Origin of the sequence: Streptomyces tyrfis, assembly GCF_037034285.1 — a bacterium.
Taxonomy (GTDB): Bacteria; Actinomycetota; Actinomycetes; order Streptomycetales; family Streptomycetaceae; genus Streptomyces.
On sequence record NZ_JBAGJZ010000004.1, the window covers coordinates 170,961 to 228,494 of the forward strand.

Annotated in this window: 48 protein-coding genes (2 of these 48 running past the window's edge); 32 read left to right on the plus strand and 16 right to left on the minus strand. The window is 73.9% G+C overall.

From position 1 onward, the window contains the following. The 5 genes from WA762_RS05050 to WA762_RS05070 all read left to right on the plus strand — a co-directional run. Window positions 1-665 carry the 3' portion of an FAD binding domain-containing protein gene (locus WA762_RS05050; RefSeq protein ID WP_335933228.1) on the plus strand. The gene continues 319 nt to the left of window position 1, outside the view, so only the last 665 of its 984 coding nucleotides appear in the window; its start codon lies off the left edge, out of view; it ends in the stop codon at window positions 663-665. Window positions 666-738: 73 nt separating this feature from the next. Next, on the plus strand, window positions 739-2,838 hold the full coding sequence (locus WA762_RS05055; RefSeq protein WP_335933229.1) for a xanthine dehydrogenase family protein molybdopterin-binding subunit: 2,100 nt from the start codon (window positions 739-741) through the stop codon (window positions 2,836-2,838). A 173-nt stretch (window positions 2,839-3,011) separates the two neighbouring features. Next, on the plus strand, window positions 3,012-3,518 hold the full coding sequence (locus tag WA762_RS05060) for an ATP-binding protein (RefSeq protein WP_335933230.1): 507 nt from the start codon (window positions 3,012-3,014) through the stop codon (window positions 3,516-3,518). A 196-nt stretch (window positions 3,519-3,714) separates the two neighbouring features. Next, a complete protein-coding gene (locus WA762_RS05065) occupies window positions 3,715-5,118 on the plus strand; it encodes an NADP-dependent succinic semialdehyde dehydrogenase (RefSeq protein WP_335933231.1) in 1,404 nt (467 codons plus the stop codon). 210 nt (window positions 5,119-5,328) lie between these two features. Further along, window positions 5,329-7,716, plus strand: coding sequence for a phosphoketolase family protein (locus tag WA762_RS05070; protein WP_335933232.1), 2,388 nt, complete (start codon window positions 5,329-5,331; stop codon window positions 7,714-7,716). A gap of 114 nt (window positions 7,717-7,830) precedes the next feature. Here WA762_RS05070 and WA762_RS05075 read toward each other — a convergent pair whose 3' ends face one another. Both WA762_RS05075 and WA762_RS05080 read right to left on the minus strand, forming a co-directional pair. Beyond that, window positions 7,831-8,154: a plasmid stabilization protein gene (locus tag WA762_RS05075; RefSeq protein WP_335933234.1), complete on the minus strand. Its 324-nt coding sequence runs from the start codon at window positions 8,152-8,154 to the stop codon at window positions 7,831-7,833. 190 nt (window positions 8,155-8,344) lie between these two features. After that, window positions 8,345-9,166, minus strand: coding sequence for an endonuclease I family protein (locus tag WA762_RS05080; RefSeq protein ID WP_335933235.1), 822 nt, complete (start codon window positions 9,164-9,166; stop codon window positions 8,345-8,347). A 264-nt stretch (window positions 9,167-9,430) separates the two neighbouring features. Here WA762_RS05080 and WA762_RS05085 point away from each other — a divergent pair, with 264 nt between their 5' ends. From WA762_RS05085 to WA762_RS05095, 3 genes are all read left to right on the plus strand, one after another. Then, window positions 9,431-9,631, plus strand: coding sequence for a hypothetical protein (locus WA762_RS05085; protein ID WP_335933236.1), 201 nt, complete (start codon window positions 9,431-9,433; stop codon window positions 9,629-9,631). 128 nt (window positions 9,632-9,759) lie between these two features. Continuing rightward, complete coding sequence (locus tag WA762_RS05090) at window positions 9,760-10,926, plus strand: methyltransferase (RefSeq protein WP_335933237.1); 1,167 nt, start codon at window positions 9,760-9,762, stop codon at window positions 10,924-10,926. Between the two features lie 103 nt (window positions 10,927-11,029). Beyond that, window positions 11,030-12,208, plus strand: a complete 1,179-nt coding sequence (locus tag WA762_RS05095) for an acyl-CoA dehydrogenase family protein (RefSeq protein ID WP_335933238.1) — start codon at window positions 11,030-11,032, stop codon at window positions 12,206-12,208. A 33-nt stretch (window positions 12,209-12,241) separates the two neighbouring features. On the opposite strand, the gene WA762_RS05100 is transcribed toward WA762_RS05095, so the two are convergent. From WA762_RS05100 to WA762_RS05110, 3 genes are all read right to left on the minus strand, one after another. Then, a complete protein-coding gene (locus tag WA762_RS05100) occupies window positions 12,242-14,182 on the minus strand; it encodes a multicopper oxidase family protein (RefSeq protein WP_335933240.1) in 1,941 nt (646 codons plus the stop codon). A 194-nt stretch (window positions 14,183-14,376) separates the two neighbouring features. Beyond that, a complete protein-coding gene (locus tag WA762_RS05105; protein ID WP_443080517.1) occupies window positions 14,377-15,105 on the minus strand; it encodes a helix-turn-helix domain-containing protein in 729 nt (242 codons plus the stop codon). A 286-nt stretch (window positions 15,106-15,391) separates the two neighbouring features. Next, window positions 15,392-16,045: a CBS domain-containing protein gene (locus WA762_RS05110; protein ID WP_335933243.1), complete on the minus strand. Its 654-nt coding sequence runs from the start codon at window positions 16,043-16,045 to the stop codon at window positions 15,392-15,394. A 484-nt stretch (window positions 16,046-16,529) separates the two neighbouring features. Between WA762_RS05110 and WA762_RS05115 the strand changes: the two genes are divergently transcribed. Beyond that, complete coding sequence (locus tag WA762_RS05115; RefSeq protein ID WP_335933245.1) at window positions 16,530-17,432, plus strand: universal stress protein; 903 nt, start codon at window positions 16,530-16,532, stop codon at window positions 17,430-17,432. A 186-nt stretch (window positions 17,433-17,618) separates the two neighbouring features. On the opposite strand, the gene WA762_RS05120 is transcribed toward WA762_RS05115, so the two are convergent. Together WA762_RS05120 and WA762_RS05125 are read right to left on the minus strand one after the other, a co-directional pair. Continuing rightward, the gene (locus WA762_RS05120) at window positions 17,619-18,074 is read right to left on the minus strand and encodes a Crp/Fnr family transcriptional regulator (RefSeq protein WP_335933247.1); all 456 of its coding nucleotides are present in this window, start codon (window positions 18,072-18,074) and stop codon (window positions 17,619-17,621) included. Between the two features lie 51 nt (window positions 18,075-18,125). After that, window positions 18,126-19,640: a nicotinate phosphoribosyltransferase gene (locus WA762_RS05125; protein ID WP_335933249.1), complete on the minus strand. Its 1,515-nt coding sequence runs from the start codon at window positions 19,638-19,640 to the stop codon at window positions 18,126-18,128. 375 nt (window positions 19,641-20,015) lie between these two features. Here WA762_RS05125 and WA762_RS05130 point away from each other — a divergent pair, with 375 nt between their 5' ends. The 5 genes from WA762_RS05130 to WA762_RS05150 all read left to right on the plus strand — a co-directional run bounded on the left by WA762_RS05130 (window position 20,016) and on the right by WA762_RS05150 (window position 27,146). After that, a complete protein-coding gene (locus WA762_RS05130) occupies window positions 20,016-20,693 on the plus strand; it encodes a CBS domain-containing protein (protein ID WP_335933250.1) in 678 nt (225 codons plus the stop codon). A 292-nt stretch (window positions 20,694-20,985) separates the two neighbouring features. Further along, window positions 20,986-21,867: a universal stress protein gene (locus WA762_RS05135; protein WP_335933251.1), complete on the plus strand. Its 882-nt coding sequence runs from the start codon at window positions 20,986-20,988 to the stop codon at window positions 21,865-21,867. Window positions 21,868-22,245: 378 nt separating this feature from the next. Continuing rightward, entirely contained in the window at window positions 22,246-23,034 is a 789-nt protein-coding gene (locus WA762_RS05140) for an SAM-dependent methyltransferase (RefSeq protein WP_335933253.1), read from the plus strand. A gap of 238 nt (window positions 23,035-23,272) precedes the next feature. Then, a complete protein-coding gene (locus WA762_RS05145) occupies window positions 23,273-25,579 on the plus strand; it encodes a serine/threonine-protein kinase (RefSeq protein WP_335933254.1) in 2,307 nt (768 codons plus the stop codon). Between the two features lie 22 nt (window positions 25,580-25,601). After that, entirely contained in the window at window positions 25,602-27,146 is a 1,545-nt protein-coding gene (locus WA762_RS05150; RefSeq protein WP_335933255.1) for a phytoene desaturase family protein, read from the plus strand. A gap of 19 nt (window positions 27,147-27,165) precedes the next feature. On the opposite strand, the gene WA762_RS05155 is transcribed toward WA762_RS05150, so the two are convergent. After that, on the minus strand, window positions 27,166-27,579 hold the full coding sequence (locus tag WA762_RS05155) for an EamA family transporter (RefSeq protein ID WP_335933256.1): 414 nt from the start codon (window positions 27,577-27,579) through the stop codon (window positions 27,166-27,168). A gap of 14 nt (window positions 27,580-27,593) precedes the next feature. Here WA762_RS05155 and WA762_RS05160 point away from each other — a divergent pair, with 14 nt between their 5' ends. After that, window positions 27,594-28,397, plus strand: coding sequence for a MurR/RpiR family transcriptional regulator (locus WA762_RS05160; RefSeq protein WP_335933257.1), 804 nt, complete (start codon window positions 27,594-27,596; stop codon window positions 28,395-28,397). Between the two features lie 125 nt (window positions 28,398-28,522). Here WA762_RS05160 and WA762_RS05165 read toward each other — a convergent pair whose 3' ends face one another. Next, window positions 28,523-29,398, minus strand: a complete 876-nt coding sequence (locus tag WA762_RS05165) for a phosphotransferase (RefSeq protein WP_335933259.1) — start codon at window positions 29,396-29,398, stop codon at window positions 28,523-28,525. Between the two features lie 85 nt (window positions 29,399-29,483). Further along, entirely contained in the window at window positions 29,484-31,334 is a 1,851-nt protein-coding gene (locus WA762_RS05170; RefSeq protein ID WP_335933260.1) for a serine hydrolase, read from the minus strand. Between the two features lie 182 nt (window positions 31,335-31,516). Between WA762_RS05170 and WA762_RS05175 the strand changes: the two genes are divergently transcribed. The 5 genes from WA762_RS05175 (at window position 31,517) to WA762_RS05195 (ending at window position 37,972) form a co-directional block, all read left to right on the plus strand. After that, a complete protein-coding gene (locus WA762_RS05175; protein ID WP_335933262.1) occupies window positions 31,517-32,626 on the plus strand; it encodes an NAD(P)H-dependent flavin oxidoreductase in 1,110 nt (369 codons plus the stop codon). Continuing rightward, the gene (locus tag WA762_RS05180; protein WP_335933264.1) at window positions 32,623-34,170 is read left to right on the plus strand and encodes an acyl-CoA synthetase; all 1,548 of its coding nucleotides are present in this window, start codon (window positions 32,623-32,625) and stop codon (window positions 34,168-34,170) included. Before WA762_RS05175 ends, WA762_RS05180 begins: the two co-directional genes overlap by 4 nt. Before the next feature lie 83 nt (window positions 34,171-34,253). After that, window positions 34,254-34,742, plus strand: coding sequence for a DUF3592 domain-containing protein (locus WA762_RS05185; RefSeq protein ID WP_335933266.1), 489 nt, complete (start codon window positions 34,254-34,256; stop codon window positions 34,740-34,742). 322 nt (window positions 34,743-35,064) lie between these two features. Continuing rightward, entirely contained in the window at window positions 35,065-36,363 is a 1,299-nt protein-coding gene (locus WA762_RS05190; protein WP_443080518.1) for an MFS transporter, read from the plus strand. Window positions 36,364-36,460: 97 nt separating this feature from the next. Next, entirely contained in the window at window positions 36,461-37,972 is a 1,512-nt protein-coding gene (locus WA762_RS05195; RefSeq protein ID WP_335933267.1) for an acyl-CoA synthetase, read from the plus strand. A 6-nt stretch (window positions 37,973-37,978) separates the two neighbouring features. Here the strand turns inward: WA762_RS05195 and paaK are convergent, their stop codons facing one another. Continuing rightward, on the minus strand, window positions 37,979-39,268 hold the full coding sequence (gene paaK / locus WA762_RS05200; RefSeq protein WP_335933269.1) for a phenylacetate--CoA ligase PaaK: 1,290 nt from the start codon (window positions 39,266-39,268) through the stop codon (window positions 37,979-37,981). A gap of 163 nt (window positions 39,269-39,431) precedes the next feature. Beyond that, on the minus strand, window positions 39,432-41,102 hold the full coding sequence (locus tag WA762_RS05205) for an FAD-dependent oxidoreductase (protein WP_443080519.1): 1,671 nt from the start codon (window positions 41,100-41,102) through the stop codon (window positions 39,432-39,434). Window positions 41,103-41,347: 245 nt separating this feature from the next. Between WA762_RS05205 and WA762_RS05210 the strand changes: the two genes are divergently transcribed. From WA762_RS05210 to WA762_RS05240, 7 genes are all read left to right on the plus strand, one after another. Continuing rightward, entirely contained in the window at window positions 41,348-42,469 is a 1,122-nt protein-coding gene (locus tag WA762_RS05210; protein WP_335933320.1) for a SchA/CurD-like domain-containing protein, read from the plus strand. A gap of 76 nt (window positions 42,470-42,545) precedes the next feature. Then, window positions 42,546-42,980: a cupin domain-containing protein gene (locus tag WA762_RS05215; protein WP_335933271.1), complete on the plus strand. Its 435-nt coding sequence runs from the start codon at window positions 42,546-42,548 to the stop codon at window positions 42,978-42,980. Next, a complete protein-coding gene (locus WA762_RS05220) occupies window positions 42,977-44,245 on the plus strand; it encodes a beta-ketoacyl-[acyl-carrier-protein] synthase family protein (RefSeq protein WP_335933273.1) in 1,269 nt (422 codons plus the stop codon). Before WA762_RS05215 ends, WA762_RS05220 begins: the two co-directional genes overlap by 4 nt. After that, window positions 44,242-45,492 carry a ketosynthase chain-length factor gene (locus WA762_RS05225; protein WP_335933275.1) on the plus strand — a complete coding sequence of 417 codons (1,251 nt, stop codon included), beginning with the start codon at window positions 44,242-44,244 and terminating at the stop codon, window positions 45,490-45,492. Before WA762_RS05220 ends, WA762_RS05225 begins: the two co-directional genes overlap by 4 nt. A 15-nt stretch (window positions 45,493-45,507) precedes the next feature. Continuing rightward, complete coding sequence (locus WA762_RS05230; protein WP_335933277.1) at window positions 45,508-45,765, plus strand: acyl carrier protein; 258 nt, start codon at window positions 45,508-45,510, stop codon at window positions 45,763-45,765. Window position 45,766: 1 nt separating this feature from the next. Next, entirely contained in the window at window positions 45,767-46,246 is a 480-nt protein-coding gene (locus WA762_RS05235; protein WP_335933278.1) for an SRPBCC family protein, read from the plus strand. 75 nt (window positions 46,247-46,321) lie between these two features. After that, window positions 46,322-46,654 carry a TcmI family type II polyketide cyclase gene (locus WA762_RS05240; RefSeq protein WP_335933280.1) on the plus strand — a complete coding sequence of 111 codons (333 nt, stop codon included), beginning with the start codon at window positions 46,322-46,324 and terminating at the stop codon, window positions 46,652-46,654. 102 nt (window positions 46,655-46,756) lie between these two features. Here the strand turns inward: WA762_RS05240 and WA762_RS05245 are convergent, their stop codons facing one another. From WA762_RS05245 to WA762_RS05255, 3 genes are all read right to left on the minus strand, one after another. Then, window positions 46,757-47,854, minus strand: a complete 1,098-nt coding sequence (locus WA762_RS05245) for a methyltransferase (protein ID WP_335933282.1) — start codon at window positions 47,852-47,854, stop codon at window positions 46,757-46,759. 34 nt (window positions 47,855-47,888) lie between these two features. Continuing rightward, entirely contained in the window at window positions 47,889-48,971 is a 1,083-nt protein-coding gene (locus WA762_RS05250) for a right-handed parallel beta-helix repeat-containing protein (RefSeq protein WP_335933284.1), read from the minus strand. A 212-nt stretch (window positions 48,972-49,183) separates the two neighbouring features. After that, a complete protein-coding gene (locus tag WA762_RS05255; protein ID WP_335933322.1) occupies window positions 49,184-50,812 on the minus strand; it encodes an acyl-CoA synthetase in 1,629 nt (542 codons plus the stop codon). Between the two features lie 236 nt (window positions 50,813-51,048). On the opposite strand from WA762_RS05255, the gene WA762_RS05260 reads away from it, so the two are divergent. The 5 genes from WA762_RS05260 (at window position 51,049) to WA762_RS05280 (ending at window position 55,688) form a co-directional block, all read left to right on the plus strand. Beyond that, complete coding sequence (locus WA762_RS05260; protein WP_335933285.1) at window positions 51,049-51,849, plus strand: crotonase/enoyl-CoA hydratase family protein; 801 nt, start codon at window positions 51,049-51,051, stop codon at window positions 51,847-51,849. 15 nt (window positions 51,850-51,864) lie between these two features. Beyond that, on the plus strand, window positions 51,865-52,815 hold the full coding sequence (locus WA762_RS05265) for a Zn-ribbon domain-containing OB-fold protein (RefSeq protein WP_335933287.1): 951 nt from the start codon (window positions 51,865-51,867) through the stop codon (window positions 52,813-52,815). Further along, the gene (locus WA762_RS05270) at window positions 52,816-53,868 is read left to right on the plus strand and encodes a thiolase domain-containing protein (RefSeq protein WP_335933289.1); all 1,053 of its coding nucleotides are present in this window, start codon (window positions 52,816-52,818) and stop codon (window positions 53,866-53,868) included. It begins immediately after the preceding gene. Further along, window positions 53,861-55,027: a thiolase domain-containing protein gene (locus WA762_RS05275; RefSeq protein WP_335933291.1), complete on the plus strand. Its 1,167-nt coding sequence runs from the start codon at window positions 53,861-53,863 to the stop codon at window positions 55,025-55,027. The genes WA762_RS05270 and WA762_RS05275 overlap by 8 nt, the downstream gene beginning before the upstream one ends. Window positions 55,028-55,187: 160 nt before the next feature. Further along, entirely contained in the window at window positions 55,188-55,688 is a 501-nt protein-coding gene (locus tag WA762_RS05280) for a hypothetical protein (protein ID WP_335933293.1), read from the plus strand. An 88-nt stretch (window positions 55,689-55,776) separates the two neighbouring features. Here the strand turns inward: WA762_RS05280 and WA762_RS05285 are convergent, their stop codons facing one another. Beyond that, window positions 55,777-57,534, minus strand: partial view of a terpene synthase family protein gene (locus WA762_RS05285; protein WP_335933294.1) — the 3' portion only. The gene runs 456 nt beyond the window's last position; the window shows 1,758 of its 2,214 coding nt (coding positions 457-2,214); its start codon lies beyond the right edge, outside the window — the gene reads right to left on this strand; it ends in the stop codon at window positions 55,777-55,779.

Below are 57,534 nucleotides of genomic sequence, written 5' to 3' on the forward strand. Positions count from 1 at the left end.
CCACGACCGGCGGCAACCTGCTCCAGCGCACCCGCTGCCCCTACTTCCAGGACGTCTCCAAGCCGTGCAACAAGCGGGAGCCCGGCACCGGCTGCCCCGCCCGCGAGGGCGCCCACCGCGATCTCGCCGTGCTCGGCCACTCCGAGCACTGCGTCGCCACCCACCCGTCCGACATGGCCGTCGCCCTGGCCGCCCTCGACGCCACCGTGGAACTCCTCGGACCGGACGGCGAACGCCGCGTGCCGGCCGCCGACCTCCACCGCCTGCCGGGCGACGCCCCGCACCGCGACACCCGGCTCGGGCCGGGCGAACTCGTCACCCATGTGACCCTGCCGCCCCGCCCGGACGGCGTGAACTCCCTCTACCGCAAGGCCGGCGACCGCGCCTCGTTCGCCTTCGCCCTCGCCTCCGTCGCCGCCGTGCTCGGCGTCCGCGACGGCCGGATCGAGCACGCCGCGCTGGCCTTCGGCGGACTCGCCCACCGGCCCTGGCGCGCGCACGCCGCGGAACAGGTGCTCCTGGGCGCGCCCGCCACCGAGGAGACCTTCGCCCGCGCCGCCGACGCCGAACTCGCCGCGGCCCGGCCCCTGCGCGACAACGCGTTCAAGGTGGGCCTCGCCCGCAGCCTGGCCGTCGACGTGCTGACCGAACTCGCCGCCGGCTGAACCGCCGCCGCCGCGGCGGCCACGCCCGCCCACCGAACCGCAGACGACCGACCCGCACCTGTGAGGACCCGTCATGAGCCAGCCCCCGTCGACCCTGGGCAGCCCCGTCGTCCGCCGCGAGGGCCGGGAGAAGGTCACCGGCGGCGCCCGCTACGCCGCCGAGCACACCCCGCCCGGCTGCCTGTACGGCTGGCCCGTCCCGGCCACGATCGCCCGCGGCCGCGTCGAGTCCGTGGACACCGGCGAGGCGCTGGCCCTGCCGGGCGTGCGCGCCGTCCTCACCCACCACGACGCGCCCCGGCTGAAGGATCCGGACGACCCGGTCCTCGCCGTCCTCCAGAACGACCGGGTCCCGCACCGCGGCTGGTACGTCGCGCTCGTGGTCGCCGACACGCTCGAACAGGCCCGCGCCGGGGCCGCGGCGCTCCGGATCGGCTACGAGACGGCCGCGCACGACGTCCTGCTCACCGAGGACCACCCCGGCCTGTACACCCCCGAGACCGTCAACGGCGGCTACCCCGCCGTACGGGAACGCGGCGACGCCGAACGCGCCTTCGCCACGGCGCCCGTCCAGATCGACGCCGTCTACACCGTGGGCCCCCTGCACAACCACCCCATGGAGCCGCACGCCACCACCGCGTGGTGGACCGACGACGGGCGTCTGGTCCTCCACGACTCCAGCCAGGGCTCCACCACGGTCCGCGACAGCCTCGCCGCCGCCCTCGGACTCCGCCCCGAGCAGATCACCGCGGTCTCCGAACACGTCGGCGGCGGCTTCGGCTCCAAGGGCACCCCGCGCCCGCAGACCGTGCTGGCGGCCATGGCCGCCAGCCGCACCGGACGCCCCGTCAAAGTGGTCGTGCCGCGCCGTCAGATGGCCGCCGTCGTCGGCCACCGCGCGCCCACCGTGCAGCGGATCCGGCTCGGCGCCGAGGACGACGGCACCCTCGCCTCGGTCATCCACGAGGTCGTCACCCACACCTCCACGCTCAAGGAGTTCGTGGAGCAGGCGGCCGTGCCGGCCCGGGTGCTGTACGGCTCCGCGCACAGCCGCACCGCCCACCGGGTGACCGCCCTCGACGTGCCGAGCCCGTCCTGGATGCGCGCGCCGGGCGAGGCCCCGGGCATGTACGCGCTGGAGTCCGCCATGGACGAACTCGCCTCCGCCCTCGGCATGGACCCGGTCGAACTGCGGCTGCGCAACGACCCCGCGCACGAGCCGGACTCCGGCCGCCCCTTCAGCAGCCGCGGCCTCGCCGCCTGCCTGGAACGGGGCGCCGCGCGCTTCGGCTGGCACGAGCGCGACCCGAGCCCCGCCGCCCGGGAGGAGGGGCCGCTGCTGATCGGCAGCGGCGTCGCCTCCGCCACCTATCCCGTGTACATCACATCCTCCAGCGCCTCGGCGCACGCGGCGCCCGACGGCTCGTACCACGTCCGGGTGAACGCCACCGACATCGGCACCGGCGCCCGCACCGTGCTCGCGCAGATCGCGGCCGACGCGCTGGGCGTCCCGGAAGCGGAGGTGCGGATCGACATCGGCAGCAGCGCACTGCCCGACGCCCCGCTGGCCGGGGGCTCCATGGGCACGGCGTCCTGGGGCTGGGCCGTGCACAAGGCGTGCACCGCCCTCCGCCGGCAGCTGCGGGAACACACCGGCCCGCCGCCCCCGGAAGGGCTCACGGTCCACGCCGACACCGGGCCGGAGACCGCCGCGGAATCCCCCTACGCGCGGCACGCGTTCGGCGCCCACTTCGCGGAGGTCGCCGTCGACACCCGCACCGGGGAGACCCGGGTGCGCCGGATGCTCGGCGTCTTCGCCGCCGGACGCGTCCTCAACCCCCGTACCGCGCGCTCCCAGTTCATCGGCGGGATGACGATGGGCATCGGCATGGCGCTGACCGAGTCGAGCTCCCTGGACCCCGCCTTCGGAGACTTCACCGGGAACGACCTCGCCTCCTACCACGTGCCGGTCAGCGCCGACGTGCCGCGGATCGAGGCGCACTGGATCGACGAGGACGACCCGCACCTCAACCCGATGGGCAGCAAGGGCATCGGCGAGATCGGCATCGTCGGGGCCGCGGCGGCCGTCGGCAACGCCGTCCGGCACGCCACCGGCGTCCGGTTGCGCAGCCTGCCGATCACCCCGGACACGCTGTTGCCGTACCTGCTCTGACCGGGACGGGTCCCGGCGCCCGGCCGGCCACCGCCCTCCGTGTTGCGGAGGCCGCTCGAACGGGTCACGCTGTGGAGTGACCCAGAAGTGACATCCGCTCACTCTTCGTGTTCGGGGGGTCATTGGTTCGATGAGGCGAAGTCAGTGGGCCCCCGATGCGAGGAGCCTCGACGATGACCGTTCAGCTCGACCGGCACTACCAGGTCGCATTCCAGGTTTCGGCGGAGCGCGTCTCCCAGGTGCGGCGCATCGTCGCCGCCCATCTCCGCCACTGGAGTCTCGAACTCCATGTCAGGCCGGTGTGCCGGGGGGTGGAGGAACTGCTGACCAACGTCCACCGGCACGTCGGCGACCACCACCCCTGCGTCGTCGAACTCCGCTGGTCCGGGCGGCATCTCACGGTCTCCGTCGCCGACGGGAGCGCCGAGATGCCGCGGCTGCTCGACAGCGGCGGCGGACTCAGCCGGGTCATGGCGCTGAGCGACAGCTGGGGCACCTGCCGCACCGCCGAGGGCAAGGTCGTCTGGTTCACCCGGTACGCCAAGGAGCCGCGCGCCGTCGAGACGGCGCCGCCGTCGCCGCTGCCCGGCGGGCGCGAGTTCCGCCACCCGCCCGTCACGGTCCCGGACGCGCTCCCCGGCGCCGCGACGGCGGCCGACACCGCCCCCGTCCTGGTCTGAGCCGACGGTCCCGCTCCGGGCGGGCCGCGTGGGCGCCGGTCCGGCGCCCCGGGCGCGTCCTCGCGGCGCGGACGGCACGCCCGCCGCCGCGGACCCGGCCCGCGAAGGTCCGGCGCCCCGGCCCGGCGGGGCTCCGCGTTGCGGGACGGCGCGGGGCACGGCACGGTCGTAGTACCGAGGCAAGGAGAACACACCCATGCCCATCGCGACGGTCAACCCCGCGAACGGCGAGACGCTCAGGACGTTCGAACCCCTGGGGCCGGAGGAGATCGAGCGGAAGCTCGCCACCGCCCACGCCGCGTTCGGCCACTGGCGCACCAGCGACTTCGAACAGCGTTCCCAGCTGCTGGACATGGCCGCCGACCTCCTGGACCGGGACCGGGAGGACATCGCGCGCACCATGACCACCGAGATGGGCAAGCCCGTCGCGGCGGCCCGCGCGGAGGCCGCGAAGTGCGCCAAGGCGATGCGCTGGTACGCGCTGCGCGCCGAGGAACTCCTCGCCGACGAGCATCCCGCGCCGTCCGACGTGGCGGACTCCGGCGCCGCCCGGGCCTTCGTCCGCTACCGGCCGCTGGGCCCGGTCCTCGCCGTGATGCCGTGGAACTTCCCCCTCTGGCAGGTCGTGCGGTTCGCCGCCCCCGCGCTGATGGCCGGGAACGTCGGCCTGCTCAAGCACGCGTCCAACGTGCCGCAGACCGCCCTGTACCTGGAGGACCTGTTCTGCCGGGCCGGGTTCCCGGTGGGATGCTTCCAGACGCTGCTCGTGGGCTCCGGCGCGGTCGAGTCGATCCTGCGCGACCCCCGGGTGGCCGCCGCGACGCTCACCGGCAGCGAGCCGGCCGGGCGCTCGGTCGCGTCCATCGCCGGGGACGAGGTGAAGCGCACCGTCCTGGAACTGGGCGGCAGCGACCCGTTCCTCGTCCTGCCGTCGGCGGACGTGGCCGCGGCGGCGCGCACCGCCGTGACCGCCCGGGTGCAGAACAACGGCCAGTCCTGCATCGCGGCCAAGCGGTTCATCGTGCACGGCGAGGTCCACGATGAGTTCGCCGAACGGTTCACCGAAGGCATGCGCGGGCTGACCGTCGGCGATCCGATGCGGGACTCCACCGACGTCGGCCCCCTCTCCAGCGAGCGGGGCCGCGCCGACCTGGAGGAGCTGGTGGACGACGCGGTGCGCCGCGGCGCCCGCGTGCTGTGCGGCGGCGGCCGGCCCGAGGGCCTGGGACCCGAGCTGGAGAACGGCTGGTTCTACGCCCCCACCGTCCTCGCCGGCATCACCCCCGAGATGCGCGTCCACCGGGAGGAGACCTTCGGCCCCGTCGCCACCCTCTACCGCGTGGACTCGCTGGACGAGGCCGTGGCGCTCGCCAACGACAGCCCGTTCGGCCTCAGCTCCAACGTGTGGACCCGCGACGTCCACGAGGCCCACCGCTGCGTGCGGGACCTGGAGGCGGGCGGCGTCTTCTTCAACGGCATGACGGCCTCCCATCCCGCGCTGCCGTTCGGCGGCATGAAGCGCTCCGGCTACGGACGTGAGCTCGCCGGCCACGGCATCCGCGAATTCTGCAACGCGACCACGGTCTGGTACGGCCCCTAGTACTGCAACGGTGCTTGCCCGCCGGCGCGTGCGCCGGGACGCCCGTTCCGCCGCGGACCGCCGTCCGCGCCCCTGAGCGCCGGGCCCGCCCCGGGCGCCGTCCGCCCCCACCCGACTGCCGTACCGCCCGCCGTCCAGTTCGCCGCCGTCCCGCCCAGCGCCGTCCCGCCCACCGCCGTCCCGCCCAGTGCCGTCCCGCAGGAGAGAGCCATGAACAACGCCGCCCACCCGGCAGCGCCGCCCGGACCCTCCGACGAGGAGATCGCCGCACTCGACGCGCACTGGCGGGCCGCCAACTACCTCACGGTCGGCCAGATCTACCTCATGGCCAACCCGCTCCTGACCGAGCCGCTCGCCCCCGAGCACATCAAACCGCGCCTGCTCGGCCACTGGGGCACCTCGCCCGGCCTCAACCTGGTCCACACCCACCTCAACCGGGTCATCAAGTCCCGCGACGTCCAGGCGCTGTGCGTCTGGGGCCCCGGCCACGGCGGTCCCGCCGTGCTCGCCAACTCCTGGCTGGAGGGCAGCTACTCGGAGACGTACCCGGACGTCGGCCGGGACGCCGACGGAATGCGGCTGCTGTTCCGGCAGTTCTCCTTCCCCGGCGGGGTGCCCAGCCACGTGGCCCCCGAGACCCCCGGCTCCATCCACGAGGGCGGCGAGCTCGGCTACGCCCTCACCCACGCCTACGGCGCCGCCCTCGACCATCCGGACCTGCTCGTCGCCTGCGTCATCGGGGACGGCGAGGCCGAGACCGGCCCGCTCGCCGCGTCCTGGCACTCCAACAAGTTCCTCGACCCCGTGCACGACGGGGCCGTCCTCCCGGTCCTCCACCTCAACGGCTACAAGATCGCCAACCCGACGGTCCTCGCCCGTCTCCCCGAGACCGAGCTCGACGCCCTGCTGCGCGGATACGGGCACGACCCGCTCTACGTCGGCGGCGACGACCCGCTCACCGTGCACCGGGCGATGGCCGCCGCGATGGACCGGGCCGTCGACCGGGTCCGGGAGATCCAGACCGCGGCCCGCACCGCGGGCGTCGCCGAACGCCCGCACTGGCCGATGATCGTGCTGCGCACCCCCAAGGGCTGGACCGGCCCGGCCGAGGTCGACGGCGTGCCCGTCGAAGGGACCTGGCGCGCCCACCAGGTGCCGCTGCCCGGGGTCCGGGACGACCCCGGCCACCTGCGGCAGCTGGAGGCATGGATGCGCTCGTACCGGCCCGAGGAGCTCTTCGACGCGTCGGGCCGCCCCACCGCCCGGGTGCTGGACTGCGTGCCCCGCGGCGCCGCCCGGCTCGGGGCGACCCCGTACGCCAACGGCGGTCTGCTGCTGCGGGACCTGCCCATTCCGCCGCTGGAGGAGCACGCCGTCGCCGTCGACAAGCCCGGGACCGTGCTGCACGAACCGACCCGGGTGCTGGGCGGCCTCCTGGCGTCCGTCATGGCCGCGACCGCCGAACGCCGCGACTTCCGGCTGATGGGGCCCGACGAGACGGCCTCGAACCGGCTCGAAGCCGTCTACGGGGCCACCGCCAAGGCCTGGCAGGAGCGGATCCTGCCGACCGACGAACACCTCGCGCACGACGGCCGCGTCATGGAGGTGCTCTCGGAACACCTCTGCCAGGGCTGGCTGGAGGGATACCTCCTCACCGGACGGCACGGACTGTTCTCCTGCTACGAGGCGTTCGCCCACATCGTCGACTCGATGGTCAGCCAGCACGTCAAATGGCTCAGGACCGCCCGCAGGCTGCCCTGGCGCCGCCCCGTCGCCTCCCTCAACTACCTGCTGACCTCGCACGTCTGGCGCCAGGACCACAACGGCTTCTCCCACCAGGACCCCGGCTTCGTCGACCACGTCCTCAACAAGAGCCCCGAAGTCGTCCGCGTCTACCTGCCGCCGGACGCCAACACCCTGCTCTCCGTCGCCGACCACGCCCTGCGCAGCCGCGACTACGTCAATGTGATCGTCGCGGGCAAGCAGCCGAGCTTCGACTGGCTCACCCTGGACGAGGCCCGGGTGCACTGCGCCCGGGGAGCCGGGATCTGGGACTGGGCGGGCACCGAGGACGGCACCCGCCCGCCGGACGTCGTGCTGGCCTGCGCAGGCGACGTGCCCACGCTGGAGACGCTGGCCGCCGCCGACCTCCTCCGCCGGCGTCTGCCGGACCTGGCCGTGCGGGTGGTCAACGTGGTCGACATGACCCGGCTGCTGCCCCGCGAGGCGCATCCGCACGGAATGCCGGACCCGGAGTACGACGCGGTGTTCACCACGGACACCCCGGTCATCTTCGCCTACCACGGCTATCCGTGGCTCGTCCACCGGCTGGCCTACCGGCGGACCGGGCACCCCCATCTGCACGTGCGGGGCTACAAGGAGGAGGGCACCACCACCACGCCGTTCGACATGGCGGTCCGCAACGACCTGGACCGCTTCCGGCTGGTGATGGACGTGATCGACCGGGTGCCCGGACTCGGCGTCCGGGCCGTCGCGGTGCGCCAGGCGATGGCGGACGCGCGTACCCGCCACCACGCCTGGGTGCGCGAGCACGGAACGGACCTGCCCGAGGTGGCCGACTGGACCTGGGGCGGCTGACCCCGGCGCGCCGTACGGCCCCCGGTGACGACGCACCGGGGGCCGTACGACGGTGACGGAGGCGAGGGGCGGGCGAGCCGGGCGGGTGACGCGGACCCGGCGGCCGGGCGCGACTCAGCGGCCGAGTGCCCGGGCCAGCTCGTCCTTGGTCATCTGCGAACGCCCGTGGACGTTCTTCTTCTTCGCCTCTTCGTAGAGCTGGTCGCGCGTGGGCCCCGCCGCCCCGCTGCGGGAGCGCAGTCCGCCCCGCCGCGACGAGGAGATGTCCTCCAGGGAGGTGCGGCTCGCGGTCTTCGACTCGCCCGCGCGGGCACGCGCCTTGTTGACCGTACGGGCCGCGATCTCCTCCGCCCGGTCCTCGCCGACGCCGCGCTCCTGGGCGCTCTCCTTGATGTGCTCGTACTGCCGTTCCCGTCTGGCGTTCGATCCGCGTGGCATGGTGCGTCTCTCCTCTCCGCGGGGGACCAGCTCCCCGGGGCTTCTCGCGCCCTGCGGGGTCCTCTCCAGTGTCCCAGCGGTCCCGTGGGCCCGCACGCCTGACGGGGGCCGTGCGGCTGACGGGGCGCGGCCGCCGACGGGGCGCCCGGTGCGGGCGGACGCCGGCGGCCGCGGATCCGGCGGCCGCGTCCTACCAGATGGAGTCGACCCACTCGGGGTGGTCGATGAACGGGTTCCGGTTGTGCTGGTACTGGTCGTATATGACGTCGTTGCGCCGCTTCTCGAAGGCGTCCGGCGGGTCCTGCTCGGCCCACGCCTTCAGGACGGACAGACGGCCGATGTTCGGCGCCGAGCCGTTGGAAACCCGCTCGTTGGGTTCGAGGTCGGGGAAGCCGTCGCCGCCCTCGTAGCGCACCGCCATGTAGAGGATCATGCGGGCCACGTCGCCCTTGGCGGCGTCGCGCGGCTCGAAGGAGTCGCTGTCCGTGTAGCTGCCCGGAGCCCCGCTGACCGGGCTGCCGCCGTTGTCGAAGTCCTTGTTGCCACGGATGGAGTTGACCTGGACGTCCTCGGCCCGCAGGTGGTGGACGTCGGTGCCGGGGCCGGTGGCGGTGCCGAAGTCGCCGTGCGACTTGGCCCAGACGTGCTCGCGGTTCCACTGGCCCACCGAGCCGCCGTTGTTGTTCTTGGGCACCGAGCGGCCCGAGTAGACGAGAAGCACGTTGGAGGAGTTGGCGGGATCCTGGTCCGTGTTCTTGAGCGCGTCCCAGACCTGGCTGTAGGAGATCTTGGACTGCTTGCTGATGATCGTGTGCAGGGCGCTCTTGAGAGTGGGGCCTGACTTGCCGATCGCGTCCCGGTAGTACGTGTCGTCGAGGGTCTGGAGGGTGGTCGCGGCGGGGGCGGTCCGGGCGGTGGCGGCCGGCGCGGCGGCCGCGGTGCCGGCGAGCACCGCGAACGCGGCGAACGCCGCCAGCAGCGGACGCCGGCGGCGAAGCGGAAGACGGGGCATGTGGGGGCTGGTCCTCTCCGGGCATACGAGCGCCGCGGCACCGGCCATGGGGTGGGGATCGGCGCCGCGACGGTCGTGCGGTGGGTGGTCAGCGGGAGCCTTCCACACGCACCGTGACCCGGGTGTGAACGCTGTGTACCTATCATGTGCAGGTCAAGTGAGTGATCGTCCGCGGGCCGTTCCCGCCGCCCGGGCGGGCGTCGCGGCATCGGATGCGGGGGGCCGGGCGCGGCGTGAGAATGACGGAAAGGACGAGGAGGCGGCATGAGCGACGAGCCCGAATCCACATCCGCGACGCGGGGCCCGACCCCCGACACCCTCTTGCACACGGGAGGCAGCGACGATCCGTCCGCAGAGGACCTGGTGCTCGCCTCAGGGCGGGACCTGACCCCGGAGAACCTCCGGTGGGCCGAGCGAAGGCTCGCCGAGGAGGGCCGCTCGGCGATCGACAAGGCCCTGCCGTAGCGAAGGCGGCCGTACCGGGGGTGGCGGGTCCCGGAGAAGCCGCGGGCGCCCTCGGAGAACAGGACCCGGCGGCCGGTCGCGGGGAGCGTGCGGACGCCCCCCCGCGGCTCGGCTAGCCTGGGTGCACGATGAACCGTTTGACGACGTCAGGGGCCGCGTACGAGCTGGCCCGCTTCCCCGAGCACCCGCGCGACCCGTTCCGCGCCTGGGACGCCGCCGACGAATACCTGCTGCGGCGGCTGGCGGGGGAGGACGGGGCGGAACCGGCCGATCTTTCGGGCGACGTGGTCGTGGTGGGCGACCGCTGGGGCGCCCTGTCCACCGCCCTCGCCGGACGCGGGGCCGGCCGTGTCACCCAGATCACCGACTCCTGCCTGGCGCAGCGGGCCACCCGGGCCAACCTGGAGCGCAACGGCCTCGGCGCGGACGCCGTGCGCCTGCTGTCGACCAGGGACGCGCCGCCCGACCGCGTCGACGTCCTGCTGGTGCGTGTCCCGAAGAGCCTCGCGCTCCTGGAGGACCAGCTGCACCGGCTCGCCCCGGCCGTGCACGCCGGCACCGTCGTCATCGGCGCCGGCATGGTCAAGGAGATCCACACCTCCACCCTCGGGCTCTTCGAGCGGATCCTCGGCCCGACCCGCACCTCCCTGGCGGTCCGCAAGGCCCGGCTCGTCCTGTGCGCCCCCGACCCGGCGAGAGCCCGTACGCCCAGCCCCTGGCCGTACCGGTACGAGCTGCCCCAGGGCATCGGCCCGGTCTCCGGGCGGACGGTCACCAACCACGCCGGGGTCTTCTGCGCCGACCGCCTCGACATCGGCACCCGCTTCTTCCTCGGCCACCTCCCGGCGCGCAGCGGACCCGACCGGGTCGTCGACCTCGGCTGCGGCAACGGCGTCGTCGGGCTGTCCGCCGCGCTCGCCAACCCCGAGGCGACGGTCACGTTCATCGACGAGTCCTACCAGGCGGTCGCCTCCGCCGAGGAGACCTTCCGGGCCAACGCCGGGCCGGGAGCCGAAGCCGCCTTCGTGGTCGGCGACGGGCTGTCGGACATGCCGCCCGGCAGTGTGGACCTGGTGCTCAACAACCCGCCGTTCCACTCCCACCAGGCCACCACCGACGCCACGGCCCGCGCCATGTTCCGGGGCGCCCGCGCCGCGCTGCGGCCCGGCGGGGAGCTGTGGGTGGTCGGCAACCGGCACCTCGGCCACCACATCCGGCTGCGCCGCCTCTTCGGCGACTGCGACACCGTCGCGGGCAACCCGAAGTTCGTCGTCCTGCGCGCCGTCAAGCGCTGACCGCCGACGGAGACCGTCGCGGCCCTTCCGGATTCCTGCAACGCGTTCTACTCTGTGCGCCGCCGCACACGAGCGACGCGACCGCGAGACTCCCGGAGGGGCCGTGCACCTCGAATACACGCCTGAACAGCAGCAGTTACGCGCGGAACTGCGCGCCTACTTCGCCACGCTGGTCCCGGGCGACGCCTCCGTCCGGTACGCCGACACCGCCGCGCAGAAGATGTTCTATCGCGAGACGATCCGACGGCTGGGCGCCGACGGCTGGCTCGGCGTCGGCTGGCCCCGGGAGTACGGAGGCCGCGGCCTGACCCCGGTCGAACAGTTCGTCTTCTTCGACGAGGCGGCCCAGGCGGGCGTGCCGCTGCCGCTGATGGCCCTCAACACCGTCGGCCCGACGCTCATGCGGTTCGGCACCGACGAGCAGAAGACGTACTTCCTGCCGAAGATCCTCGCCGGGGAGATCGACTTCGCCATCGGCTACAGCGAACCCGACGCGGGCACCGACCTCGCCGCGCTCAGGACCCGGGCCGTCCGCGACGGCGACGCCTATGTCGTCAACGGGCAGAAGATCTGGACCACCAACGGCGACACCGCGGACTGGGTGTGGCTCGCCGTCCGCACCGACCCGGACGCGCCCCCGCACAAGGGCATCACCATGCTGCTGGTCCCGACCTCGGCCCCCGGCTACTCCTGCACCGTGATCAACACCCTCGCCTCCCACGACACCACCGCCGGCTACTACGAGGACGTCCGCGTCCCCGTCTCCCACCGCGTCGGCGAGGAGAACCAGGGCTGGCGCCTGATCACCAATCAGCTCAACCACGAGCGCGTCACCCTCGCCGCCCACGGCACCATGGCGATCCGCGCCCTCCACGACGTCCAGCGCTGGGCCTCGGAGACGCGGCTCGCCGACGGCCGCCGCGTCATCGACCTCGGCTGGGTCCGCGGCCTGCTCGCCCGCACCCACACCAGGCTCGACGCCATGAAACTGCTCAACTGGCGGATGGTGTCCGCCCTCCAGGACGGGACCCTCACCCCGCAGGACGCCTCCGCCGTCAAGGTCTACGGCTCCGAGGCCCGCCGCGACGCCTACGCCTGGCTGATGGAGGCCGTGGGCTCGGCGGCCCCCCTCAAGGAGGGCTCCGCGGGCGCGGTGCTGCACGGCGAACTCGAACGCGGCTACCGGTCCGCCGTCGTCTTCACCTTCGGCGGCGGCAACAACGAGATCCAGCGCGAGATCATCTCCTGGATCGGCCTGGGGATGCCCCGCGTACGACGGTGAACGCGCGGGCGCGGGGACGCGGCGGGGGTCGCCTCATCCGACGGTGAAGGGGCGCATCATCTCGTTGTCCTCGTGTTCCAGCATGTGACAGTGCCAGACGTACCGGCCCGGCCGGTCGAACGTCGCCTTCAGCCTCGTCACGCCCCCGGGGTAGACGACCGCCGTGTCCTTGAACCCGTGCTCCCACGGTTCGGGCGGTCGCGCGGGGTGGCCGTTCCGCCGCCGGTCGACGATCTGGAACTGGACCTCGTGGACATGGATCGGGTGGGCGTCCGCCGTGAAGTTGTGCATCTCCCAGATCTCGGTCGCGCCCAGGGCCGGATTCTCCGTGACGGGGTCGTCCCAGTGCATCGGCACCGCGGCGCCGTGCCGGTCCACGGTGCCGAGCAGCATCTGGCGCGAGGCCACGTGCGGGAGGGAGGCGGACGCCTGCTCGGTGAGGGCGAGCCGCCGGACGCGGCCGGCCGCGCCCAGCGGCGCGAACGACGGCAGCGACAGCCGGGAGGGCGGCACGGTCGTGTCCGGCGCCGTGAGCGCCCCGACCGCGAACTTCATGACCTGCCCGGTGGTGGCCGGGTCGGCGGGGGAGAAGTCCGTCCCGGCCTTCCCGCCCCGGAACGCCTTGTCGGGCCCCTCGTTGATGAGATACAGCTCGGTCCCGGCCGGGAGCGAGGCGAAGTCGACGATCACGTCCGCTCGTTCGGCGGGGGCGATGAGCAACTGCTCCAGCTGGACCGGCGAGGGGAGGAAGCCGCCCTCGCTGCCGATCTGCCAGAAGGGGAGAGCGGCTTGCGCGGGCCGGTGGGCGAGCGGACGGGCGACGATCTTCAGGATCAGGTACCGCGCATTGCATCCGTTGAGGAACCGGAAGCGGTAGCGGCGCGGCTCGACGCGGAGGAACGGCCAGGTCCTCCCGTTGGTCACCATGGCGCCGCCGAAGAACTCGGGTCCCCAGATCGGGGACATGTCGCTGCCCGGGACGTAGGGGCCCTCGAACCCGTCGTAGGCGGCGCGCCCCGCCGGGTAGTGGAGGCTGCCGTCGACGTGGAACGAGCGGTCCTGGACGACGACGGGTATCTCGTAGTACCTCCGGCCGGGCGGATCGCCGGGCCGGGGCGCGGGGCCGGGCAGCACCCCCTCGGGGAGGTCCGCGCCGCCGCCCCGCAGCAGATAGAACCCGGCCAGTCCGGCGTAGACGTTCAGGCGCGTGACGCCCAGGGCGTGGTCGTGGAACCAGAAGGTCGAGGCCCGTTCCCCGTTGGCGTACTGGAACACGGCGTCCCCCCGGTTCCAGACCTCGCCGAAACGGGCTTCGGACATGCCCTTGAACTCCTCGTAGAAGGAGCCGGTCCGGGCGAATCCCGCGGGAAGGTCGACGGCGTCGGGCAGATACCACGCCTCGGTGTGGCCGTCGCTCTCCTCCGTGCTCCGCCCGCCGTGCAGATGGGTCACGATCGGCACCGGGCCCGTGTACGGACCGGGGGTCGAGCGGAACGAGGGACGCGAGTCCCGGCCCCGGACCCCGCCCGGAGGGTTCGCCCAGTGCAGGGTGGGGTCGACCGGCAGCAGATGCGGCAGGTACTTGCCCCGTTCGTCCCGCAACTGGTTCTTCCACCGCACCCGTACCGGCGTTCCGGACCGGGCCTCGATGGTGAACGCGGGGGAGTGGAAGGTGCCCGGATGACGGGTGGAGCCGTAGCCCCACACAGTGGTCGCGGGCAGGCCGGGCGGCAGCACCTGCTGCCAGAACTGCCGGACGCCGATGGTGTAGTGGTCGACCGCGGCCCCGGCCGCGCCGTGATCCGGCGGCATGGCCGGCGGGACGACGAGAGGCGCCACGTACTTGTCGACCTTTCGCGGATCGAGAACGCTCCTCCCGGTCGACGCCCACAACCGGGAAGCGGCGGCGCCGACCGGGAGGAGCGCGGCCGCTCCACCGACCGCTGCCTGAACGACACGACGTCTCGTCACCATGCGCATCTCCGGTGCTCGTCGGACGGGGTACGGCGCCGGCGCCCTGTCGGCCCGGCTCGGTGGTCTCCCCGGCCCACCGCGTACCGTGCGCCATCAGCCTGCCCCGGATGGGGCGACTCCGCGTCGCTGGACTGCTCCGGTGGCGTGGTCTGCCGCGGTCGTACCGCCGTGTGCCCGACGCCCCGGGTCCCGGTTCAGCGCCGCGCGTGCGGGGCGCCGCCGCCCGCGTGGGAGGCGTGCGTCTCCAGGACGTGGATGCGGCGTCCGGTGACGCGCTCGGGGGTGATCGTCAGCCATACGTTCCGCGGGCCGCCGGCCCACGGCGTGGTGCGGGCCAGGGCGTCCAGCCTCCGCACTGCCTCGGGGTCGTCGACGGCCGTCGCCGTGCCGACGACGAGCACGCTCCATCCCTGACTCAGGGCCTCGTCGATGTGATCCACCTCGAAGGCGACCGACCGGCCGGCGGCGGCGGTGGGGACCGAGTCATGGGCGCTCCGGTAGGCGATCCGGTCGCCGTCCACGAGGTAGTTGACCGGAAGGATGGAGGGCCCCTCGTCCGTGGTCACACCGATCCGGCCCACCCCGTGCGACGACAGCAGCCGGTGACACTCCCGGGGGTCGAGTTCGAGCAGCCGCGTGTGATAGCCGGCGCGGCCCAGACCGGGCGGCAGCTCCGCGGTGCACCCGGTCAGCTCGGCCACCGTGGTCTCCAGCGCCTCGGCCAGCCGCAGCAGGAACCCGATGCCGGGCGTCGACTGCTGCTCCTCGACGTACTGGAGGTAACCCGGCGCCGAGCCGGCCCGTTCGGCCACCTCCTCGCGGCTCAGTCCGAGCTCTTCCCGGCGCAGCGCCGCCCGGCGGCCCAGCTCGCCCGCCGGAGCCCGGCCCGGCCTGCCGTCCGGCGAATGACTCACTCCACGCATCATGGCGCACACGTCCTTAGGTGGGATCCGTCATGGGGGATCCGCCCGCTCCTCAGGGGCTCCGGTTCCGTTTCCTCGCCGGCTTCCGGTCCGCCGGTGGGCCCGCCGTCGCGGCCGCCCCCTTCCCGGGCTCAGCCGTCGCCAGGTCGTCCCTGGTTCCAGGGTGTGCCACCGGGACGTGCGGCGCACGGGCCCGCCGGGCCCCTCCCCGCGTTCACCTCGTCCCGCGCCGCCGGCCCGGGCCGCCGGAGGCCCGGGCGCGTACGGGAAACGCCGTGCCCCGGGCTCAGACGGAGGGGGTTCCTCCGAGCCGGCAGTCCACGTCGACCACACCCTCCACCGACTGGGCCAGGCGCGCCGCGACGGGGATCAGGGAGGTGTCGTGGATGCGCCCGGAGAGGGTGACCACACCCTGGGCGACGTCGACCGTCACCGAGCCGCGCGCGGCCGGGAACAGCCGGTCGACGACCTCGCGGCGCACCTCGTCGGCGAGGTCGTCGTCGGACCGCAGGAAGACCCTGAGGAGATCGGCGCGGCTGACGATGCCCTCCAGCCGGCCGCCGTCGTCCACCACCGGGAGGCGTTTCACACACCGCTCGGCCATGAGACGGGCGGCCTGAGCGAGCGGCACGTCGGCCCGCACCGTCACCGCCGGGCTCGTCATCAGGTCCCCGGCCCGGACCGAGCCCGCCCGGGCGGTGTCGCCCAGACGCTCCATCTGCTCGATCAGACCGATCCGGCGTCCGTGGAACTCCTCCTTCAGCAGCAGATCGGCCTCGGAGACGACGCCGAGGAGGCGGTTCGTGCCGTCGACCACCGGCAGCGCGGTGACCTTCGACCGCTCCATCGCCGTGACGATCGTCTTGAATTCCGTGTCGGGGGCGGCGGTGACGACGGTCTTGGTCATCACGTCCTGGACGGTGTACCGGACGGAGGTCATGTCACTTCCTCGGTGCGTGTGCGCGACCGGCGGACCGGTCGGGGCGAGGCCGGCGCCGCGGGCCGCGCGGGCCGCGGCGCCGGCCATGGGGACATCGTGCTCACCCTCGCACCCCCGTGCCACCGGTACCAGGGGCCGACCGGACCCGGTCGGGGGCCGGTCCGCCCGGGCGCGTCGGGTGCGGGGCCACGGCGCGCGCCCGTCCCGCCCGGGCCCGAGAATGAAGAAGCCGGACGAAGCACGGCGCCCGGCGGGCCCCGCGAAGGCGGCCGGAGGCCGTGCGGAAACCCCTCGGCGTTCTCCGGGGCGTCCGGCGCGCACACGCCCCGCACACCCCGCAGACGCCGGCGGGGCGGCGCGGACGACCACCCGACCGGCCCCCGCCCGGCGAGCGGCTCCCGCGGGCCCGCGACGCCCGGGGCCGGCACACCGAACACCCCACCGACCGGCGCGCCCCGGCGGCGCCACCCGGCGAGGAGAAACCATGGAAGGCACCACAGGCCGTCCCGTACTGGGCTCCGTCGTGGTCGGCGTCGACGGCTCCGCACCGGCCCGCCGGGCGGTGCTGTGGGCGGCCGACGAGGCGGTCCGCCGTGACACCCTGCTGCACATCGTGTACGCGGCGGACACGGACGGGCGCAGTCTCTACCTCCCGGCGGACGGCATCGAGCGGGTGCGCCTCGCGGGGCGCGAACTGCTGCGGGAGACCGTCGCCCTGGTCGCGGAGCGCTTCCCCGGTCTGCGCGTCACCACGGAACTCGGCCGCGGCGCCCCCGTGCCCAGCCTCCAGCGGACCGCCGGGCTGCGCGGCACCGTCGTGGTCGGCAGCCGGGGCCTGGGCGGGTTCGCCTACCTCATGCTCGGATCCGTCGGGCTGAGGACCGCCGCGGGCGCCACGACCCCCGTCGTGGTGGTCAGGGGCGCGGACGACGCGCCGGCCACCGGAACCGTGCTGGCGGCGGTCCGCGACGAGCACGACGCCGCCTGCGTCCGGTACGCGGCGTGCGAGGCGGAGATCCGCGGGGCGTCGCTGCGGCTGCTGCACGTGTGGAACGTCTTCGGAGCCGCCGGGACCGCCGCGCCGATGCTCGACACGGTCGACACCGTCGTGGCCGAGCGCGTCCGGCGTCTGAACGCTCTCACGGACCGGATCCGCGACGAGTTCCCGGCGCTGGACGTCCGGACGGACACGGAGAAGAGCCTGAACGCGGCCGGGGTCCTGGTGGAGGCGTCACGCCACGCCGATCTGCTGGTGATGGGCGGACGGCGGTCACCCGGCTACATCGGCCCCACCCTCGGCCGGGTCACCCACAGCCTCGTGCACCACGCGCACTGCCCGGTGCAGCTCATTCCCCGGCGGCCCGCCGGGCGCGACGACGCGGAGTGACGGGACCGCCGCGCGGAGTGCCCGGCGCGGTGCCCGGCACGGCGTACGCGCCCTGCACGAGGGCCGCGGCCGGAGCCGGTCGGTCACCGGTCGGTGAGGGCGTCCGGTCACGACCGGCAAAGTGCGCGGCGCGGAGGCCTCGGGCCGAGGCCGGGCGGCACGGTCAGGAGGCCCCCGGCCGTGTGTTCACGCCGCCCCGCCGCCGTGCGGGGCGTAGAGGTCGAGCAGGCGGACCCGGGCGGCCTGGAGCCGGTGGGCGAGGACCTGCCCGACCCAGTGGCCGATGGCGGAGCCGAAGGACGGGTCCGCGTCCATCATCATGCGGATGGTCGCCGCGTCGAACTCGTGGGTGCGGACCGGAGTCATCGTCTCCGCTCCGAGATGCCACAGATACGGCTCGAAGAGCCAGGACCAGCCAACCAGTTCGCCGGGCCCGAGGTTCTCGATCGCGGCCGGGCGGCCGCCCGGGACACGGAAGTCCAGCGTGACGGCGCCCGAGCGCAGGATCCAGAAGCGGTCCGCGAAGTCCCCCTCGTCGAAGAGGCGGACCCCCTGGTCGAAGTTGACCTCCCGGCCGACACGCAGCAATCGGGTGCGGTACTGGGCGGGCAGAGCGGTGACACGGGTCGGAGAAGTGCTCATCGACAGCCTCCAGTGGGTGTGATCCGAGGTCAGCATCGCCGCAGGACCGGCTCATGGGCAGGGGCCGACCGGCCCCCGCCGCGCATCCGTCCGGCCCTGTGCGGTCATGGGCCCCTCCGGCACGGGGCCGCCGGTCCCGCGCCGGTCGGCGCGGCCGGGCGTCCCCTCGCGCCGGTCGGCGGGATCCGACGTCTCCCCGTGCCGGCCCGCCCGGCCCCGCGGGGCGGACCCGCCGCCCTCCGCCGGGAGGCGCGCCTCGATGCGCCGGCGGACCTCCGAGGTGAGGGAGCGGAGGCGGTCGGAGAGCTCCGTCCTCGGCTCGGCGGGCGCCCGCAGGGCACGGGCCCGGGCCGGCAGCGCCGCGAGGTCCGCGGTGAACCGCCGCCGGGCCTCGGCCGTCCCGGTGCGGGGCGATGTCCTGCGACCGCCCCGCATGACCGGCTCCAGCAGCGGCGCCCCGCCGGGCGGCGCGGGCTCGTCGGCGAGGGCGATGAGATCCGCCCGGCCGGGCCGCCGGTACACCTGTTTGCGGCCCGGCGCCGACACCTTGGCCGACGAGAGCTTCATCACCGGCCGGCCGTCGTACTCGACCAGCTTGTACGCCGAATCCAGGTAGGGGGCGTCCGCGGAGACCCCGATCCGGGTGCCGACCGCGAACACGTCGATCGGCGCCCCCGCGCGGACCAGCTCGTCGACCGCGTACTCGTCGAGGCCGCCGCTGGCCACGATCCGGGTCTCCGGGAGCCCGGCGGCGTCCAGGACGGCCCGTGCCCTGACGGCCAGGGCCCCGAGGTCCCCGCTGTCGAGCCGGACGGCGCACCCCGGGCCCAGCCCCAGCTCGCGCAGCACCCCGGCCGCCGTCTCCACGCCCGCCACGGTGTCGTAGGTGTCGACGAGGAGGGTCACCGGACCGGGCCGGGACCGGGCGAAGGCCCGGAACGCCTCCTCCTCGGAATCGAACGCCTCGATGTACGAATGTGCCATCGTGCCGACCGCGGTCAGCCCCTCGGCGTGCGCGGCCGCCACGTCGCTGGTCCCGGCGAAGCCCACCATCGCCCCCAGCCGGGCGGCCTGGTGCCCGGCCTCGATGCCGTGCGTCCGGCGCAGGGAGAAGTCCACGACCGGGCGGCCGTCGGCCGCCAGCACGCACCGGGCGCACTTGGAGGCCACGGCGGTCTGGTGGCTGACCTGGTTGAGCACGTACGTCTCGACGAGCTGGGCCTGCGGGAGCGGGGCGGTGACCTCCAGCAGGGGCTCACCGGCCAGCACGACGCGTCCCTCGGGCACCGCCCGGACCTCGCCCTCGAACTCCAGGCCCAGCAGCGGGGCCATGTCCTCGCAGGACTGCCCGGTGACGGAGGCGAAGGCGGCCACGTCCTCCGCGTCCACCCGGTAGTCGGACAGAAAGGCGAGCACCGACTCCAGCCCGGCGCCGACCAGGAACCCCCGGTCCGGCGGCAGAGCGCGTACGAACAGGCTGAACGTGGCCGGCCCGGTCATGCCCTCGCGCAGATAGGACCGGGCCATGGTGACCTCGTAGAGGTCGGTGCTCGTGGCCTTCGACATCGACGGCACCCTCCCTCCCGCCGCGCCGTCCACCCGGGGCGCGGTCCACACGCGTGCCGCACCGCACCCGCGCCGGGCCGGCCTTCTTCCCTCCACTATCGGCCTCCCGCACATCACGGGCCAGCGGGGCGCCGCACGCGCCGGGTCCGGGCCGGTCGGGTGAGGATCCGGCCGGGCGCCGGCGGGTCCGTACGCACACTGCCACGCACGGCGTGCCGTCGCGCGGCGCGGAAAGCACAATGCCCTGGGGCCGACCGGGCCCGTCCCCGGAGGGTTTCGGCCTCCGGGGACGGACCCGGTAGGCCCGGTCGCCCGGTACCCGATCCGCTCGACACCCGGCCACCGCCGGCCGTCACACCCCGAAGGGGGAGTCGTATGCGTCACCGCACGGTTGCAGAGCTCATGACCCGGGACGTCGTCCGGGCGCGGCGCGATCTGCCGTTCAAGGAGATCGTCGAGCTGCTGGCGTCGCACGGTGTCACCGCGGTGCCCGTGGTGGACGAGCAGGACCGTCCGATGGGCGTGGTGTCCGAGGCCGATCTGCTGCGCAAGTCCGCCGACCGGGCCGACCCGTCAGGACTGACGCCGGTCCCGCACGTCGAGGCGTGGGAACGGGCCAAGGCGGAGGGGGCCAGGGCGGAGGAGCTGATGTCGGGTCCCGCCGTGTGCGCGCGCCCGGAGTGGACCGTGGTCGAGGCGGCCCGCCTCATGGAGGTGCAGGACGTGAAACGGCTGCCCGTGGTGGACGAGACGGACCGGCTGCTGGGCATCGTGAGCCGCAGGGACCTGCTCCGGGTCTTCCTCCGCGACGACGACGCCATCCGCGAGGAGATCGACCACGACGTGCTCCAGCAGACGCTGGGGCTGGCCCCCGCGTCGGTCACGGTCGAGGTCCGGGAGGGGCAGGTGGGCCTCGGCGGATCCGTCGAGTTCAAGAGCGTGATCCCGGTCATCGAACGGCTCTGCGCCAGTGTGGACGGTGTGGTGTCCGTGCACGAGCACATCGCCTACCGGACCGACGACGACGTCCGCAGCGCGTCCAACGGGATGTGAGCCCACGGCCCCGCCACACCCACGGTCCCGCCCACGGCCCGGCATCGCCCACCGCCGTCGCACGCCGGGACGCCGGGCGGACTTCCGCATGCGGCCCCGGAGGTTCTGGGGTACTTCTCGAAGGAGCGGCGCACACGACGCGCTCGGCGCACACGCCGGGACCGGCGCGCGCGGGCGCGTCCGGCACAGGCGTCCGCCCGTCCGTCCGGGTGTCCGGCCCGCCTTCGGGGCCGGACACCCGGACGGCACGCACACCGTCGTTCCGGCTTCTCGCGAGACGGAGGCAGTCCTCATGGAGCCAGTCGTCACCGTCGGCCTCGACGCCTCCCCGGAGAGTCTGGCCGCCGCCCACTGGGCCGCCGACGAGGCCCGACGGCGCGGGCTCGCGCTGCGGCTGCTGCACGCCTGGCCCCTGCTGGCGCCGGAGCCGACCCATGTGCCCGCCGAGATGGACCAGAACTACTGGGCGCGGCGGATCGTGCACCACGCGAAGGCGGAGATCCAGGCGCATCACCCGGGTCTCTCCGTCATCGGCAGTCTGGTCGCCGACGACGCCGAGCACGCCCTGCTGCGGGCCGCGGCGGAGTCGGAGATGACCGTGCTCGGCTCCCGGGGTCTGGTGCCCGTCCAGAGCTACTTCCTCGGTGACATCAGCATGCCCGTCGTGTCCCGCGCCGAACGGCCCGTGGTCCTGGTGCGCGCGGCGGAGACCCGGGACGGCGGGCGGCCCGCCCCCGCCCCCGCCACGTCCGGCGGTGTGGTCGTGGCGCTCAAACTGCACGGCCCCTGCGACGAACTGCTCCGGTTCGCCTTCGAGACCGCCGCCGCGCGGGGCGGGCCGCTGCGCGCCGTGCACGGCCGGAGCCTGCCGATCGACGCGTACGTGCCCTGGGGCGTGGACCACGAGGTGGCGGAGGCGATCGCCGGGGAGGCGCGGAAGGACCTGGACCGGACCCTGCGGCCCTGGCGCGAGAGATTCCCGGCGGTGGAGGTCATCGACGCCACCGCGCTCGTCAGCCCCGCCAAGGCCGCCGTCCAGGCCGCCGAGGGCGCCGGTCTGCTGGTCGTCGGCCGGCGTCGGCACCGCCGCCCGCTCGCGCCGCATCTGGGCCCGGTGGCGCAGGCCGCCCTCCACCACGCGCGCTGTCCCGTCGCGGTCGTCCCCCACGACTGACCGGCAAACGCACGGCGGGCGGGCACGACCGACAGGCGCACGACACGCCGCCACGACCGACGGACGCGAGGCACGCGGACCGGGCCGGTCCACGGACGCGAGGCACGCGGACCGGGCGACGGTCCGGCTCGCGGACGGAAGCGCCCGCCGCGATCGCCTTGCCCGGAAGCCGAGTTCGGGACGGCACCGGTATCCTCGTGGTCCCGGACCCGTTCCCGCCGGGCCGATCGCGGTGTCCGAAGTCCCCGCGCCCGTGGACGAGTTCGATCGGGCGGACCGTGGACACGCGGTGGGTGCGGGGAGACCGGGGGAGAGGCGGGCGTCCCGCCCCGGCGCATGGATCCGCCGCGACATGCACGACACGAAACGAGGTTGCACGTGACCGACGGTCCCGGACTCGAAGCCAGGATCCGCAGCGGCGTTCCGCACTCCGCCCGGGTCTGGAACTACTGGATAGGCGGCAAGGACCACTACCCGGTGGACCAGCGGCTGGGAGACCAGGTCATCGCCAGCTACCCGCAGACCCGCGAACTCGCCCGCGCCTCACGGGCGTTCCAGGGCCGCGCGGTGCGGTACCTGGCGGGGGAGGCGGGGATCACCCAGTTCCTGGACATCGGCACCGGGCTCCCCGTCCAGAACAGCACCCACGAGGTCGCGCAGCGCGTCCGGCCGGAGGCGCGCATCGTCTACGTCGACAACGACCCGCTGGTACTGGCCCACGCCCGTGCGCTGCTGACGAGCGCCCCGGACGGGATGACGGACTACGTGCACGCGGACATGCTGGACGCCGAGGGGGTGCTCCGGGAAGCCGCCCGCACCCTGGACCTGACGCGGCCGGTGGCCGTCCTGGTGCTGTCCACGCTGGGACACGTCGAGCCCCGGACCGGCATCGACCTGCTGCGCCGTTACCTGGACGGCTTGGCGGCGGGCAGCCATCTGGTGCTCTGCGACACGGTCGCCACCCCGCAGACGCTGGCCGCGCAGGAGGCGTACGCGGCCGGGGACACACCGCCGTACCTGGTACGGCGGCCCGAGGAGATCCTCGCCAGTGCAGAGGGGATGGAACTGGTCGAGCCGGGCTTCGGCTCCATCTCCCTCTGGCGTCCCGAGCCGGGCGACGGCGACGCCGAGCCGGTCGACCAGTGGGGGTTCGTCGCCCGCAAGTGAACCGCCGCCGGAGGAGCGGCGCCGGAGAACCTCCGCCGGAGCGGCGGCGCCCGGGCCCGCCGGGCCCGCGCTCCGGCCGATGCCCGGCCGGGGCGCGCCGGTCCCCTCCGGTGTGCTTCCGCCGCCCCGCTCCCGGCGGCCGCCCGCCGCGTACAATCCGCGCGGCCGGGCCGCCATACTGGACGGGCCGGAAAGGACGCGGAGGCAGTGGGCGGAACGACGGGGGCGACTGCGGGACATGGCGGACACCAGGCTGGTCCAGAGCCGGTACCGACTGCTCGATCTGATCGGGCGCGGGGGCATGGGCGAGGTGTGGCGTGCCCGGGACGAGTCGCTGGGCCGTCAGGTGGCCGTGAAGTGCCTCAAGCCGATGGGGTCCCAGCACGACCAGTCGGCCACCCGGGTCCTGCGCGAGCGCTTCCGCCGCGAGGCCCGCGTCGCCGCCTCGCTCCAGCACCGCGGCGTCACCGTCGTCCATGACTTCGGCGAGGACGACGGCGTCCTCTTCCTGGTGATGGAACTCCTCGACGGCCAGAACCTCAGCCAGCTCCTGGAGGAGAACGAGCGGCGTCCGCTGCCGGTGCCCGACGTCGTCGACATCGCCGAGCAGGTCGCCGACGCCCTCGGATACACCCACCGCCAGGGCATCGTGCACCGCGACCTCAAGCCCGCCAACATCATGCGCCTCGCCGACGGCACGGTGAAGATCTGCGACTTCGGCATCGCCAGGCTGGGCCGCGACATCGGCTTCACCTCGCGGCTCACCGGCACCGGCATCGCCATGGGCACCCCGCACTACATGTCGCCGGAGCAGATCGGCGGCGGCCAGGTCGACCACCGCAGCGACCTCTACTCACTGGGCTGCGTCCTGTACGAGATCGCCACCGGGGCGCCGCCGTTCGACCTCGACGACACCTGGGCCGTCCTCGTCGGGCACCGCGACACCGACCCCGAGCCGCCGCGCGCCCACCGGGCCGAACTCCCCGGGTTCTTCGACCGCGTCGTCCTGGACCTGCTGGCCAAGGCCCCGGAGGAGCGGCCCGCCGACGCGGGCGACCTGCGGCGGCGGATCGTGGCGGGGCGCACCGGCGAACAGCCCGGTCCCGCGTCCGCGGGGCGCCTCCCGAGCTCCCCGCCCCCGACGCTCCCCGGCCCCGGACTGCCCGCCTGGGCCCACGGCATGACCACCGGGCACAAGGCGGTCGGCGGCCTGCTCGGGAGCATCCCGCCGGACCACTCCGCCGGCCTCACCGGGAGGTGGACCGGCGCCGGCCGACGGCCCCTCGACGCCGAACGGGCCGCCGTCGCGGCCCCGTGGCAGGTCGCGGGCGGGCCGTCACCGGCCGGGGCGGAGCGGCCGGCCCCGTCGACGGAACTCCTCTCCGTCCTCGCCGGCCGGCACGGCGCGGGCGTCAGCCTGGGCCGGCTCGGCCACTGGGAGGAGGCCGGCGAGGTGCACCGCGCGGTCGCCGCCGAACGCGAACGGACCCTCGGCCCCGACCACCCCGACACGCTCTCCAGCAGGCACGAGATCGGCCTCGCCCTCGTGCGCACCGGCAGGCCGGCCGACGCGCTGCGGGAGTTCGACCGGGTCGCCGGCGGCCGTGCGCGCGTCCTGGGCCCCGACCACCCGGAGACCCTCGCCGCCCGCCAGGAGGCGGCGTACGTCCTGGGCCGCCTCGGCCGGCACGCCGAGGCCCACGGGGCGTACACCGCGGTCCTCGCCGCCCGGGAACGGATCCTGGGCCCCGACCACCCCGACACCCTGCGCTGCCGCCACAACCTCGCCTTCAACCTCGGCCGGCTCGGCCGTCTGGCGGACTCCCACCGGATGTTCCACGAGGTGGCGGCGGCCCGGGCCCGGGTGCTCGGCGCCGACCACCCCGACACCCTGGCCACCCGCTACGAGACGGCGTACGCGCTCGGCCGGCTGGGGCGGTGGACGGAGGCCCTGGGGGCCTGCCAGGAGGTCGTCCGGGGTCGGACCAGGACCCTCGGCCCCGCCCACCCCGACACGATGGCCGCCCGCTACGAGACCGGCATCGCGCTCGGCCGCCTGGGCCGCAGCGCGGAGGCTCTGGACCTGTACCGCGCCCTCGTCGACGACCGGACCTCGCTGAACGGCCCCACCGACCCCGAGACGCTCCGCGCCCGTCACGGCCTCGGCGTCAACCTGGGGCGCCTCGCCCGCTGGGAGGAGGCGCTCGCGGAGGCACGCGACGTCGGCGCGATCCGTGAGCGCGTCCTGGGCCCCGACCACCCCGACACCCTGGTCAGCCGCCGCGAGGTCGCCGTCGGCCTCGGCTGGCTCGGCCGCTGGCCCGAGGCCCTCGCGCTCTACGGCCGGATCGCCCGCGCCCGTGAGCGCGTCCTCGGCGCCGACCACCCCGACACCCTCGCGGCCCGCAACGACGAGGCGCACTGCCTGGAGCAGGTCGGCCGGGGAACGGAGGCCGCCGAGCTGTACCGCCGCGTCGCCGCACTGCGCCACGGGCGCGGCGGGCCGCCGGGCGGCCCGGACCCCACCGCCTCTGGCCGCGTGTGAACACCCCGTGCTACGAAGGGGCATGCCCGCATCCGACAGCTATGACGCGGTGATCGTGGGCGGCGGCCACAACGGCCTGGTCGCCGCCGCCTACCTCGCCCGCGCCGGACAGTCCGTCCTGGTCCTGGAACGCCTCGCCGCCACCGGGGGAGCGGCCGTCTCCACCCGGCCCTTCGCCGGGGTCGACGCCCGCCTGTCGCGCTACTCGTACCTGGTGTCCCTGCTGCCCCGGAAGATCGTCCGCGACCTCGGCCTGGACTTCGCCGTGCGCGGACGGACGGTGTCCTCGTACACCCCGACCGTGCGCGACGGGCGGCCCACCGGGCTGCTGATCGGGGAGAACCGCACCCGGGACTCCCTCGCCGCGCTCACCGGATCGGACCGGGAGCACACGGCCTGGCGGCGGTTTCATGACATGACGCGGCACGTCGCCGAGCGGGTCTTCCCGACGCTCACCGAGCCCCTGCCCGCCCGGGACGCGCTGCGCGAACGGATCGGCCACCCGGAGGCGTGGCGGGCCCTGTTCGAGGAGCCCCTCGGAGCGGCCGTCGAGCGGTACTTCGAGGACGACCTCGTGCGCGGGATCGTGCTGACCGACGCCCTGATCGGCACCTTCGCCGACGCGCACGATCCGTCGCTGCGTCAGAACCGCTGCTTCCTCTACCACGTCATCGGCGGCGGCACCGGCGACTGGGACGTCCCGGTCGGCGGCATGGGCGCGCTCACCGACGCCCTCGCCCGGGCGGCCCGCGCGGCCGGGGCGGAGATCCGGGTCCGGCACGAGGCGACCCGGATCGAGACCGACGGGAAGCGCGCCGAGGTCACCGTCCGCTCCCCCGGGGCGGAACGCGTCGTCGCGGCCCGCCGGGTCCTCGTGAACGCCTCGCCGCAGGCGCTCGCGACCCTGCTCGGCGAGGAGCCGCCCGCCCCGGCCGAGGGCGCGCAGCTGAAGGTGAACATGCTCCTCACCCGGCTGCCCCGGCTGCGCGACCGCTCCGTCGACCCGCACGAGGCGTTCGCCGGAACGTTCCACATCGCCGAGGGCTACGGGCAGCTCGCGGACGCCTACCGGGAGGCGGCGGCCGGCCGGCTCCCGGCCGCCCCGCCGTCCGAGATCTACTGCCACTCGCTGACCGACCCGTCGATCCTCGGCCCCGGGCTCGCCGCGAGCGGCCACCACACCCTCACCCTCTTCGGACTGCACGCCCCCGCTCGGCTGTTCGCCGCCGACAACGCGGCGGCGCGCGCCCGGCTGCTGGCCGCCACGCTCGCCCGGCTCGACGCCCACCTGGAGGAGCCGATCGCGGACTGCCTGGCCGTCGACGAGAACGGCGAGCCGTGCATCGAGGCGAAGACACCGCTCGACCTGGAACGGGAACTGGGACTGCCCGGCGGTCACATCTTCCACCGCGACCTCGCCTTCCCGTACGCCACGGAGACCACCGGACGGTGGGGCGTGGAGACCGCCCACGCCAACGTGCTGCTGTGCGGGGCGGGCGCGGTGCGCGGCGGCGGGGTCAGCGGGGTGCCCGGTCACAACGCCGCGATGGCGGCACTGGGACGCTGACGCCTCCGGCCGTCCGTCGTCAGGCGTGGGCGAGCTCCAGCATCACGATGCCCGCGAGGACGGCCGCGCCCGCGGTGAGGCGCAGCCGGCCGAACGGTTCGCGGAAGAGGAGCGTGGCGATCAGCGCCGCGATGAGGATGCTGGTCTCGCGCAGTGCCGCGACGGTCGCGAGATCGCCGTGGGCCTGCGCCCAGATGACGAGACCGTAGGCGATCAGCGAGATGACGCCGCCGGTCAGTCCGGTCCCGAGGCCGGGCCCGAGCTGCGCGAACAGCGCGCGGCCGCGCCGGGCGAACGCCAGCAGCGGCAGGATCGGGCCCTGGCACAGGAAGAGCCAGGCGATGTAGCCGATGACGGTCTGGGAACGGTGGACCCCGGTGCCGTCGACGACGGTGTAACCGGCGATGACCGCTCCGGTGGCCAGCGCCGCCATGAGCGCGGGCAGCTGTGCGCGCCCGGGCCACCCGTCCGCGAACGCCAGACCGGCCAGGCCGGCGGAGATCACCAGCCGCCCTGGTCCGCCTCAGCGTCAGCGACGTCGCCGCCCTGGCCGGCACGGCGCCGTCCTCGGTCGTCCGCGCCTGCCAGCGCCTCGGCTTCCGCGGCTACCAGGAGCTGAAGATCGCGGCGGCGCGCCAGGAGCCCGCCCCCGAGCCGCCGCCGGAGTCGTCCGACGACCCGGCCGCCCGCGCCCTGGCGGACACGGTCCACGCCTCCCGCGAGGCCCTCGACGACCTCGCCGCCACGCTCACCGCCGACCGGCTGCGCGGAGCCGCCGCCGCCCTGGACGCCGCGCCGCGCGTGGTGGTCGCCGCCGCGGGTCTCTCGGCCGCCGTGGCCACCGACGCCGCCTACCGGCTGCGCGCCCTCGGCTGCGTCGTCGACGCGCCCGCCGACCCCCTCACCGCCCAGCTCGCGGCCGCCCAACTCCCCCCGGGAGGGGCATGTCTGGCGCTCAGTCACACCGGGGCCACCCGCAGCACCGTCGACAACGCCCGCCGTGCCCGCGACGCCGGCGCCGAGGTCGTCGGCCTCACCAGTTACGCCCAGTCGCCCCTGAGCGAGCTCTGCGCCCACACCCTCGTCGCGGGCGGGCAGGACCTCGTCTTCGGGCTGGAGACCACGGCCAGCCGCATCGCCCACCTCGTCGCCGTGGACGCCCTGACCCAGACCCTGCTCGCCCTGCGCGCCGGGGCGGCGGAACGGACCCTCCACCTCTCCGCGGACGTCACCGCCGACCACACCTACTGAGCCCGAAGGCGCGCACGCCGGCCCGCCGGGGCGCACCGCCGGGGCGCGCCCCGGCCTGTTCGGCGGCGGCGTTCACGCGTCCCCTCCGGCCGGCCCGGAGCCGCGCGCGTCGACACGCGTCCCCGTCACAGGCGTTGCTCGGCGAGGTCGAGCCAGTGCTCCACGTCGCCGGGCGCGAAGTGCCTGATCGCCCAGTCGGCCATCCGCAGGCTCATGTGCGCCCACGCGAGGCGCAGGACGTCGTCCGGCAGGCCGTCCAGCACCTCGTCGAGGCGCTCGACGACCCCGGGGGTCTGCTCGTCGGCGTGCAGGCCGAAGCGCAGGGTGACCAGATCGAAGCGGCGGTCCCCCCGGCAGGCGCCGTCCCAGTCGACGACACCGGTGACCGAACCGCCGGTCAGGAGGAGATTGCCGTGGTGGAAGTCGTGGTGCACCGCGTCCCGGCCGCCCAGCCGAGGGGGAGCGGCGGCGCCGACCGCTGCGACCCGGCGCTCCAGGTCACCGCTGCGCCGGCTGTGCCGGCGCAGCGGCTCGTGAAGACAGTAGCCGGGGCCGTCGTCGAGCAGATGCAGGGGCATCGCCGGGATGTCCGCCCGGCCGGCCAGCAGCCCCGCCTGCGCCTCGTTGAGTTCGAGGGCCCGGTCCAGTCCCGCGTGGTCCAGACGTGCCGCCGGTGTGCCCGGCAGGAGCTCCTGGACCAGGACCGCCGCGTCGCCCACCTGGACCGCCGCCTCCGTCGCGGGGCAGGGGTACCCGCGCTCGCGGAGTGTCTCGCAGACCGCCAGCGGCCCCGCCCGGAGCTCCTCGACCAGGGTGTCCGGCCGGTGCTTCAGCACGGACCGCCGGCCGTCCGGCCATCGCACGTACGCGGCGCCCACCTCGCCGCCGGCACAGGCCCCCTCCACCGTCAGCCGGAGGCCCGTTCCGGCGTACAGCTCCTCGGCCAGGCGGTCGGCGTCGAGGCGTCGGGCACGCGTCCAGTTCTGCGGCGGGGAGGTCATCGGAGCATCCTCCCGCACCCGGCCGCGCGGCCGCCACGCGGTGGGGGCGGCCCGCCGGCCGGACGCGGACCGCACCGCCGTCCGGTCAGTCCGCCGAGGCCGTCCAGCCCACCGCCTCGACGCGTGCCGCGTCGGCGGGCCGGCTCTCGTCGAAGACCGCCCGGCCGCCGTCCTCGACCCGGACCGCGTTCACATACGCCCCGCGTCCCACGTACAACTGGTCCGTGGTGTACCGCCAGCGCAGCCGCACCTCCTTGCCGCGCCACGCGGCGAGGTCGGCGTCGAGCCGGTGCCAGACCCGGCCGGACCAGCCGGAGACCGAGCCCGTCGGACGCGGTTCGGGCTCCGGGCGGCCGTGCCCGTGCCACGGCGAGGTGGTGAACGGCACCGGCTGCCAGGTCGCCCCCGCGTCCGCCGACGCCTCCAGGAAGACGAAGTCGGACCCGGGCTCGGTGTCCCACCACAGGGCCGCGCCCAGCCGGGCCCGCGACGAGGCGATCCGCAGCGCGGGCAGGGTCAGCGTGGCCGTGGCGGCGCTCGCCATCCCCGAGAACCACGCCGTGCGTCCCCGGACGGGACGGACCGCGACGGCGCGTGCCATCCGGTCGGCGGCGGCCACCCGGGGGGCGCTGCCGGAACGCCAGTTGCGCACCGGATGCACGGAGTTGCCCAGCACGATCAGGAACGAGTCGGTCGTCGGGTCCAGGACCAGGCTGGTGCCGGTGAAGCCCGTGTGTCCCGCCGTGCGCGGGGTCGCCATCGCGCCCATGTACCAGTGCTGGCAGAGCTCGAACCCGAGCCCGTGCGCATCGCCCGGGAAGGCCGTGTTGAAGTCGGTGAACAGCAGGTCCACCGACGCGTCGGAGAGGATCCTGGCGCGGCCGTAGACCCCGCCGTTGAGCAGCGTGCGGGCGAGGACCGCGAGGTCCCAGGCACAGGAGAAGACCCCGGCGTGCCCCGCCACGCCGTCCAGGCTGTACGCGTTCTCGTCGTGCACCTGGCCCCAGACCAGCCCGCGGTCGAGCCCGGACCACGGGGGCCGGGCGTCCTCGGTCGCCGCGATCTTCGGCTTCCAGGAGGCCGGAGGGTTGTACCGGGTGCGGCGCATCCCGAGCGGAGCGGTGATCTCCTCGCGGAGCAGGACGTCCAGCGCACGGCCGGTGATCTTCTCCAGCACCAGTTGCAACGAGATCAGGTTGAGGTCGGAGTAGAGATACGCCGTGCCGGGCGGGCCGACCGGAGCCTCGTTCCACAGCAGCTCCAGCTTTCCCTCCCGGGTGTCCGCCCGGTACAGCGGAATCCACGACCGGAACCCCGAGGTGTGCGTGAGCAGCTGACGGATCGTGATGTCCTGCTTGCCGGCGCGCGCGAAGTCCGGAAGATACGAGGCGACCCTCGCCTCCAGCCCCAGGGCCCCGCGCTCGATCTGCTGCACGGCCAGGATCGAGGTGAACAGCTTGGACACCGACGCCAGGTCGAAGACCGTGTCCTCGGCCATGTCGATCTGCCGCCCGGGCGGGAACTCCACCCCGGTGTCCGTCTTCTCGTCGTACGCGGAGTAGCGCACCGCCTTGCCGATCGGGCGGTGCAACGCCACCGTGCCGCCCCGCCCGGCGAGCAGCACCGCGCCGGCGTACCAGGGGTGCGCGGGGGAGGCGGAGAGGAACTTCTCGGCGTCCGCGACCAGTTGGTCCAGGGGCTCCTGCGACAGACCGGCGCGCGCGGCGGATCCGCGCCGCAGCGTCGGACGGCCGCGCCCGGTCGCCGCGCCCGTCCCGGATCCCGTGCGCACACCCGACCCCGCTCCCGACTCCATGGCCGACGCCGGCTCCGCGAACGGAACCGGCGCCAGGGCGAGCGCCCCGCCCAGAGCCAGCATCCCACCGCCCAGCCTGCGCCGGCTGATCCCTCTGCCGCCCGCCGCGTCCTTGGTCATCCGGAACCCCTTCCCGCCGCGTGAAAGTAATTTTCGAAATCACGTCCGATGGTGAAACTTCCTTCCGTCGCAGAGGTTACTGTCACCCCCGCCGTCGCGGAGGCCCCCGACGCCACAAAGAATCTGACACTGCATCAGAAAATCTCTTCCCTCGGCCGTCGGGCTGCGGCATCCTGCGCCCCATGGAGACGGAGCTGAGCAAGAAACTGGGAGTCGAGCACGCCATCTTCGGCTTCACGCCCTTCCCCGCGGTGGCCGCCGCCATCACCCGGGCCGGGGGGTTCGGCGTGCTCGGCGCGGTCCGCTACACCGCCCCCGACGCGCTCGCGCGCGACCTCGACTGGATGCAGGACCACACCGACGGCAAGCCGTACGGCCTCGACGTCGTCATGCCCGCGAAGAAGGTGGAGGGGGTCACCGAGGCCGACGTCGAGGCGATGATCCCGGACGGGCACCGGCAGTTCGTCCGGGACACCCTGGCCGGGCACGGGGTGCCGGAGCTCGCCGACGGCGAGGCGTCCGGCTGGCGCATCACGGGGTGGATGGAGGACGTCGCCCGCACCCAGCTCGACGTCGCCTTCGACTACCCCGTCAAACTGATCGCCAACGCCCTCGGACCGCCGCCCGCCGACGTCGTGCGGCGCGCCCACGACCAGGGCGTCCTCGTCGCCGCGCTCGCCGGAAGCGCCCGGCACGCCCGCCGCCACGCGGACGCGGGCATCGACGTCGTCGTCGCCCAGGGATACGAGGCCGGCGGCCACACCGGTGAGATCGCCTCCATGGTCCTGGTCCCGGAGGTGGTCGACGCGGTGGACCCGCTCCCCGTGCTCGCCGCCGGCGGCATCGGCAGCGGAGAGCAGATCGCCGCCGGGCTCGCCCTCGGCGCCCAGGGCGTCTGGCTCGGCTCCCTGTGGCTGACCACCGAGGAGGCCGACCTCCACTCCCCGGCCCTGACCCGCAAGCTCCTCGCCGCGGGCTCCGGCGACACCGTCCGCTCCCGCGCCCTCACCGGCAAACCCGCGCGCCAGCTCCGCACCGAGTGGACCGACGCCTGGGACGACCCGGAGGGCCCCGGCGCCCTGCCCATGCCGCTCCAGGGCCTGCTGGTCGCCGAGGCGCTGTCCCGCATCCAGAAGTACGAGACCGGCGCACTGCTCGGCACGCCCGTCGGCCAGATCGTCGGCCGGATGACCAGCGAACGCGGCGTCCAGGCCGTGTTCGACGACCTGACCCGGGGCTTCGAACGCGCCGTGGACCGGATCAACCGCATCGCCGGACGGAGCGCCTCATGAACCGGGCGCCCAACGGCTTCTGGGCCCAGGCCGCGGCCGACCCCGACCGCACGGCGCTGATCGCGCCCGACGGCGAGGCGTGGACGGCCGGGCGGCTGCACACCGAGGCCAACCGCATGGTCCACGGGCTGCGCGCGGCCGGGCTGCGGCGCGGCGACGCCTTCGCGGTCGTCCTGCCCAACGGCGTCGAGTTCTTCACCGCCTACCTCGCCGCCGCGCAGGCGGGCTTCTACCTCGTCCCCGTCAACCACCACTTCGTCGGACCCGAGATCGCCTGGATCGTCTCCGACTCCGGCGCCAAGGCGCTCATCGTCCACGAGCGGTTCGCGTCCGCGGCGATCGCCGCCGCCGACGAGGCGGGCTTCCCCGCCGACCGCCGCTACGCCGTGGGCGCGGTCGACGGCTTCCGCCCGTACGGCGAACTCCTCGACGGACGGCCCGGCGCCCCGCCCGGGGACCGCACCCTCGGCTGGGTCATGAACTACACCTCCGGCACCACCGGCCGGCCGCGCGGCATCCGCCGCCCCCTTCCCGGCCGGCTCCCCGAGGAGAGCCATCTCGGCGGCTTCCTCGGCATCTTCGGCATCCGGCCCTTCGACGACAACGTCCATCTGGTGTGCTCGCCGCTATACCACACCGCCGTCCTCCAGTTCGCCGCGGCGTCCCTGCACATCGGGCACCGGCTCGTCCTCATGGACAAGTGGGCGCCCGAGGAGATGCTGCGGCTGATCGACGCCCACCGCTGCACCCACACCCACATGGTCCCGACCCAGTTCCACCGCCTGCTGGCCCTCCCCGACGAGGTGAAGCGGCGGTACGACGTCGGCTCCATGCGCCACGCCGTCCACGGCGCCGCGCCCTGCCCGGAGCACGTCAAGCGCGCCATGATCGACTGGTGGGGGAGGTGCGTCGAGGAGTACTACGCCGCCAGCGAGGGCGGCGGCGCCTTCGCGACCGCCGAGGACTGGCTGAAGAAGCCGGGCACCGTCGGCAGGGCCTGGCCGATCAGCGAACTCGCCGTCTTCGACGACGACGGCGAGCGCCTGCCGCCCGGCCGGCTCGGCACCGTCTACATGCGGATGACCACCGGGGGCTTCCGCTACCACGGGGACGAGGCCAAGACGGAGAAGAACCGCATCGGCGACTTCTTCACCGTCGGCGACCTCGGCATCCTCGACGAGGACGGCTGTCTCTTCCTCCGCGACCGCAAGATCGACATGATCATCTCCGGCGGGGTCAACATCTATCCCGCCGAGATCGAGGGCGTCCTCCTCGCGCACCCCGCCGTCGCGGACGCCGCCGTCTTCGGCGTCCCGCACCCCGACTGGGGCGAAGAGGTCAAGGCCGTCGTCGAACCGGCCCCGGGACACGAGCCGGGGGACGCCCTCGCGGCGGCGGTCCTGCGCCACTGCGAGCAGCGCCTCGCCGGGTACAAGCTCCCCCGGAGCGTCGACTTCATCGCGACGATGCCCCGCGACCCCAACGGCAAGCTCTACAAACGGCGGCTGCGGGACCCGTACTGGGAGGGGCGCGGGTCCGTGTGACCCCCGCGGGAGGGCGTCGGGCGAAGCCCGCGGGCGGTCTTCGGCGTTCCTTGCCGACCGGACGGGGCACACGGAATCATGGTGTGTCCGTACAGGGATTCGGATGCCGGGGCGCCGGCGCCCGACAGCGTTCCGGGGGAACCGTGGTCATCGCCGTCGTGTACTTCGTCCTCGCCGCGGGAGCGGCCGCCGTCTTCGGCCGGATGCTGGACCGGCAGCTCGGGGCGCCGAGGCTGCGGGCCGCGTGGGCGGGCGGTCTCACGGCCGAGGCGCGCTGCACCGGGGTGCGCACCGAGGAGGGGCAGGACGCGGACGGAGTGCCGTTCGTCCGCACCTGCCCGACCCTGGAGTTCCGCACCGCCGACGGACGCGCCGTCGCCTTCGAGGAGCTCCGGGACCGCGTCGGGGCCGCCGAGGGCGACGTCGTGACGGTGTATTACGGCGCCCACGACCCGCAGGCCGCGACGACCCGCGCCCCGTCGTTCGCCATGCGCCACGCCGGAGCCCTGGTCACCGGCGCGGGAGCGCTGTTCGCCGTGGTCACGGCGACCGTGCTGGCCCTGGTGCTCTGACGCCGCCCGCACCGCGCGCGGCCGCCGGAAAACGAGTGGCGGGCGGAGGTGCGGCCCCGTACGTTGGGCGCTCGTGACCGACGCCCCCCAGCGCGCCCCCGACGACTCGCCCCGCACAACTCCCGCCACGGCGGCGGACGTCGGCGATGTCCCGGCCGCGGGACCCGGCACCACCGGCGAGGCGGCCGGGACGAGCGGGACCCGGACGGCCGGACCGGCGGGGAGGGCCGGGGCCCCCGGCCTCCCGCCTGCGCCCTCCGCGTCCGCCGAGGGGCTGTTCTCCCGGACCCACGCGGCCACCACGACGAGTTTCGTCGCGGTCATGTTCCTGACCGGGCTCGCCGCGCTCGCCGTGGTGCCCACCCTGCCCACGGCCGCCCAGGACCTGGACGGGGTGTCGCTCTTCCCGCTGGTCGCCGGAAGCTTCGTGGCGGCCGGAATGCTCGGCGGGGTGCTGGGAGGCCGGTGGGCGGACCGGTCCGGCGCACAGCGGCCGCTGGCGGCGGGACTGGCCCTGGCGGTGGCCACCCTGGTGGTCTGCGGCGCCGGCACCACTGTCTGGCACCTGGTGGCCGGGCGCTTCCTGGACGGCCTGGCAGGCGGAATGATCATGGTGGCGATCAACGCCGCCATCGGGCAGTCCTACCCCGACCGGCTGCGCCCGCGCATGCTGGCGCTGATGAGCACCTGCTGGGTCGTCCCCTCGCTGATCGGCCCCCCGCTGGCCGGGCTGGTGGCCGAATGGTGGTCGTGGCGCGCGGTCTTCCACGGGCTGGCCGCGCTGACCGCACTGCCCGCGCTGGCGGTCCTGGCCGTGCTGCGCCGCCGTTCCCGGTCCGTCGCGCCCGAGCGGACGGCGGACGGCCCGCCGCTTCCCTCCCCGCTGATCGCGCTGGCGGTGAGCGTGGGCGCGGCGGCGGGGCAGTTCGGCGTCTCGGGCACGGACGCGCGTCATCTGCTCTTCGCCGCGGGCGGGCTCGCCCTGATCGTGGTGTTCGCGCCGCGGATCCTGCCGGCGGGCACCTGGCGCGCCGCGCGCGGACTGCCGGTCACGGTGCTGCTGCGCGGCCTGGGTTCCGGAGTGTTCTTCACGCTGGAGGCGCTCGTGCCGCTGCTGCTGGTCACCGAGCGGGGCGTGGCTCCCGTGTCGATCGGGGCGGTCTTCACCGGCGCGGCCGTGACGTGGGCCGCGGCGTCCTGGGTGCAGGGCCGTCTGCTGGAGGGACTGCCCCGGCACCGCACGGTCGTGGCCGGCGGGCTGATCCTCGTGGCGGCCGTCGTCGTCGCCGCCGTCGGGACCCTGCCCGCGCTGCCGTCGTACGTCGCCGCGTCGTCCATGATCGTCGCGTCCGTCGGCATGGGCATGATGGCGCCTGCCCTCACGGTGCTGTCGCTGTCCCATGCCCCGGCCGGGCGGCAGGGCTACGCCAGCAGCGCCATGCAGACCAACCAGAACCTCGGCCAGACCGTCGTGCTGGCGGGCGCCTCCGCCCTGTTCAACCTCTGCCTGGGCGCCGGGGCCGCCGGTCACGTCGGGTACCTCGCCGCGTTCGTGCTGCTGCTGGCGCCCTGCGTCGCGGCCGCGCTCCTCGCCGCCCGCACCCGCGTCGCCGACCGCTGAACCGGCCGCCGAGGGGACCGCCGCCCCCCGCCCGGCGGCCGTCCCCTTCGCCGTCCCACCCCTTGACCGCGGGGACCCGGCCGCACAGGATCACGCCATGACCGGTGTACGAAGCAGCACAGTCGACGGCGTCGTGGCCCGCAGCGCCCGCCGCACCCCCGGACGCACCGCCCTCGCCTACGCGCGACGGACCTGGACCTACGCGGAACTCGACGCCGCCGTCAGCACGGCGGCGGCGGTCCTCACCGACGAGCACCGGCTGCGCCCCGGCGACCGGGTCGCCTGCTACGCGCACAACTCCGACGCGTACCTGATCGCCTTCCTCGGCTGCGCCCGCGCGGGACTGGTGCACGTTCCGGTCAACCAGAACCTCGCCGGCGACGACCTCCGGTACATCCTGGAGCAGTCCGGCAGCTCCCTCGTGCTCACCGACCCGGACCTCGCCGGCCGCGTACCGGACGGGGTCGCCGCACGGCCGCTGCGCGACGCGCCGGGCTCCCTGCTCGACGCCCTCGCCGTCCCGCGCCCCTTCGCCCCGGAACGCCGGCCGGACGCCGGGGACCTGGTCCAGCTCCTCTACACCTCGGGCACCACCGCGCTCCCCAAGGGCGCGATGATGACCCACGGCGCGCTCGTCCACGAGTACGTCAGCGCGATCACGGCCCTCGACCTGCGCGCCGCCGACCGCCCCGTCCACTCGCTGCCGCTCTACCACTCCGCGCAGATGCACGTCTTCCTGCTGCCCTACCTCGCCGTCGGCGCGCGGAACACCGTTCTCGACGCCCCCGACGTGGACCGGATCCTCGACCTGATCGAGACCGGGCGGGCCGACAGCCTCTTCGCGCCGCCGACCGTCTGGATCGCCGTCTCCCGGCACCCCGGACTCGCCACCCGGGACCTCGGCGGCCTGCGCAAGGCGTACTACGGCGCGTCGGTGATGCCCGTACCCGTGCTGGAGCGGCTCCGCGAGAGGCTGCCCGGCCTGGCGTTCTACAACTGCTTCGGGCAGAGCGAGATCGGACCGCTCGCCATGGTCCTGGGACCGGACGAGCACGAGGGCCGGATGGACTCCTGCGGCCGGCCCGTCCTGTTCGTCGAGGCCCGGGTCGTCGACGAGGACGGCGAGGAGGTTCCCGACGGCACGCCCGGCGAAGTCGTCTACCGCTCACCGCAGTTGTGCCAGGGGTACTGGGACAGGCCGGAGGAGACCGCCGCGGCCTTCCGCGGCGGCTGGTTCCACTCCGGGGACCTGGCCGTGCGCGACGCGGAGGGCTTCCTCACGGTCGTCGACCGGGTCAAGGACGTCATCAACTCGGGCGGCGTGCTCGTCGCCTCCCGCCAGGTCGAGGACGTTCTCCACACCCACCCCGCCGTCGCCGAGGCAGCCGTGATCGGGCTGCCCGACGAGCGCTGGATCGAGGCGGTGACGGCCGTGGTGGTGCTGCGCGGCGAAGCGACCCCGGCCGAACTCATCGACCACGCACGCGAACGGCTCGCCCACTTCAAGGCCCCGAAGCGGGTCGTCCTCGTGGACGAGCTGCCGCGCAACGCCAGCGGAAAGATCCTCAAGCGGGAGCTGCGCGACCGGCTCGCACAGACCGCGCCGTGACCCCTTCTACCGGCCGCCGCGCTCGTCCACGATCCGCCGGAACTTGCCGACCGACCGCTCCAGCGTTTCGGGATCGACGATCTCGACCCCGACCGACACCCCGATCCCGTCCTTGACGGCCGCCGCGATCGACGCCGCGGCGGCCGCCCGCCGCTCGGGGCCGGCGTCCGCCCGGGCCTCCGCCCGTACCGTCAGGGCGTCCAGCCGGCCCTCGCGGGTCAGCCGCAGCTGGAAGTGCGGCGCCACCCCCGGCGTCCGCAGCACGATCTCCTCGATCTGCGTCGGGAACAGGTTCACCCCGCGCAGGATCACCAGGTCGTCGCTGCGCCCGGTCACCTTCTCCATCCGCCGGAACACCCGCGCCGTGCCCGGCAGCAGCCGGGTCAGGTCCCGCGTCCGGTAGCGGATCACCGGCATGGCCTCCTTGGTGAGCGAGGTGAGGACCAGCTCGCCCTTCTCGCCCTCCGGCAGGACCTCCCCGGTGAACGGGTCGACGACCTCCGGGTAGAAGTGGTCCTCCCAGACGTGCAGCCCGTCCTTGGTCTCCACGCACTCCTGCGCGACGCCGGGCCCCATGACCTCCGACAGGCCGTAGATGTCGACCGCGTCGATCGCGAACCGCTCCTCGATCTCGCGCCGCATCTCCTCCGTCCACGGCTCGGCCCCGAAGATCCCGGTGCGCAGGGACGTGGTCCGGGGGTCGACGCCCTGGCGCTCGAACTCGTCGAGGAGCGTCAGCATGTACGACGGCGTCACCATGATGATCTCGGGCCGGAAGTCCTGGATCAGCCGCACCTGACGTGCCGTCATGCCGCCGGACGCGGGGATGACCGTGCAGCCGAGCCGCTCCGCCCCGTAGTGCGCGCCCAGTCCGCCGGTGAACAGCCCGTATCCGTACGCCACATGGATCTTCTGCCCGGGACGGCCGCCGGCCGCCCGGATCGAGCGGGCGACCACGTCCGCCCAGATGTCCAGGTCCCGGCTGGTGTAGCCGACGACGGTAGGACGGCCCGTCGTGCCGCTGGAGGCGTGGATCCGGCGCACCCGCTCCTCGGGGACCGCGAACATGCCGAAGGGGTAGTTGTCCCGCAGATCTGCCTTGGCGGTGAACGGGAAACGGGCGAGGTCGGCGAGGGCGCGGCAGTCGTCCGGGCGCACCCCGGCCGCGTCGAACGCGGCCCGGTAGTGGCCGACGTTCTCGTACACATGGCGCAGCGTGGTGCGCAACCGTTCCAGCTGGAGTGCCTCCAGCTCGTCCCGGTCCAGCCGTTCCGCCGAGTCCAGCAGGGACGTCATCCGGATCTCCCTCTCCCGAGCAGGCGACCGATCATTCGGTCGGATCGTTCGGAAGCAGTAATTCAGGAGGTCCGGCCCCATGGCAAGAGGGGCGGCACGGCTCGTCCGCGTCGCCCCTCGTCCCGTCGCCCGTCCGTCCCGCCGCATGGCGACCGCCGCGGGATCAGGACCGGTGCAGCAGGGACCGCAGCACCTCGTGAAGAGTGGCCTCGGCGTCGGCCACCGCGCCCTTCGAACGCCAGGCCACGAAGCCGTCGGGGCGCACCAGCACGGCGCCCGCGGAATTCGTGCCGTGGACCTCGGCCCAGTGGGCCCCGTCCTCCGGCTCCAGGTCGGCGCCCGGGCCGAAGCCGTACACCGGCAGCCGCACCGACAGCCGGGCGGCGACCCGCCCGGCAGCCCGCCGCCAGGCCGTGTCCCCGCCGTCGGTGAGGAGCACGAAGGTGTCCTCGTACAGATCCAGCGTCGAGAGGCGCGCCCCGGCCCGGCGCACCCACAGATGCGGCGCCCGGCTGCCGGGCCGCCCGTCCAGCAGCACCGCCTCCGGCACCACCGGCTGATGCGGGTCGGTGCCCAGCACGGCGCCCCGGACGTACTGGTAGCCCAGCGCCACCGCGAGCATCCCGGCCTGCCGGCCGCCGCCCACGCCGGGGGCCGCCGAGTACCCCGGGTGGCTGTGCTCGCCGGAACGCGCCGAGGCGCGCGCGCTCGTGGCCCGCGCCACCGGCAGCCGCTCCGCCTCGTAGGTGTCCAGCAGCCCCGGACCCGCCTCGCCCTTCAGCACGGCGGCCAGCTTCCAGGCCAGGTTGTGCGCGTCCTGGATGCCGGTGTTGGAGCCGAACGCCCCGGTGGGCGACATCTCGTGGGCCGAGTCCCCGGCGAGGAACACCCGGCCGGACCTGTACCGCTCCGCGACCCGCTCGGCCGCGTGCCACGGCGCCTTGCCGGTGATCTCGACGTCGATGTCCGGGGCTCCGACCGCGGCGCGGATGTGCGCGGCGCACCGCTCGTCGGTGAAGTCCTCCAGGGTCTCGCCGTCGCCGGGCTGCCACGGCGCGTGGAACACCCAGTCCTTCTCGTTGTCCACCGGCAGCAGCGCGCCGTCCGCCTCGGGGTTGGTGAGGTAGCAGACGATGAAGCGGCGGTCTCCCAGCACCTCGGCGAGCCGCCGCGAACGGAAGGTGATGCTGACGTTGTGGAAGAGGTCGCCGGGCCCCGTCCGGCCGATGCGCAGCTGCTCGCGGATGGGGCTGCGCGGCCCGTCCGCGGCGACCAGGTAGTCCGCGCGCACACTGATGTGCTCACCGGTCTCCCGGCTCTTGAGCGCCGCGTCCACCCCCGCCGAGTCCTGGTCGAAGCTCTGCAGCTCGGTGGAGAACCGCAGATCGCCGCCCTGCGCCAGGGCCTGCTCCAGCAGCACCGGCTCCAGGTCGTTCTGGCTGCACAGGCACCAGCCGGTGGGGCTGATCCGGGAGATTCCGCCGCCCGGGTCGATCTCCTTGAACAGCCACCGCTGGTCGTCGCCGGTGAGCGAACCGGCCTGCAGGATGCCGTGGTTCCCGGCGAGCACCGACGCGGCCGCCCGGACGCCGGGCTCGGCGCCGGCCGTGCGGAACACCTCCATCGTGCGCACGTTGTTGCCCCGCCCGCGCGGATGCGTAGAGGTGGCCCGGTGCTTCTCGACCAGCAGATGCTCGACCCCGAGCCGGCCGAGGAAGAGTGAGGTGGAGAGGCCCACCAGGGAGCCGCCCACGATGAGGACCGGTACGCGGATGTCGACGTTCTCGTTCATCAGTTGCTCCAGCTCGGACACCGTTCGGTTGCCTTGTTCCATGCCCTCGCCGGAGCGGTTCGGACGGCCGCTCACCTGAACGGTTCATAAATCTCGCGCCGCCCGGAGCAGCGTTTCACGATCGGTCACGGAGACGATGCCCGCTGTCACGGGTGCGGACCGTTCACATCCGCCGGGAGAGTCCCCGCTCCGAACGGGAGAGTCCCCGCTCCGAATCCACTCGCCAACCGACGGTTGACGGCATGCCTCCGGGCTGCCCGCGACGCCGTCCTGAAGGAGACCGAATGATGACCAGCACCCTCTCGGACCGGATCTCCCAATCCGCCTTCGACGGTTCCCGACTGCGCGTCGTGCTGCTGCTGGACCTCTACGACGGGGCCCAGCAGCAGTTCCTGGAGGCGTACGAACACCTGCGCAACCAGGTGGCGTCCGTCCCCGGGCACATCAGCGACCAGCTGTGCCAGTCCATCGAGAACCCCTCGCAGTGGCTCATCACCAGCGAATGGGAGAGCGCCCCGCCGTTCCTCGCCTGGGTGAACAGCGAGGAACACGTGGCGACCGTCCAGCCGCTCCACAACTGCGTGCGCGACACCCGTTCGCTGCGCTTCAGCGTCCTGCGGGAGACCGGCAAGGCGTTCGAGCTCGCGCCCGAGACCGCCAAGGGAAAGCTCCAGGCGTCCCCCCGTCTCGGCGACGGAGTGGTGCGCCACGCGCTCACGTTCACCGTTCAGCCCGGCACCGAGGGCATCGTGGCCAAGATCCTCGCCGATTACGAGTCCCCGAAGGCGCGTGTCGACGAAGACACCCGTTTGCGCCGCACCTCGCTTTTCATGCACGGGAACCGCGTCGTACGGGCCATCGAGGTCGAGGGCGACCTGCTCGCCGCCCTGCGTCACGTCGCCCGGCAGCCCGAGGTCCGGGCCGTGGAGGAGGCCCTCAACCCGTATCTGGAGCAGCACCGGGACCTCACCGACCCGGACTCGGCCCGGATGTTCTTCACCCGGGCGGCGCTCCCGACCGTCCACCACGTCACCGCGGGCCGCCACGAGGCCGCGGACCTGCGCCGGCACGCGCTCTTCTACCAGGCCAAGGAGGGCTGCGGCATGGCGCTCGCCCGGCTGCTGGCCGGCCATGACGAGGAGGCGGCCGACGACCCGGCGAGCATCATCGACAGCAGCACCATCTTCCAGCGCGACGACGTCGTCGTCCGGCTCCTCGAAGCGGCCGGCCCCATCGACGCGCGGCCCGCCCAGGTGGTCGGCATCGACGGCCCCGGCAAGGTGGCCCGGCTCGGACGGCTCCTCGACGGCTCCGCCAACACCGTGCCCACCGACGACCTGGAGACCGCGGACTTCCTCAAGAGGGCCGAGATGACGCTGATCACCGATCGGTGCGCCACGGAGTCCTGAACCGCGCATCCGCACCCTGGGGGGTTCTCGCTCAACCCGTCGCTACAACGCGCAATGTGCCAGGAGGAAAGCAGACATGACCACGCACCGGCCACGCATCGTGGACCTCAGCGAGACGCAGCCCAACCGCAGGCGCGGAGGAGACCTTCGCGCCATGCTCACGCCGACTGCGGTGGGCGCCACCAGCGGCTTCATGGGGCTGGCGATCGTTCAGCCCGGCGACCGCATCGGCGAGCACTACCACCCGTACTCCGAGGAGTTCGTGTACGTCGTCCAGGGCCTCCTGGAAGTCGACCTGGACGACGAGCCGTACCGCATGCGGCCCGACCAGGGTCTGCTGATCCCTCCCCACATGCGCCACCGGTTCCGGAACGTGGGGGACGTCGAGGCGCGCATGGTCTTCCATCTCGGCCCGCTCGCCCCCCGTCCGGAACTCGGCCACGTCGACACCGAGCACACCGGGTCCGCCGACCGCGTCGCACCGCCGGAGCGGACGGAGGCCCCCTCATGACCCGACGGGTGGCGGTCACCGGTGTCGGTGTCGTAGCCCCCGGCGGCGTCGGCGCACCGGCGTTCTGGGACCTCCTCGCGAACGGGCGGACCGCGACCAGGGGCATCACGCTCTTCGACCCGGCGGGCTTCCGCTCCCGCATCGCCGCCGAGTGCGACTTCGACCCGGCGGAGCACGGGCTGGACGCCGACCGGATCGCCCGGTCGGACCGCTACGTCCAGTTCGCGATGGTGGCCGCCAGGGAGGCCCTCGACGACGCCGGACTCGACCTGGAGAAGACGGACCCCTGGCGGATGGGGGTGTCGCTGGGCACCGCGGTCGGCGGCACCACCCGGCTGGAGCACGACTACGTCGCCGTCAGCGACCGCGGCGCCCGCTGGGACGTCGACCACCGGTCCGCCGGGCCGCACCTGGAACGGGCCTTCTCGCCCAGCACCCTGGCCTCGGCGGTCGCCGAGCAGATCGGCGCGCACGGCCCGGTGCAGACCGTGTCCACGGGCTGCACCTCCGGCCTCGACGCGGTCGGGTACGCCTTCCAGTCCATCGAGGAGGGCCGGGTCGACGTGTGCGTCGCCGGGGCCTCCGACTCACCCATCACCCCGATCACCGTGGCGTGCTTCGACGCGATCAAGGCCACCTCGCCCAACAACGACGACCCGGAGCACGCCTCCCGGCCCTTCGACGCCCGCCGCGACGGCTTCGTCATGGGGGAGGGCGGCGCGGTGCTCGTCCTGGAGGAGCTGGAGCACGCCCGGGCCCGCGGCGCGACCGTGTACTGCGAGATCGCCGGGTACGCCACCTTCGGCAACGCGTACCACATGACCGGGCTGACCGCCGAGGGACTGGAGATGGCCGAGGCGATCGACCGCGCCCTCGGCCACGCCCGGATCGACGGCTCGCAGATCGACTACGTCAACGCGCACGGCTCGGGCACCAAGCAGAACGACCGGCACGAGACGGCCGCCGTCAAGCGGGCCCTGGGCGCGCACGCCTACGACGTGCCGATGAGTTCGATCAAATCCATGGTCGGCCACTCACTGGGGGCGATCGGGGCCATAGAGATCGCCGCCTGCGTACTCGCCCTGGTCCACCAGACCGTACCGCCGACGGCGAACTACGAGAGCCCGGACCCGGAATGCGATCTCGACTACGTGCCGCGCACCGCACGTCCCCTGAAGCTGCGCAGCGTCCTCTCGGTCGGCAGCGGCTTCGGCGGGTTCCAGTCCGCGGTGGCCCTGACCAGGACAGGTGGGAGGACGCCATGAGAACCCGCAGAGCCCGGCGCACCGTCGTCACCGGGATCGGTGTGGTCGCCCCCAGCGGGAACGACACCGAAGCCTTCTGGAAGCGGACGCAGGAGGGCACGAGCGTCCTCGACCGGGTCTCCCGCGAGGGCTGCGAGCATCTGCCGCTGCGGGTCGCCGGCGAGGTCCGCGGCTTCGAGGCGACCGAACTGATCGAGGAGCGCTTCGTCGTCCAGACCGACCGCTTCACCCACTTCGCGATGGCCGCGGCGGACATCGCCCTGGAGGACGCCCGGCTGGGGCGCGCCGACTACCAGGACTCGCCGTTCGACGTCGGCGTGGTGACCGCCGCGGGCTCCGGCGGCGGAGAGTTCGGCCAGCGCGAACTCCAGCGGCTGTGGGGACAGGGCTCCACCTATGTGGGCCCGTACCAGTCCATCGCCTGGTTCTACGCCGCCAGCACCGGCCAGATCTCGATCCGGGGCGGCTTCAAGGGGCCGTGCGCCGTCGTGGCCGCCGACGAGGCGGGCGGCCTGGACGCGCTGGCCCACGCCGCCCGCACCATCCGGGGCGGCGCGGGGGCGGTGGTGGTCGGCGCGGCCGAGGCGCCGCTGGCCCCCTACTCGGTGGTCTGCCAGCTCGGCTACGCCGACCTGAGCACCCGCGACGAACCCACCCACGCCTATCTGCCGTTCACCGCCGACGCCTGCGGCTTCGTGCCGGCCGAGGGCGGCGCCATGCTGGTCGTGGAGGAGGAGCAGGCGGCGCTCCGGCGCGGCGCCCGGGTCCGGGCCGAACTCGCCGGACACGCCGCCACGTTCACCGGAGCGTCCCGCTGGGAGGAGTCCCGAGAGGGCCTCGCCCAGGCGATCATCGGCGCGCTGCGGGAGGCCGACTGCGCACCGGACGAGATCGACGTGGTCTTCGCCGACGCCCTCGGCGTACCGGCCGCCGACCGCGCCGAGGCGCTCGCGATCGCCGACGCGCTCGGCGCGCACGGCCGGCAGGTCCCCGTGACGGCGCCCAAGACCGGCACCGGCCGCGCCTACTGCGGGGCCCCGGTGCTGGACACGGCCGCCGCCGTCCTCGCCATGGAGAACGCCCTGATACCCCCCACGCCGAACGTCTACGAGGTGTGCCACGACCTCGACGTCGTCACCGGCGGCGCCCGCCCCGCGGAACTGCGGACGGCGCTGGTGCTCAGCCGAGGGCTCATGGGCTCCAACGCGGCCATGGTGCTGCGGGCCTCCACCGACACCTCATCGTGAGAAGGAGAAGTCCTCATGACCGACCGACTGACCTACACCGAACTCGCCGCCCTGATGAAGAAGGGCGCCGGACTCACCGTGGATCCCGGCGAGATGGAGAAGAGCCCCGGGACCGCCTTCGACGAGTTCGGCCTCGACTCGCTGGGCCTCCTCGGCATCGTGGGCGTGCTGGAGAACCGCCACGGCAGGGCGCTGCCCACCGACGCCGACCGCTGCAAGACCCCCCGTGAATTCCTCGACCTGGTCAACAACAGCCTGATGCAAGGAGCCTGACGTGTCCGGACACACCGAGAACGAGATCACCGTCGCCGCACCCCTGGACCTGGTCTGGGACATGACGAACGACCTGGAGAACTGGCCGAACCTGTTCAGCGAGTACGCCTCGGTCGAGATCCTCGAACGCGACGGCGACCGCACCAGGTTCCGTCTGACCATGCACCCCGACGAGAACGACAAGGTCTGGAGCTGGGTCTCCGAGCGGACCGTCGACCGCGCAGCCCGCACCGTCCGCGCGCGCCGCGTCGAGCCGGGCCCCTTCCAGCACATGGACATCCGCTGGGAGTACTCCGAGGTGTCCGGCGGCACGAGGATGCGCTGGACCCAGGACTTCGCGATGCGGCCCGACGCCCCCGTCGACGACGCGTGGATGACCGACAACATCAACCGCAACTCGAAGATCCAGATGGGGCTCATCCGGGACAAGGTCGAACGGTGCGCCCGCGAGGGCCGCACCGCGCCGGTGACGGCCGGCTGACCCCCGTCACCTCTCCCACGGCCCGGCACCCGGTCGCCCCGGGTGCCGGGCCGGGACCGAGAAAGGCACGCAACGATGCACCACGCCCTGATCGTCGCCCGGATGGCACCGGGCTCGGCTCCCGACATCGCCCGGCTGTTCGCCGCCTCCGACAGCACCGAGCTGCCGCACCTCGTCGGCGTCACCCGGCGCAAGCTCTTCCAGTTCGGCGACGTCTACCTGCATCTGATCGAGTCCGAGCGCCCGCCGGGCCCGGAGATCGCCAAGGTGACGCAGCACCCCGAGTTCCGGTCCATCAGCGAGAAGCTCACCGCGTACGTGAGCGCGTACGACCCCGAGACCTGGCGCGGCCCCAAGGACGCCATGGCCCACGAGTTCTACCGGTGGGAGCGCGACGCCACCGGGTAGCCCCCGGCACGCACGGCGCCCCGGGTCCGGCTGCCGGACCCGGGGCGCCGTGCGTCGCGCGCGGCCTCACAGCCTGTTCGGAGGCCGTCCGACAGGCTCTCCTCAGCCGGGGACCACGCACTCGAAGGCGTGCAGATAGGCGTTGACCGGCACGACCCGGTCGATCAGCAGGCCGGCCTCCGAGATCCGGCCGACCATGCTCTCCCTGGTGTGCTTCGCACCGCCGACGTTCAGGAGCAGCAGCAGGTCCATCGCGGTGGTGAACCGCATCGAGGGGGAGTCGTCGACGAGGTTCTCGATGACGACGACGCGGGCGCCGGGGCGGGCCGCGGCGATGACGTTGCGCAGGGTCCTGCGCGTGCTGTCGTCGTCCCACTCCAGGATGTTCTTGATGATGTAGAGGTCGGCCCTGACCGGGATCGCCTCGCGGCAGTCCCCGGCCACGATCCGGGCCCGGCCGGCGAGCGCCCCCTCGTCGCGCAGCCGGGCGTCCGCCCGGGCCACCACGCCCGGCAGGTCCATCAGGGCGCCGCGCAGCGACGGGTGCTTCTCCAGCAGGCTCGCCAGCACGTGCCCCTGGCCGCCGCCGATGTCGGCGACCTCGGACACCCCCGTGAGATCGAGGAGCTCGGCGACGTCCAGCGCGGACTGCACACTGGAGGTGGTCATGGCCCGGTTGAAGGTCTGCGCCGACTCGTGCGCGTCCTGGTGCAGGTAGTCGAAGAAGCCCTTGCCGTGCACGTCCGGGAAGACGGTCCGGCCGGTGCGCACCGCGTCGTCGAGGCGCGGCCAGACGTCCCAGGTCCAGGGCTCGGTGCACCACAGGCAGATGTGGCGCAGGCTGTCGGGGGCGTCCTCGCGCAGCAGGCGGGACATCTCGGTGTGGGCGAAGCACCCGTCCGGGGTCTCGGTGAAGATCCCGTAGCAGGACAGGGCGCGCAGCAGCCGACGCAGCGGCGCGGGCTCGGCGCCCACCAGGGCCGCGAGCTCCCGCACGTCGGCGGGCGTCTCGCCCAGCGCGTCGGCGACGCCGAGGCGGGCCGCCGCGCGCACGGCGGCGGCCCGCGCCGCGCCGAAGGCGATCTCGCGGAGCTGCATGGAGGGCTGAGGGGCCGCGCCCGCGTGCGGGGCGGCGGCGCGGGCGGCGGCCGGGGCCTCGGGGGCGGTGGTCGATGCGGGGGTGGTGCTCACAGTGGTCATGCCGATTCGCTTCTCCTCGTGCGGGGTGCGCCGGTCAGCACATCCCGGCGGGTGTGGACTTCGTGCAGACGTTGCCGACGAAGGTGTTGTTCTTGCCGGTGTCCCCGTCGGCCAGGTCGGAGGGCTTGTTGCCGAGAACGACGTTGCCGCTGACGGTGTTGCCGTTGTTCTTCGCGCCCACGAAGCTCTTGAACAGCACGACGCCGCCGGACATCGGCGTGGCGCCCGTGTTGTCGCTGATCGTGTTCGAGCGCACCCGGGTGTCCTCCGCGCCGGTGAGCACGATGCCGGAGCCCTGGATGGCGGGGAGCCGCTCGGTCTTCGGGCAGTACTTGTTGTTGCCGGTGATCCGGTTGGAGCTGATCGTCATCGCCCCGGCCTGCGGTCTGCCCTCGTCGCCCACCACGAACACCCCGGTGCAGTTCCTGGTGAACGTGTTGTCGTGGACGGTGAGGTTTCTGACGCGCCGGGCGGTGAAGCCGATCCGGTTGTCCGTCAGCGTGTTGTCCTGGAGCTCGGTGCCCCGGGTGTCGGTGGCGCCGCCCTCCTCGGAGACGGTGTTCGCGACGAAGACGCCGGCGTCGCCGTTGGCGCGCGCCGTGTTGCCGGCGAACCTGCCCCGGGTGGAGCGTTCCTGGGCGATGCCCCAGACGCCGTTGCGCTCGGCGGTCACCCGGCGCACGGACAGCCGGTCCGTCCAGGAGGCCCAGACCCCGTGCTTCTGGAAGCCGGAGACGGTCAGCGAGTCGACGGTCACGCCGTCGACGGTGTGACCGGGGCGGCCCAGGACGCAGATCCCGCTGCCGGCCTTCGTACAGGCGTCCGCGGCCCGCGTGCCCTTCGCCGCGGGCCGGATGACGGTGCGGTCGCCGTAGCCGCGCAGGGTGAGACCGGCCTTGGCGACCAGGACGGACTCCCGGTACGTGCCGGGCTGCACGACGACGGTGTCACCCGGCCGGGCGGCGTCCACCGCCTTCTGGATCGACTGGCCGGGCCGCACCACCAGCGGTGCGGCGGCCTGGGCGGACGGTATGGCCGTGCCGAGTCCGGCGGCCGAGACGACCAGGACCGGGGCGGCCACGGCCGGGACGAGACTCTTCAAGTGTCGTTTCCTCATATGCCGAAGCTAGGGGCGTTCTCCCCCCGCTGCCACATAGGGTGAGCGGTCGGGTACCGGGGGTACCCGCAATGGCGCACCACGCGGCCCGTCGCGCCGGGCGCGGACGGCGGCCGCCCGGCGGCGGCGCACCCGCCCCGCGCACCGCGCGGCGGAGCCGTTCGGGTGCCTCACGGCGCCCCGGCGGCCCCGGATCCGCCGGGGCGCCGCCGTCAGTCCTCCGTGCCGCGCGGCCCCGCCGCGACCGCGCGTGCCCAGCGGTAGTCGGCCTTCCCGCTCGGGGAGCGCTGGATCTGCGGGATGATCACCAGCCGCCGCGGGATCTTGTAGCCCGCCAGCCGGCTCCGGCAGTGCGCCTGGACGTCGTCGAGCGACGGTTCCGCGGCCCCCTCGCGCAACTGCACCACCGCGGCCACATGGCTGCCCCACCGCTCGTCGGGCACCCCCGCGACCAGCGCGTCGTACACGTCCGGATGGGCCTTCAGCGCCTGCTCGACCTCCTCCGGGTACACCTTCTCGCCACCGGTGTTGATGCACTGCGAGCCCCGGCCCAGGACCGTGACGATGCCGTCCTCGTCCACGGTCGCCATGTCGCCGAGCAGCACCCAGCGCCGGCCGTCCCGCCGGAAGAACGTCTCCGCCGTCTTGCGCGGGTCGTTGTAGTAGCCGAGCGGCACATGGCCGCACTGGGCCAGGCGTCCCGGCTCGCCCGTCCGCACGGGTTCACAGGTCGCCGGATCCACCACGGCCGTACGGGAGTTGACCTGGAGCCGGAACCCCTTCTCCGGGCCCGAGTCGGGCGTCGCCGTGCCGTTGAACCCGGACTCCGACGACCCGAAGTTGTTCAGCAGCATGGCCGTCGGCACCAGCTCCTGGAACTCCGCGCGCACCGAGTCCGACATGATCGCGCCCGAGCTGGAGACGGAGAACAGCGACGAGCAGTCGACGCCCCGCAACGGCCCCCGCAGCGCGTCGATCAGCGGCCGGAGCATCGCGTCGCCCACCAGGGAGACGCTGGTGACCTTCTCCTTCGCGATCGTCCGCAGCACCTCCTCCGGTACGAACTTCCGGTGGAGCACGACCCGTTGCCCGAAGTCGAAGGCGATGAAGGCGGTCAGCGTGGAGGTGCCGTGCATCAGCGGGGGAGTGGGGAAGAACGTGATCCCGTCCCCGCCCGCGGCCACCCGCTCGGCCAGCTCCTGCGGGGACTTCACCGGCTCGCCGGTCGGCGCGCCGCCGCCGAGACCGGAGAAGAAGAGGTCCTCCTGGCGCCACATCACCCCCTTGGGCATGCCCGTGGTGCCGCCGGTGTAGATGATGAACTGATCGTCGGCGGACCGCGGCGCGAACCCGCGCTCCGGACTCCCGGCCGCCTCCGCGTCCGCGTACGCCACGGCGTCCGGACCCCGGCTCCCCGCCGCCGGCGCGCCCACCCGGACCAGATGGCGCAGGGTCGGCGCCTTCGGGGCGGCGGCCCCCACCCGGTCGTCGAACTCCGCGTCGAAGACCAGTGCCGCCAGATCCGCGTCACGGTAGAGGTAGGCCAGCTCCTCCTCGACGTACCGGTAGTTGACGTTGACCGGAACGAGCCGGGCCTTGAGGCAGGCCAGGAGCGTCTGGAGGTACTCGACCCCGTTGTAGAGATGGAGCCCCACGTGCTCCCCGACGGCGATCCCCGCGTCCAGCAGGTGGTGGGCGACGCGGTTGGCGGCCGCGTCCAGCTGCGCGTACGTCAGCCGGCGCTCCGCTCCCGTGCCGGGATGGTCGACGTAGACCAGCGCCTCGCGTTCCGGGACCGCGTCGACGACCGACTCGAACAGGTCGGCAAGGTTGTACTCCACCATTCCTCCTGACCCCGGATGCTCCTGACTGACACGGCGTCATTAGAGCGCCGGGACGCACAAGTGGGAAGGGCGTCGCCGCAATAGATCTGACTGACTGTCAGAAAGCTATTGAACTGGCCACCCGCCTCCTGCAACCTGTTCCAGTGCCGTGACCGGCGGACCCGGCCACGCCGCGCCGCCCGGCCCGCACGCCCGGAGGCCGCGGCGCCAGGACTCGGAACGGGAGGCAGGCAATGGGCGGTACCGAACACCTCACCGTGCGGCGCGAGGGCGCCACCATGGTGCTCACCCTGAACAGGCCCGAGGCGAGGAACGCCCTCTCGCTGCCGATGCTGGTCGGTCTCCACGACGGCTGGCTCGCCGCAGACGCGGACGACTCGGTCCGCTCGATCGTCCTCACCGGCGCCGGCGGCTGCTTCTGCGCCGGGATGGACCTCAAGGCGCTCGCCGGCGAGGGGATGGACGGCGACCGGTACCGCGACCGGATGACCGCGGATCCCGACCTGCACTGGAAGGCGATGCTGCGCCACCACCGCCCCCGCAAACCGGTCGTCGCCGCCGTCGAGGGGCCGTGCGTCGCGGGCGGCACCGAGATCCTCCAGGGCACCGACATCCGGATCGCCGGGGCGGGCGCCACCTTCGGCCTCTTCGAGGTCCGGCGCGGCCTCTTCCCCATCGGCGGCTCGACGGTGCGGCTCCCGCGCCAGATCGCCCGCACCCACGCGCTGGAGATGCTCCTCACCGGGCGCCCCTACAGCGCCGAGGAGGCCGCCGCCATCGGGCTGATCGGCCGCGTCGTGCCCGAGGGCGCCGCGCTGGAACAGGCCCTCGACGTGGCCGAGCGGATCAACGCCTGCGGACCGCTCGCCGTCGAGGCGGTCAAGGCGTCCGTCTACGAGAGCGCCGACCTGACCGAGACCGAGGGCCTCGCCGCCGAACTGAAGCGCGGTTGGCCGGTCTTCGCCACCGACGACGCCAAGGAAGGCGCCCGCGCCTTCGCCGAGAAGCGCCCGCCCGTCTACCGGCGCTCCTGACCCGAGGAGGCAACCGTGACCGAAACCCTCAGCGCACCCCTGGTGGTCGAATTCCCCTTCACCCGCTCCCTCGGCCCGGTCCAGAGCGCCTTCCTCACCGGCCTGCGCGAACGCACCGTCCTCGGCGTGCGGACCGACGACGGGAAGATCCTCGTCCCGCCCGTCGAGTACGACCCCGTCACCGCCCGGGAGATCCGCGAACTCACCGAGGTCGCCGCCACCGGCACCGTCACCACCTGGGCCTGGAACCCCGACCCGCGCCCCCGCCAGCCCCTCGCCACCCCCTTCGCCTGGGTCCTGGTGCGACTCGACGGCGCCGACACCGCCCTCCTGCACGCCCTGGACGCCCCCGGCCCCGAGGCCGTCCGCACCGGCATGCGGGTACGGATCCGCTGGGCCCCCGACCGCACCGGCGCCATCACCGACATCGCCTGCTTCGAACCGTACGACGGGGAGCCCGGCCGGCCCGCCCCGCACGACGGCGCGTTCGACGGCCCCGTCACCGGCATCGTCGCCCCCGCCCGGCTCGACTACCGCTACACCCCCGGCCGCGCCCAGGGCGGCTACCTCGAAGCGCTCGCCGAGCGGCGCATCATGGGCGAACGCTGCCCGTCCTGCGACAAGGTGTACGTGCCGCCCCGCGGCGCCTGCCCCACCTGCGGCGTCGCCACCGCGGAACAGGTCGAGGTCGGCCCGCGCGGCACCGTCACCACGTTCTGCGTCGTCAACATCAAGGCGGCCCACACGGCGAACCTCGGCATCGAGGTCCCCTACGTCTACGCGCACATCGCCCTCGACGGCGCGGACCTCGCGCTGCACGCGCGGATCGGCGGCATCCCGTACGACCGGGTGCGCATGGGCCTGCGGGTCGAACCCGTCTGGACCGAGGGAGCGCGTCACCCCGACCACTACCGGCCGACCGGCGAGCCGGACGCCGACTACGACGCGTACAAGGAGCTGCTGTAGATGCGAGACGTGGCGATCGTCGCCTTCGCGCAGACCGACCACCTGCGCCGCACCGACGAACTCTCCGAGGTCGAGATGCTGATGCCGGTGCTGCACCGGGTCCTCGACGAGACCGGGCTCAGGACCGCCGACCTCGGGTTCGTCTGCTCCGGCTCCAGCGACTACCTGGCGGGCCGCGCCTTCTCCTTCACCATGGCGCTCGACGGCGTCGGCGCCTACCCGCCGGTCTCCGAGTCCCATGTGGAGATGGACGGCGCCTGGGCGCTGTACGAGGCATGGGTCAAGATCCGGACCGGCCGGGCCGACACCGCGCTCGTCTACTCCTACGGAAAGTCCTCGCCCGGCACGGTGCGCGACGTGCTCACCCGCCAGCTCGACCCCTACTACGCCGCCCCGCTCTGGCCGGACTCCGTCGCCCTCGCCGCCCTCCAGGCCCAGGCCCTGATCGACGCGGGCGACACCGACGAGACCGCGCTCGCCGCCATCGCCGCCCGCAACCGCGCCGCCGCCGCGGACAACCCGCACGCCCAGCTGGCCGGGCCCGTGCCGCCCGGCGACTACGTGGTGCGGCCGCTGCGCACCGGCGACTGCCCGCCCATCGGGGACGGCGCGGCCGCCGTGATCCTCGCCGCCGGCGACACCGCGCGGGCCCTGTGCCCCCGCCCCGCCTGGATCCGCGGCATCGACCACCGCATCGAGGCCCACGGCCTCGGCGTCCGCGAGCTGACCCGGTCCCCGTCCGCCCGGCTCGCCGCCGAACGCGCCGGAGCCTTCGAACGCCCCGTGGACACCGCCGAGCTGCACGCCCCGTTCACCTCCCAGGAAGTCGTGCTGCGCGACGCGCTGCGACTGGACGACACCGTCACCGTCAACCCGTCCGGCGGCGCGCTCGCCGCCAACCCCGTCATGGCCGCCGGACTGATCCGGCTCGGCGAGGCCGCCGCCCGCATCCACCGCGGCGCGTCCGACCGGGCGCTCGCCCACGCCACCTCCGGGCCCTGCCTGCAACAGAACCTGGTCGCCGTACTCGAAGGGGAGAGCGCTCATGTCTGAGGAGCCCGTGGCCGTCGTCGGCGTCGGCCAGACCAAGCACGTCTCCGCCCGCCGGGACGTCTCCATCGCCGGACTCGTCCGCGAGGCCGCCGTCCGCGCGCTGGAGGACGCCGGGCTCACCTGGGCGGACGTCGACGCCGTCGTCATCGGCAAGGCCCCCGACTTCTTCGAGGGCCTGATGATGCCGGAGCTGTACCTCGCCGACGCGCTCGGCGCCGTCGGCAAGCCCATGACGCGGGTGCACACCGCGGGCTCGGTCGGCGGCTCCACCGCGCTCGTCGCCGCCGACCTGGTCTCCGCCCGGGTGCACCGCACCGTCCTCACCGTCGCCTTCGAGAAGCAGTCCGAGTCCAACGCCATGTGGGGCCTCTCGCTGCCGATCCCCTTCCAGCAGCCGCTGCTCGCCGGGGCGGGCGGCTTCTTCGCCCCGCATGTGCGGGCCTACATGCGCCGCACCGGGGCGCCCGACACGACCGGCTCCCTCGTCGCGTACAAGGACCGCCGCAACGCGCTGAAGAACCCGTACGCGCACATCCACGATCCGGACATCACCCTGGAGAAGGTCAGGTCCTCGCCGATGCTCTGGGACCCGATCCGCTACTCGGAGACCTGCCCGTCCTCCGACGGGGCCTGCGCCATGATCCTCACCGACCGCGCCGGGGCGGACCGCTCGCCGCACGCGCCCGCCTGGGTGCACGGCGGCGCCATGCGCAGCGAACCGACCCTCTTCGCGGGCAAGGACTTCGTCTCGCCGCGCGCCGGACGGGACTGCGCCGCCGACGTGTACCGGCAGGCCGGCGTCGACGACCCCCGGCGGGAGATCGACGTGGTGGAGATGTACGTGCCGTTCTCCTGGTACGAGCCCATGTGGCTGGAGAACCTCGGCTTCGCGGACGAGGGCGAGGGCTGGAAGCTCACCGAGTCCGGCGTCACCGCACTCGACGGCGACCTCCCCGTGAACCCCTCGGGCGGCGTGCTCTCCACCAACCCCATCGGCGCCTCCGGCATGATCCGCTTCGCCGAGGCCGCGTTGCAGGTACGGGGACGGGCGGGCGAGCACCAGGTCGAGGGGGCGCGCAGGGCGCTCGGCCACGCCTACGGCGGCGGGGCGCAGTTCTTCTCGATGTGGCTGGTCGGCTCCGAACCCCCCAGCAGCTGACCGCTCCCTGCCCTCGCCCCGCTCCCGCCCCGGCCGGCCGGTCCGTGCCCGGACGGCCGACGCCCGGCCGGCCCCGCCCGGGTGTCCGGCGCGCGCCGGAGCGCCCCGGCCCGCGCCGCCCCGGCTCCGTGACGTGAGCCGGGACACGTACCATGTCCGCATGTCGTTCCTCCGCCGCCGCAGCGCCGCCACCCCCGCCGGCCCCGACTTCGACGTCCTGGCCATGGACCCGGGGGACTGGCCCGGAAACCTCGGCGCGGGTCTGCTGCCCGCGCCGGACGGCAGCTGCCAGGGGGTCTTCCTGCGGTACGACCTGTTCGGCGGCCGGGGCCCCGCGATGATCATCGGCAACCTGCCGGAGGGCTCGCCCGCCCGGGAGACCGAGGAGGGCCAGATCCCGTTCGAGGTCGCCCAGCTGCTGCTCGCGCTGGAGAACGACGAACCGGTCGAGGTCACCGGCACCGAGGACATGCCGGTGATGCAGGGGGACAACCTGCTGATCGTCCGCCGGATCAAGCTCTCCGAGAGCCGGATCTCCTGCGTCCAGTTCGACCGGAGCGACGGCGTGCTCGTCACCATCGCCAGCTGGGACCGGCCGATCACCGACGATCTGTACGCCCTGCTGAAGCCCCTGCCCGCCGAGCTGTTCCAGCAGGGCTGAAACGTCCCTTCGGCGCAGCCGCGCACCCAGGGGGCGCGCGGCTGCGGGGCCGTCGGGGGCGGGGCGCCGGGGCGGCCGCGAGCGGACGCTACACACCACTGCCCGAGAGCTGGGCGAACAACGTCGTCACCCGGGCCGCCGACACACCGAGCCCGCGGGGACCGTTCAGATGCCACGGGGCGCCCGCGCCCCCGCGCAGGTCCTGCTCACGGTAGCGCCGGCAGCCCCGGTGCCAGATCAGGATGCCCGCCAGCCAGTGCTTCAGCTCCCGCACATACCCGGCCAGGATCTCCCGCGCCTCCGCGCCGAGCCCGAAGTCGTCGTACAGCACCGGGAGTTCCTGCTCGGCGACGTGCAGGAACTGCCGCAGCCTGGAGTTCATCAGGTCGTGCACGATCCGCACGCCGGTGGGGTAGTCCACCCCGAAGAAGTTCTGCACCACCAGCACCCCGTTGTGGACCTCGCCCTCGTACTCGATCTCCTTCTGGTACGAGAACAGGTCGTTGAGCAGGCACGCGTAGTCCGCGGCCGCGTTCTCCAGCGAACGCAGCGGGCCGCTGCGGTAGATCTCCTCCGGAACCTTCCGCCCGTGTCCCAGCCGGCTGAGACTCATCGTGAGATCGGAGCCGAACGTCGCGCGCCGCATCTCGACGTAGTCCACCGGATCGGGGATGCGGTTCTGCACCTGGTTCGCCAGCTCCCACACCCAGCTCGCGGTCATGTCCTCGACCGCCTTGCGGAACGCGCGCCGCGCCCCCTCGTCCATCGGGGCCGAGGTCTTCGCCCACAGGTCCCCGAGTCCCCGCTCCAGGGCGTTGACCGGTTCGGGGGTCCCCGACCCGTCCAGCGGCATGAACAACGAGAGCCGCTCGTTGGCGAGCTTGGCCCCCGCCAGGTCGCGGGCCCGCCCGTGCACCACCGGGAACCAGTCGTCGCCGTACGTCCCCCAGGTCAGCCACTGGGAGGAGAGGTCCAGCTCCTCCGCCGTCGCGTCGGGATGCAGCCCCGCCGCGCACAACGGCAGGTCGAACGCGACGAGCCGCTCCTCGTCCCAGATGTGCGAGCCGGGCACGCCCGGCTGCGCCTCCAGGATGCCCATCCGGCGCGACCAGTCGACGATCCGCACCCGCGCGCCCTCAAGGTGCGGGCTCAGCGTCGTGCCGAACGGCAGCTCGAAGTCGGGCAGCAGGGACGGGCCCACGTACTGGTACGGCACATGGCTGTGACTGCGCAGCCGGGCCGACTCCGAGCGGCGGGTCAGCCGGATCGAGGCCGCGGCCATGCCGAAGCCGGGCGCGGCGTCGCCCGCCCCGCCGCCGTTCATGTAGCGGCTCGAGCGCATGTGCCACTCATGACCGCCCGACTGCCAGTCCTGCAGTCCCTTCACATACGCCAGGACCGCCGCCGTCTGCGCCGGGTCCAGCCCCTTCTCCGCGCAGAGCGGGCCGAGTTCGGTGAGCGCGGTGTTCTCGAACTGCTGGAGCCGGGACGTCAGCAGATCGTTCACCGCCTCGGCGGCCTCCTGCGTCGAGCACCCCAGGAAGTGCTCCAGGACCAGCACGCCGTTGCTGTTCTCGCCCTCGTCCTCGACCTCGCGCTGGTACGAGAAGAGGTCGTTGCGCAAATGCACGCCGTCCGAGAAGGCGTCCCGCAGCACCCGCAGGGCGCGCTCGCCGGCCACGGCCTCGGGGACCTCCGCGCCCGCCGCGTACTCCACCAGGCCCGCCGACCAGGGGGCCCCGCCCACCTTGCGACGCATCTCGATGTACTCGACGGGGTTCGCGATGCGCCCCTCGTCGATGTTGGCGAGCTCCCACAGCGACTCGTCGAGGAGGTTCTTCGTCGC

What these genes read in the sequence shown, in the direction of transcription:
- WA762_RS05220 (WP_335933273.1), top strand. Translation starts at nt 42,977, where the DNA reads ATGACCCGACGGGTGGCGGTCACCGGTGTCGGTGTCGTAGCCCCCGGC.
- WA762_RS05195 (WP_335933267.1), top strand. Translation starts at nt 36,461, where the DNA reads ATGACCGGTGTACGAAGCAGCACAGTCGACGGCGTCGTGGCCCGCAGC.
- WA762_RS05170 (WP_335933260.1), bottom strand. Translation starts at nt 31,334, where the DNA reads ATGACCAAGGACGCGGCGGGCGGCAGAGGGATCAGCCGGCGCAGGCTG.
- WA762_RS05250 (WP_335933284.1), bottom strand. Translation starts at nt 48,971, where the DNA reads ATGAGGAAACGACACTTGAAGAGTCTCGTCCCGGCCGTGGCCGCCCCG.
- WA762_RS05240 (WP_335933280.1), top strand. Translation starts at nt 46,322, where the DNA reads ATGCACCACGCCCTGATCGTCGCCCGGATGGCACCGGGCTCGGCTCCC.
- WA762_RS05165 (WP_335933259.1), bottom strand. Translation starts at nt 29,398, where the DNA reads ATGACCTCCCCGCCGCAGAACTGGACGCGTGCCCGACGCCTCGACGCC.
- WA762_RS05100 (WP_335933240.1), bottom strand. Translation starts at nt 14,182, where the DNA reads ATGGTGACGAGACGTCGTGTCGTTCAGGCAGCGGTCGGTGGAGCGGCC.
- WA762_RS05135 (WP_335933251.1), top strand. Translation starts at nt 20,986, where the DNA reads ATGGAGCCAGTCGTCACCGTCGGCCTCGACGCCTCCCCGGAGAGTCTG.
- WA762_RS05120 (WP_335933247.1), bottom strand. Translation starts at nt 18,074, where the DNA reads ATGAGCACTTCTCCGACCCGTGTCACCGCTCTGCCCGCCCAGTACCGC.
- WA762_RS05280 (WP_335933293.1), top strand. Translation starts at nt 55,188, where the DNA reads ATGTCGTTCCTCCGCCGCCGCAGCGCCGCCACCCCCGCCGGCCCCGAC.
- WA762_RS05215 (WP_335933271.1), top strand. Translation starts at nt 42,546, where the DNA reads ATGACCACGCACCGGCCACGCATCGTGGACCTCAGCGAGACGCAGCCC.
- WA762_RS05065 (WP_335933231.1), top strand. Translation starts at nt 3,715, where the DNA reads ATGCCCATCGCGACGGTCAACCCCGCGAACGGCGAGACGCTCAGGACG.
- WA762_RS05155 (WP_335933256.1), bottom strand. Translation starts at nt 27,579, where the DNA reads ATGGCGGCGCTGGCCACCGGAGCGGTCATCGCCGGTTACACCGTCGTC.
- WA762_RS05080 (WP_335933235.1), bottom strand. Translation starts at nt 9,166, where the DNA reads ATGCCCCGTCTTCCGCTTCGCCGCCGGCGTCCGCTGCTGGCGGCGTTC.
- WA762_RS05130 (WP_335933250.1), top strand. Translation starts at nt 20,016, where the DNA reads ATGCGTCACCGCACGGTTGCAGAGCTCATGACCCGGGACGTCGTCCGG.
- WA762_RS05180 (WP_335933264.1), top strand. Translation starts at nt 32,623, where the DNA reads ATGAACCGGGCGCCCAACGGCTTCTGGGCCCAGGCCGCGGCCGACCCC.
- paaK (WP_335933269.1), bottom strand. Translation starts at nt 39,268, where the DNA reads ATGACGTCCCTGCTGGACTCGGCGGAACGGCTGGACCGGGACGAGCTG.
- WA762_RS05110 (WP_335933243.1), bottom strand. Translation starts at nt 16,045, where the DNA reads ATGACCTCCGTCCGGTACACCGTCCAGGACGTGATGACCAAGACCGTC.
- WA762_RS05090 (WP_335933237.1), top strand. Translation starts at nt 9,760, where the DNA reads ATGAACCGTTTGACGACGTCAGGGGCCGCGTACGAGCTGGCCCGCTTC.
- WA762_RS05210 (WP_335933320.1), top strand. Translation starts at nt 41,348, where the DNA reads ATGACCAGCACCCTCTCGGACCGGATCTCCCAATCCGCCTTCGACGGT.
- WA762_RS05085 (WP_335933236.1), top strand. Translation starts at nt 9,431, where the DNA reads ATGAGCGACGAGCCCGAATCCACATCCGCGACGCGGGGCCCGACCCCC.
- WA762_RS05105 (WP_443080517.1), bottom strand. Translation starts at nt 15,105, where the DNA reads ATGCGTGGAGTGAGTCATTCGCCGGACGGCAGGCCGGGCCGGGCTCCG.
- WA762_RS05115 (WP_335933245.1), top strand. Translation starts at nt 16,530, where the DNA reads ATGGAAGGCACCACAGGCCGTCCCGTACTGGGCTCCGTCGTGGTCGGC.
- WA762_RS05060 (WP_335933230.1), top strand. Translation starts at nt 3,012, where the DNA reads ATGACCGTTCAGCTCGACCGGCACTACCAGGTCGCATTCCAGGTTTCG.
- WA762_RS05205 (WP_443080519.1), bottom strand. Translation starts at nt 41,102, where the DNA reads ATGGAACAAGGCAACCGAACGGTGTCCGAGCTGGAGCAACTGATGAAC.
- WA762_RS05245 (WP_335933282.1), bottom strand. Translation starts at nt 47,854, where the DNA reads ATGACCACTGTGAGCACCACCCCCGCATCGACCACCGCCCCCGAGGCC.
- WA762_RS05070 (WP_335933232.1), top strand. Translation starts at nt 5,329, where the DNA reads ATGAACAACGCCGCCCACCCGGCAGCGCCGCCCGGACCCTCCGACGAG.
- WA762_RS05225 (WP_335933275.1), top strand. Translation starts at nt 44,242, where the DNA reads ATGAGAACCCGCAGAGCCCGGCGCACCGTCGTCACCGGGATCGGTGTG.
- WA762_RS05150 (WP_335933255.1), top strand. Translation starts at nt 25,602, where the DNA reads ATGCCCGCATCCGACAGCTATGACGCGGTGATCGTGGGCGGCGGCCAC.
- WA762_RS05125 (WP_335933249.1), bottom strand. Translation starts at nt 19,640, where the DNA reads ATGTCGAAGGCCACGAGCACCGACCTCTACGAGGTCACCATGGCCCGG.
- WA762_RS05145 (WP_335933254.1), top strand. Translation starts at nt 23,273, where the DNA reads ATGGCGGACACCAGGCTGGTCCAGAGCCGGTACCGACTGCTCGATCTG.
- WA762_RS05175 (WP_335933262.1), top strand. Translation starts at nt 31,517, where the DNA reads ATGGAGACGGAGCTGAGCAAGAAACTGGGAGTCGAGCACGCCATCTTC.
- WA762_RS05270 (WP_335933289.1), top strand. Translation starts at nt 52,816, where the DNA reads ATGCGAGACGTGGCGATCGTCGCCTTCGCGCAGACCGACCACCTGCGC.
- WA762_RS05230 (WP_335933277.1), top strand. Translation starts at nt 45,508, where the DNA reads ATGACCGACCGACTGACCTACACCGAACTCGCCGCCCTGATGAAGAAG.
- WA762_RS05075 (WP_335933234.1), bottom strand. Translation starts at nt 8,154, where the DNA reads ATGCCACGCGGATCGAACGCCAGACGGGAACGGCAGTACGAGCACATC.
- WA762_RS05190 (WP_443080518.1), top strand. Translation starts at nt 35,065, where the DNA reads ATGTTCCTGACCGGGCTCGCCGCGCTCGCCGTGGTGCCCACCCTGCCC.
- WA762_RS05055 (WP_335933229.1), top strand. Translation starts at nt 739, where the DNA reads ATGAGCCAGCCCCCGTCGACCCTGGGCAGCCCCGTCGTCCGCCGCGAG.
- WA762_RS05275 (WP_335933291.1), top strand. Translation starts at nt 53,861, where the DNA reads ATGTCTGAGGAGCCCGTGGCCGTCGTCGGCGTCGGCCAGACCAAGCAC.
- WA762_RS05260 (WP_335933285.1), top strand. Translation starts at nt 51,049, where the DNA reads ATGGGCGGTACCGAACACCTCACCGTGCGGCGCGAGGGCGCCACCATG.